Annotated in this window: 53 protein-coding genes (1 of these 53 running past the window's edge); 33 read left to right on the top strand and 20 right to left on the bottom strand. The window is 66.3% G+C overall.

Annotated elements, in window-relative coordinates; translation table 11 throughout:
• Positions 1-670, bottom strand: the 5' end (the start) of a protein-coding gene (locus tag EAW56_RS12720) for a DUF5129 domain-containing protein (RefSeq protein ID WP_167457414.1). The gene continues 809 nt to the left of window position 1, outside the view; 670 of the gene's 1,479 nt are visible here — the first part of the coding sequence; the start codon lies at positions 668-670; the stop codon falls past the left edge of the window.
• A 101-nt stretch (positions 671-771) separates the two neighbouring features.
• Here EAW56_RS12720 and EAW56_RS07690 point away from each other — a divergent pair, with 101 nt between their 5' ends.
• The 8 genes from EAW56_RS07690 (at position 772) to EAW56_RS07655 (ending at position 8,850) form a co-directional block, all read left to right on the top strand.
• Complete coding sequence (locus EAW56_RS07690) at positions 772-1,839, top strand: LLM class flavin-dependent oxidoreductase (RefSeq protein WP_122085978.1); 1,068 nt, start codon at positions 772-774, stop codon at positions 1,837-1,839.
• Positions 1,840-1,982: 143 nt separating this feature from the next.
• A complete protein-coding gene (locus tag EAW56_RS07685) occupies positions 1,983-3,101 on the top strand; it encodes an ABC transporter ATP-binding protein (protein WP_095553883.1) in 1,119 nt (372 codons plus the stop codon).
• Positions 3,102-3,110: 9 nt separating this feature from the next.
• Positions 3,111-4,367, top strand: a complete 1,257-nt coding sequence (locus EAW56_RS07680; protein ID WP_122085977.1) for a DUF4032 domain-containing protein — start codon at positions 3,111-3,113, stop codon at positions 4,365-4,367.
• A 119-nt stretch (positions 4,368-4,486) separates the two neighbouring features.
• The gene (locus EAW56_RS07675; RefSeq protein ID WP_122085975.1) at positions 4,487-5,842 is read left to right on the top strand and encodes an ABC transporter substrate-binding protein; all 1,356 of its coding nucleotides are present in this window, start codon (positions 4,487-4,489) and stop codon (positions 5,840-5,842) included.
• A gap of 18 nt (positions 5,843-5,860) precedes the next feature.
• Entirely contained in the window at positions 5,861-6,706 is an 846-nt protein-coding gene (locus EAW56_RS07670; RefSeq protein ID WP_095278628.1) for a carbohydrate ABC transporter permease, read from the top strand.
• Positions 6,707-6,710: 4 nt separating this feature from the next.
• Positions 6,711-7,610 (top strand): carbohydrate ABC transporter permease, encoded by a 900-nt coding sequence (locus tag EAW56_RS07665; protein ID WP_095548014.1) that lies wholly within the window; start codon positions 6,711-6,713, stop codon positions 7,608-7,610.
• 395 nt (positions 7,611-8,005) lie between these two features.
• On the top strand, positions 8,006-8,629 hold the full coding sequence (locus tag EAW56_RS07660; protein WP_415528551.1) for a MusI family membrane protein: 624 nt from the start codon (positions 8,006-8,008) through the stop codon (positions 8,627-8,629).
• Positions 8,630-8,640: 11 nt separating this feature from the next.
• Positions 8,641-8,850 (top strand): hypothetical protein, encoded by a 210-nt coding sequence (locus EAW56_RS07655; RefSeq protein ID WP_122085972.1) that lies wholly within the window; start codon positions 8,641-8,643, stop codon positions 8,848-8,850.
• Positions 8,851-8,940: 90 nt separating this feature from the next.
• Here EAW56_RS07655 and EAW56_RS07650 read toward each other — a convergent pair whose 3' ends face one another.
• A complete protein-coding gene (locus EAW56_RS07650) occupies positions 8,941-10,677 on the bottom strand; it encodes an ATP-binding protein (protein ID WP_167457413.1) in 1,737 nt (578 codons plus the stop codon).
• Positions 10,678-10,804: 127 nt separating this feature from the next.
• On the opposite strand from EAW56_RS07650, the gene EAW56_RS07645 reads away from it, so the two are divergent.
• Both EAW56_RS07645 and EAW56_RS07640 read left to right on the top strand, forming a co-directional pair.
• Positions 10,805-11,575 carry a chymotrypsin family serine protease gene (locus EAW56_RS07645; RefSeq protein ID WP_147453265.1) on the top strand — a complete coding sequence of 257 codons (771 nt, stop codon included), beginning with the start codon at positions 10,805-10,807 and terminating at the stop codon, positions 11,573-11,575.
• A 64-nt stretch (positions 11,576-11,639) separates the two neighbouring features.
• On the top strand, positions 11,640-12,398 hold the full coding sequence (locus EAW56_RS07640; RefSeq protein WP_095535557.1) for a chymotrypsin family serine protease: 759 nt from the start codon (positions 11,640-11,642) through the stop codon (positions 12,396-12,398).
• Positions 12,399-12,437: 39 nt separating this feature from the next.
• On the opposite strand, the gene EAW56_RS07635 is transcribed toward EAW56_RS07640, so the two are convergent.
• The gene (locus tag EAW56_RS07635) at positions 12,438-13,664 is read right to left on the bottom strand and encodes a dicarboxylate/amino acid:cation symporter (RefSeq protein WP_122085967.1); all 1,227 of its coding nucleotides are present in this window, start codon (positions 13,662-13,664) and stop codon (positions 12,438-12,440) included.
• Between the two features lie 233 nt (positions 13,665-13,897).
• Here EAW56_RS07635 and EAW56_RS07630 point away from each other — a divergent pair, with 233 nt between their 5' ends.
• The 8 genes from EAW56_RS07630 (at position 13,898) to EAW56_RS07595 (ending at position 21,798) form a co-directional block, all read left to right on the top strand.
• The gene (locus EAW56_RS07630) at positions 13,898-14,359 is read left to right on the top strand and encodes an SdpI family protein (RefSeq protein WP_244213385.1); all 462 of its coding nucleotides are present in this window, start codon (positions 13,898-13,900) and stop codon (positions 14,357-14,359) included.
• A 312-nt stretch (positions 14,360-14,671) separates the two neighbouring features.
• Positions 14,672-16,258 carry an anthranilate synthase component 1 gene (locus EAW56_RS07625; RefSeq protein WP_122085966.1) on the top strand — a complete coding sequence of 529 codons (1,587 nt, stop codon included), beginning with the start codon at positions 14,672-14,674 and terminating at the stop codon, positions 16,256-16,258.
• Positions 16,255-16,881, top strand: coding sequence for a glutamine amidotransferase-related protein (locus EAW56_RS07620; protein WP_122085964.1), 627 nt, complete (start codon positions 16,255-16,257; stop codon positions 16,879-16,881). The genes EAW56_RS07625 and EAW56_RS07620 overlap by 4 nt, the downstream gene beginning before the upstream one ends.
• On the top strand, positions 16,868-17,896 hold the full coding sequence (trpD, locus tag EAW56_RS07615; protein ID WP_122085962.1) for an anthranilate phosphoribosyltransferase: 1,029 nt from the start codon (positions 16,868-16,870) through the stop codon (positions 17,894-17,896). The genes EAW56_RS07620 and trpD overlap by 14 nt, the downstream gene beginning before the upstream one ends.
• A gap of 10 nt (positions 17,897-17,906) precedes the next feature.
• A complete protein-coding gene (gene trpCF, locus EAW56_RS07610; RefSeq protein WP_122085961.1) occupies positions 17,907-19,328 on the top strand; it encodes a bifunctional indole-3-glycerol-phosphate synthase TrpC/phosphoribosylanthranilate isomerase TrpF in 1,422 nt (473 codons plus the stop codon).
• The gene (gene trpB, locus EAW56_RS07605; RefSeq protein ID WP_122085959.1) at positions 19,321-20,568 is read left to right on the top strand and encodes a tryptophan synthase subunit beta; all 1,248 of its coding nucleotides are present in this window, start codon (positions 19,321-19,323) and stop codon (positions 20,566-20,568) included. The genes trpCF and trpB overlap by 8 nt, the downstream gene beginning before the upstream one ends.
• 1 nt (position 20,569) lies before the next feature.
• Complete coding sequence (gene trpA, locus EAW56_RS07600) at positions 20,570-21,427, top strand: tryptophan synthase subunit alpha (RefSeq protein WP_122085958.1); 858 nt, start codon at positions 20,570-20,572, stop codon at positions 21,425-21,427.
• A complete protein-coding gene (locus EAW56_RS07595) occupies positions 21,424-21,798 on the top strand; it encodes a Rieske (2Fe-2S) protein (protein ID WP_095278640.1) in 375 nt (124 codons plus the stop codon). Before trpA ends, EAW56_RS07595 begins: the two co-directional genes overlap by 4 nt.
• A 79-nt stretch (positions 21,799-21,877) precedes the next feature.
• Here the strand turns inward: EAW56_RS07595 and EAW56_RS07590 are convergent, their stop codons facing one another.
• On the bottom strand, positions 21,878-22,978 hold the full coding sequence (locus EAW56_RS07590) for an NADH:flavin oxidoreductase/NADH oxidase (RefSeq protein WP_167457412.1): 1,101 nt from the start codon (positions 22,976-22,978) through the stop codon (positions 21,878-21,880).
• Between the two features lie 23 nt (positions 22,979-23,001).
• Here EAW56_RS07590 and EAW56_RS07585 point away from each other — a divergent pair, with 23 nt between their 5' ends.
• Positions 23,002-23,976, top strand: coding sequence for a bile acid:sodium symporter family protein (locus EAW56_RS07585; RefSeq protein WP_122085956.1), 975 nt, complete (start codon positions 23,002-23,004; stop codon positions 23,974-23,976).
• 6 nt (positions 23,977-23,982) lie between these two features.
• Positions 23,983-24,303, top strand: a complete 321-nt coding sequence (locus EAW56_RS07580; protein ID WP_122085954.1) for a hypothetical protein — start codon at positions 23,983-23,985, stop codon at positions 24,301-24,303.
• Between the two features lie 5 nt (positions 24,304-24,308).
• Here the strand turns inward: EAW56_RS07580 and EAW56_RS07575 are convergent, their stop codons facing one another.
• The 6 genes from EAW56_RS07575 to EAW56_RS07550 form a co-directional block, all read right to left on the bottom strand.
• Positions 24,309-25,679: an AIPR family protein gene (locus EAW56_RS07575; RefSeq protein ID WP_122085953.1), complete on the bottom strand. Its 1,371-nt coding sequence runs from the start codon at positions 25,677-25,679 to the stop codon at positions 24,309-24,311.
• 336 nt (positions 25,680-26,015) lie between these two features.
• Positions 26,016-26,456 carry a hypothetical protein gene (locus EAW56_RS07570; RefSeq protein ID WP_095553860.1) on the bottom strand — a complete coding sequence of 147 codons (441 nt, stop codon included), beginning with the start codon at positions 26,454-26,456 and terminating at the stop codon, positions 26,016-26,018.
• 319 nt (positions 26,457-26,775) lie between these two features.
• Positions 26,776-27,195 carry a hypothetical protein gene (locus EAW56_RS07565; protein WP_095553861.1) on the bottom strand — a complete coding sequence of 140 codons (420 nt, stop codon included), beginning with the start codon at positions 27,193-27,195 and terminating at the stop codon, positions 26,776-26,778.
• 239 nt (positions 27,196-27,434) lie between these two features.
• Entirely contained in the window at positions 27,435-27,773 is a 339-nt protein-coding gene (locus EAW56_RS07560; RefSeq protein WP_095535545.1) for a branched-chain amino acid transporter permease, read from the bottom strand.
• Positions 27,773-28,489, bottom strand: a complete 717-nt coding sequence (locus EAW56_RS07555; protein ID WP_244213384.1) for an AzlC family ABC transporter permease — start codon at positions 28,487-28,489, stop codon at positions 27,773-27,775. The genes EAW56_RS07560 and EAW56_RS07555 overlap by 1 nt, the downstream gene beginning before the upstream one ends.
• Before the next feature lie 39 nt (positions 28,490-28,528).
• Positions 28,529-29,953, bottom strand: coding sequence for a CCA tRNA nucleotidyltransferase (locus tag EAW56_RS07550; protein ID WP_415528552.1), 1,425 nt, complete (start codon positions 29,951-29,953; stop codon positions 28,529-28,531).
• A gap of 155 nt (positions 29,954-30,108) precedes the next feature.
• Between EAW56_RS07550 and EAW56_RS07545 the strand changes: the two genes are divergently transcribed.
• The 7 genes from EAW56_RS07545 (at position 30,109) to EAW56_RS07515 (ending at position 41,030) form a co-directional block, all read left to right on the top strand.
• Positions 30,109-31,104, top strand: coding sequence for an NUDIX hydrolase (locus EAW56_RS07545; protein ID WP_122085951.1), 996 nt, complete (start codon positions 30,109-30,111; stop codon positions 31,102-31,104).
• Complete coding sequence (locus tag EAW56_RS07540) at positions 31,101-33,746, top strand: hypothetical protein (RefSeq protein ID WP_122085950.1); 2,646 nt, start codon at positions 31,101-31,103, stop codon at positions 33,744-33,746. Before EAW56_RS07545 ends, EAW56_RS07540 begins: the two co-directional genes overlap by 4 nt.
• 13 nt (positions 33,747-33,759) lie before the next feature.
• Positions 33,760-37,458 (top strand): murein biosynthesis integral membrane protein MurJ, encoded by a 3,699-nt coding sequence (locus EAW56_RS07535; protein ID WP_122085948.1) that lies wholly within the window; start codon positions 33,760-33,762, stop codon positions 37,456-37,458.
• 124 nt (positions 37,459-37,582) lie between these two features.
• Complete coding sequence (locus EAW56_RS07530) at positions 37,583-38,137, top strand: RNA polymerase sigma factor (protein WP_122085947.1); 555 nt, start codon at positions 37,583-37,585, stop codon at positions 38,135-38,137.
• 111 nt (positions 38,138-38,248) lie between these two features.
• Positions 38,249-39,277 carry a thioredoxin-disulfide reductase gene (gene trxB / locus EAW56_RS07525; RefSeq protein WP_095535541.1) on the top strand — a complete coding sequence of 343 codons (1,029 nt, stop codon included), beginning with the start codon at positions 38,249-38,251 and terminating at the stop codon, positions 39,275-39,277.
• Positions 39,278-39,422: 145 nt separating this feature from the next.
• The gene (trxA, locus tag EAW56_RS07520) at positions 39,423-39,746 is read left to right on the top strand and encodes a thioredoxin (RefSeq protein ID WP_095535540.1); all 324 of its coding nucleotides are present in this window, start codon (positions 39,423-39,425) and stop codon (positions 39,744-39,746) included.
• 102 nt (positions 39,747-39,848) lie between these two features.
• Complete coding sequence (locus EAW56_RS07515) at positions 39,849-41,030, top strand: N-acetylmuramoyl-L-alanine amidase (RefSeq protein ID WP_095278654.1); 1,182 nt, start codon at positions 39,849-39,851, stop codon at positions 41,028-41,030.
• Between the two features lie 51 nt (positions 41,031-41,081).
• On the opposite strand, the gene EAW56_RS07510 is transcribed toward EAW56_RS07515, so the two are convergent.
• The 9 genes from EAW56_RS07510 to rpmH form a co-directional block, all read right to left on the bottom strand.
• Positions 41,082-42,401: an RNA-binding domain-containing protein gene (locus EAW56_RS07510; RefSeq protein WP_244213383.1), complete on the bottom strand. Its 1,320-nt coding sequence runs from the start codon at positions 42,399-42,401 to the stop codon at positions 41,082-41,084.
• A gap of 123 nt (positions 42,402-42,524) precedes the next feature.
• Positions 42,525-43,217: a hypothetical protein gene (locus EAW56_RS07505; protein WP_167457411.1), complete on the bottom strand. Its 693-nt coding sequence runs from the start codon at positions 43,215-43,217 to the stop codon at positions 42,525-42,527.
• Between the two features lie 28 nt (positions 43,218-43,245).
• A complete protein-coding gene (locus tag EAW56_RS07500; protein ID WP_122085944.1) occupies positions 43,246-44,454 on the bottom strand; it encodes a ParB/RepB/Spo0J family partition protein in 1,209 nt (402 codons plus the stop codon).
• 3 nt (positions 44,455-44,457) lie between these two features.
• On the bottom strand, positions 44,458-45,459 hold the full coding sequence (locus EAW56_RS07495; protein ID WP_122085942.1) for a ParA family protein: 1,002 nt from the start codon (positions 45,457-45,459) through the stop codon (positions 44,458-44,460).
• A 12-nt stretch (positions 45,460-45,471) separates the two neighbouring features.
• Positions 45,472-46,092, bottom strand: a complete 621-nt coding sequence (gene rsmG, locus EAW56_RS07490; protein WP_244213382.1) for a 16S rRNA (guanine(527)-N(7))-methyltransferase RsmG — start codon at positions 46,090-46,092, stop codon at positions 45,472-45,474.
• Between the two features lie 169 nt (positions 46,093-46,261).
• Entirely contained in the window at positions 46,262-47,242 is a 981-nt protein-coding gene (yidC, locus tag EAW56_RS07485; protein ID WP_122085938.1) for a membrane protein insertase YidC, read from the bottom strand.
• Positions 47,243-47,251: 9 nt separating this feature from the next.
• Complete coding sequence (gene yidD / locus EAW56_RS07480) at positions 47,252-47,602, bottom strand: membrane protein insertion efficiency factor YidD (RefSeq protein WP_165765442.1); 351 nt, start codon at positions 47,600-47,602, stop codon at positions 47,252-47,254.
• The gene (gene rnpA / locus EAW56_RS07475; RefSeq protein ID WP_122085936.1) at positions 47,602-47,982 is read right to left on the bottom strand and encodes a ribonuclease P protein component; all 381 of its coding nucleotides are present in this window, start codon (positions 47,980-47,982) and stop codon (positions 47,602-47,604) included. Before rnpA ends, yidD begins: the two co-directional genes overlap by 1 nt.
• Positions 47,983-48,018: 36 nt before the next feature.
• On the bottom strand, positions 48,019-48,156 hold the full coding sequence (gene rpmH / locus EAW56_RS07470) for a 50S ribosomal protein L34 (RefSeq protein ID WP_095278661.1): 138 nt from the start codon (positions 48,154-48,156) through the stop codon (positions 48,019-48,021).
• A 972-nt stretch (positions 48,157-49,128) separates the two neighbouring features.
• Between rpmH and dnaA the strand changes: the two genes are divergently transcribed.
• From dnaA to gyrB, 5 genes are all read left to right on the top strand, one after another.
• The gene (gene dnaA / locus EAW56_RS07465) at positions 49,129-50,739 is read left to right on the top strand and encodes a chromosomal replication initiator protein DnaA (protein ID WP_095535532.1); all 1,611 of its coding nucleotides are present in this window, start codon (positions 49,129-49,131) and stop codon (positions 50,737-50,739) included.
• 596 nt (positions 50,740-51,335) lie between these two features.
• Entirely contained in the window at positions 51,336-52,535 is a 1,200-nt protein-coding gene (gene dnaN / locus EAW56_RS07460; protein ID WP_095278663.1) for a DNA polymerase III subunit beta, read from the top strand.
• 67 nt (positions 52,536-52,602) lie between these two features.
• Positions 52,603-53,787: a DNA replication/repair protein RecF gene (recF, locus tag EAW56_RS07455; RefSeq protein WP_122085935.1), complete on the top strand. Its 1,185-nt coding sequence runs from the start codon at positions 52,603-52,605 to the stop codon at positions 53,785-53,787.
• On the top strand, positions 53,768-54,391 hold the full coding sequence (locus tag EAW56_RS13165) for a DciA family protein (protein WP_095548039.1): 624 nt from the start codon (positions 53,768-53,770) through the stop codon (positions 54,389-54,391). Before recF ends, EAW56_RS13165 begins: the two co-directional genes overlap by 20 nt.
• Before the next feature lie 169 nt (positions 54,392-54,560).
• Positions 54,561-56,636, top strand: coding sequence for a DNA topoisomerase (ATP-hydrolyzing) subunit B (gyrB, locus tag EAW56_RS07445; protein ID WP_122085933.1), 2,076 nt, complete (start codon positions 54,561-54,563; stop codon positions 56,634-56,636).
• Positions 56,637-56,713: 77 nt separating this feature from the next.
• Here gyrB and EAW56_RS07440 read toward each other — a convergent pair whose 3' ends face one another.
• Positions 56,714-57,154 (bottom strand): DUF6918 family protein, encoded by a 441-nt coding sequence (locus EAW56_RS07440; RefSeq protein ID WP_095545560.1) that lies wholly within the window; start codon positions 57,152-57,154, stop codon positions 56,714-56,716.
• A gap of 166 nt (positions 57,155-57,320) precedes the next feature.
• Between EAW56_RS07440 and EAW56_RS12865 the strand changes: the two genes are divergently transcribed.
• Positions 57,321-57,671: hypothetical protein (locus tag EAW56_RS12865; protein WP_208636498.1), on the top strand; the 351-nt coding region annotated here is incomplete at its 3' end.

Raw genomic sequence — 57,671 nt, 5'->3', positions numbered from 1 at the left:
GGATGCCGGCCCCCGCGACCGTCCGGCCGACGCGGCCACCCTCTGCATCATTGACGCCCCACTGCTCGGCCTTTTCCCCGTCCATGGCCAGGTTCGCGCCGGCGAACACGGCCGCGGGCAGGTTGTTGTCGCGCAGCCCCGGCTTCATCTCCTCCAGCACTGATTCGAGGCGCTGGCCTTTGCGCAGCTTCAGCTGGTCGGCGACGTCTCCGCCTGCGAAGACGAAGTGGTTGCGCGACTCCATGTCCGCGCCGAGTATGAGTACGCCGTCGGCGAAGGTGTCGTTGCCAATCTCGTCCGGGAAGTTGTCGCGCAGGAAGTTCTCCACCGAATCGTTGACGTTGTCGCGGCCCTCGGAGAGGTAGATGTAGTGGACCGTCTGCACCGTGTCGGGGTGGGGAAGGCGCTCCGCGTCGCGCTGCATCTGGGCCTCGTCGTCAGCACTCACGATGTCCTGCGGGTCCGAGACCACCAGGTTCGCAGCGTTGGTTTGGGTGGACACGGCGAACTCGGCAGCGTCGGGGACGTCGGCCGTGGCGAAGCTGGCCACGCCGCCGCCCACCCCAAGCAAGGCCGTCGCGCCGAGCACGACCGCCCAATCCTTCACGCCGGAGCCCTTCGCGGGCACGATGTTCTCGGGAGTGTTACGTGCGTGGGGGTTCGTAGCCATAGACCAAAGCATAGCGAGCCGTTGGGGCACGGACATGAGCACAGGCGGGGACGGACCGCTATCATGTTTTGTTGATACGTCACCACGGAGGAGTGTGAACCATGAAAGCATTCGGCTTCCTAAGCTTCGGGCACTACGCCTTCGGCGGCCAGCGCGGCCCATCCGCAGAGAAGATCGCGCAGATTCACCTGGAGGTCGCCCAGGCGGCGGACGACATCGGGGTGAACAACGCCTCCTTCCGCGTGCACCACTTCGTACCGCAGGCCTCGGCGCCGATGCCGCTGCTCGGGGCCGTCGCGGCCACCACCAAGCGCATCGAGGTGGGCACGGGCGTGATTGACATGCGCTACGAAAACCCGCTCTACCTCGCCGAAGAGGCCGCTTCCCTGTACCAGCTCTCCGGTGGGCGCGTGGCCCTCGGCGTCTCCCGCGGCGCCCCCGAAGTCGCCGAGCGCGGCTGGGAAACATTCGGTTACAAAGGCGACGCACCAAACGGCGCGGATGTGGCGCGCCGCCACCTCGAGGCGTTTATGGCCGCGGTGGACGGCAAGGGCTTCGCCACCGCCGCACCGCTGGACAAGCAGTACCCCAACATGTTCCAGCCCGGCTCCGCCCTGCCCGTCTTCCCCACGGCGCCGGAGCTGCGCAAGCACATCTTTTACGGCTCGGGCACGCATACGTCCGCGGAGCAGACCGCGAAGGACGGGCTGAACCTCATGTCTTCCACCCTGGTTTCAGAGACCACCGCGCACACCCTGGGAGAAATCCAGGCCGACCAGATCAGCCGCTACCGCGCCGCGTGGAAGGAAGCGGGCCACGACTGGACACCCCGCGTGTCCGTCTCCCGCTCGATCTTCCCCATCGTCGATGGCGCGGACATGCAGCGGTTCGGAATGCAGGCCTCCGGCACCGACCAGGTGGGCGCGCTGCCGGACGTGGGCACGACAACCTTCGGCCGCACCTACGCCGCAGAGCCAGACACACTCATTGAGCAGCTCAAGGCCGACCCGGCCGTCATGGCTGCCGACACCCTGCTGCTCACCATCCCCACCGGGATGGGGGTGGACGTGAACGTGAAGATTCTGCAGAACTTTGCCACCCACGTCGCCCCAGCGCTCGGCTGGCAGCCGAACGCGCAAGGCCCGGTCACCGGCTACCCCATCGACTAACCCCCTGCGCGCAAGAAGCCAGCTGATCCCACACCCGCGCGGGTAACCATGCCCCACCCCCGTCCGTTTCGGGGGTAACCTTGTGGGCGACCAATTTTCCCCACTACGGATCGTTCGGCACGTACCTGCCGATGGAGGACACCATGGCTTCAGTGACCTATGACAAGGCAACCCGCATCTACCCCGGCGCGGACAAACCCAGCGTGGACAAGCTCGACCTGGAGATCGCCGACGGCGAGTTCCTCGTTCTTGTCGGCCCGTCCGGCTCGGGCAAGTCGACCGCCCTGCGCATGCTCGCCGGGCTGGAGGACACGAACGACGGGCGCATCCTGATCGGGGACCGCGACGTCACCAACGTCAGCCCGAAGGAGCGCGACATTGCGATGGTGTTCCAGAACTACGCGCTGTACCCGCACATGACTGTGCGCGAGAACATGGGCTTTGCGCTGAAGATCGCTGGTCAGGACAAGGACGAAATCAACCGCCGCGTGGAAGAGGCGGCGAAGACACTGGACCTCACCCAGTACCTGGACCGCAAGCCGAAAGCGCTGTCGGGCGGCCAGCGCCAGCGCGTGGCCATGGGCCGCGCCATCGTGCGCGAGCCGCAGGTGTTCCTCATGGATGAGCCGCTGTCCAACCTGGACGCGAAGCTCCGCGTGCAGACCCGTACGCAGATTGCCAACCTGCAGCGCCGCATGAAGGTGACCACTCTGTACGTCACCCACGACCAGACCGAGGCCCTCACCATGGGCGACCGGATCGCGGTGCTGAACTTCGGCGTACTGCAGCAGGTGGGCACTCCGCGCGAGCTGTACGACCGCCCGAACAACGTATTCGTTGCCGGCTTCATCGGCTCCCCGGCGATGAACCTGTCCACCTTTGATGTGGACGCGCAGGGCGTCGCCCGCCTGGGCCAGGCGTCCATTCCGCTGCCGCAGGAGGTCAGCTCCGCCGTCACCGAGGCGGACGGCGGCCAGATCATCCTCGGCTTCCGCCCCGAGGCGCTGACGCTGGTGGAGAACGCGGAGCACTCCATCCCGGTAGAGATCGACTTTGTGGAGGAGCTGGGCTCCGACTCCTTCCTCTACGGCCACCTCGCCGGCGGCGGCTGGAAGGAAGAGGGCCTGCAGGAGGAAACTTCGGGCCAGATCGTGGTGCGCACGGCACCGCTGTCCGGCGTGCGCGAGGGCGACGTGGTCCACGCGCAGATTGCGGAGGGCGGCCTGCACGCCTTCTCCAAGGCCACCGGCCAGCGCATTTAAGGCCCACGCGTGCAAGAGAAACTCAGCGTTCTCTCGCCAACCTTCGCGCCCACACTGCTGAAGATGCCGTGGTCCACCCCGCTTGAAGGGTGGAGCACGGACCTTCTCGCTGCCCTGCCGCGTGGCATCTCGCGCCACACGGTGCGCCTCATTGAGGCGGACGGGCTGACCTTCGCGGTCAAGGAGATTGGCGAGCACGTGGCCTACCACGAGTACAGAAACCTGCGCCGCCTGCAAGAACTCGGCGCTCCGTGCGTCGTGCCGGTCGCGGTCATCACCCACCGCCGGGACGCCGACGGCGAAGAACTGACCCCCTGCCTGGTCACGCAGCACCTCCGCTTCTCGCTGCCGTACCGTGACGTCTTCTCGCGCACGCCGGCGGCAGAGGTGGTGTCCAAACTGGTCCGCGCCCTGGCGGTGCTGCTGGTGCGCCTGCACCTGCTCGGCTTCTACTGGGGCGACGTCTCGCTGTCCAACACGCTGTTTCGCCGCGACGCCGACCAGTTTTCGGCCTACCTGGTCGACGCGGAGACCGGAGAGTTCCACGAGCCGCTCTCAAAGGGCCGCAGGCTTTACGACGTCGACGTGGCCCGCGTCAACATCATCGGCGAACTCATGGACCTCCAGGCCGCAGAGCTGATCGACCCGGAGGCGGACGTGATCTCGCTGGGCAACGCCATCGAGGCCGTCTACCTGGAGCTGTGGGACCTGGTCACCGGCGAGCTCGTGGTGGAGGGCGACGCGTTCGACGCGATTGCGAAGCGCGTCGCCGCCGTCAACGAGCTCGGCTTCGACGTAGGCGAGATGGAGATTGAGAACGAGGGCAACCGCTACCGCATCATCATCGAGCCGGCCGTGTTCTCCACCGGCTTCTACCAGAAGAAGCTGCTCCGCCTCACCGGGCTGGACGTGCAGGATCGGCAGGCGCAGCGCCTGCTGGGGGAGATGGAGGTGTACCGCGCCGTGCGCTACGGCGGGAAGCTGCCGCTGGAGGCGGTGGCGCACCGGTGGATGGTGCGCGAGTACGAGCCGGTGGTGGCGCTCACCCCCGAGCCGTTGCGGGAGAAGCTGGAGCCCGCGCAGATCTTCCACGAGATCCTGGACCACCGCTGGTTCCTCAGCCAGAACGAGCACCGGTTCGTCCCGCTCATGCAGGCCGCAGAGTCCTACTTCCAGGGGGTCCTTCCGGGGCACCGGGACGAGGCGATGGTCTACAGGCAACGTTTAAGTTTACCCCCCGGATCACCCCCAACCCGCGGAGGGTGAGGATGATAGTACCAGCTAAGACCACCGTATAGGTGTTATGTATGGAAGACATTGTTGGTCCTGCCAGGTAGTCCTAACCTTGAGAGGGTAAAGAACAACCTAAAAGCGAAGGACCGCCGATGAGTACGACAACCCGCGCGGCTCGCCGAGTGCTGGCGACCGTGGCGACGGTGATGGTGGCGTCGATAAGCTTGGTTGCGTGCGGAACTGACAACGGGCCGAGTGTGTACTACCTCAACTTCAAGCCCGAGCAGGCCGAGCAATTCAAGACGATCGCCGCGGAGTATACGGAGGAAACCGGCATTCCGGTCAAGGTGGTCACCGCCGCCTCCGGCTCCTACATGCAAACGCTCAAGGCCGAGATGGCGAAGAGCAACGCGCCGACCCTGTTCCAGGTCAACGGCCAGGAGGGCTACGGCATTTGGAAGGACTACCTGGCCGACCTCTCCGATTACGAGGTCGTGCAAGAGCTTAACGACGACGCGCAGCCGATCACCGACAAAGACGGCGCCGTCCGCGCCGTCCCCTACGCCCTGGAAGGGTTCGGCATCCTCTACAACGAGGAGATCTTCGACCAGTACTTCGCCCTGCCCAACCCCGCCGTGGCCTCCACCAAGGAGATCAAGAACTTTGACACGCTCAAGGCGGTCGCCGAGGACATGCAGGCCAAGAAGGAGGAGCTGGGTATCGACGGCGCGTTCGCGGTGACCAGCCTCATCGCCGGCGAGGAGTGGCGCTGGACCAACCACCTGATGAACGGCCCGTACCACTACGAGATCCAGGACCGCGGCATCACCGAATTCACCGAGATGCCCACCATCGACTTCATCTACGGCGACCAGTACAAGCAAATGCTGGACCTGTACCTGAACAACTCGACCACCAAGCCGGCGCTGGCCGCGTCGCGCTCCACCAGCGACTCCATGGCGGAATTCGCCACCGGGAAGGCCGCCATGGTGCAAAACGGCAGCTGGGCCTGGAGCCAGATCGGCGGCGAAGGCTCGACCGATGTCAAAGAGGACAAGATCAAGTTCATGCCCATCTACATGGGTCTGCCCGACGAGGAGAACGTGGGCCTGAACATTGGTACGGAGGCCTACATGGCCGTGAACAACAAGGCCAGCGAGGAAGACCAGCAGGCCACGCGCGACTTCCTCAACTGGCTGTTCCTCTCTGATCAGGGCAAGCAGCACGTAGTCAACGACCTCTCCTTCATCGCCCCGTTTAAGAACTACGGCCCCGAGGACGTGCCGGACGACCCGCTGGCGCACCAGGTGCAGGCGGCGCTGACGGACGAGGACTCCGAGACCATCCCGTGGGACTTCCAGTTCAGCCCCAACCAGCAGTTCCGTGACCTGTACGGCCAGAACCTGGCCCAGTACGCGATTGGCAACATGAGCTGGGACGACGTGGTGGCCAAGCTCAAAGAGGACTGGGAGTACGAGATGGCCAACCAGATTGCCCTGCTGGACTAGGGAGAGGAGCACACCACCATGCAAGCATCACTGAAAAAATATTTCCCCGTCTTCGTCCTGCCGACCCTGCTGGCCTTCGCCATCGCGTTCCTGGTCCCGTTTGTGATCGGCTTCTTCCTCTCATTTACCAAGTTCACCACCATTACCGACGCCCACTGGGTCGGCCTGGAGAACTACGGCCGCGTCTTCGAGGAACGCGAAGGATTCGTCCACGCCTTCGGCTTCACCATTGCCGTGGCGATCGTGTCCATCATCACTGTCAACGTGATCGCGTTCGCCATCGCGTGGACGCTGACCCGCAAACTCAAGGGCACCAACTTCTTCCGCACGGTGTTCTTCATGCCGAACCTCATCGGAGGCATCGTGCTCGGCTACACGTGGCAATCCATGATCAACGCGGTGCTAGCCCACTACGACACCACCATCGCCGCCGACAGCAAGTTCGGTTACGCCGGCCTGGTCATCCTGATGAACTGGCAGCTCATCGGCTACATGATGATCATCTACATCGCCGGCCTGCAGAACGTGCCGCCGGAGCTCATCGAGGCCGCCGAGCTGGACGGCGTGAGCAAGTGGGAGATGCTGCGGCACGTCACCATCCCGATGATGATGCCGTCCATCACCATCTGCCTGTTCCTCACGCTGTCGAACACGTTCAAACTGTTCGACCAGAACCTCGCGCTTACCGACGGAGCGCCCGGGCAAGAGACCGAAATGGTCGCCCTCAACATCGTCAACACCATGTTCAACCGCGTCGGGGCCGAGGGCGTCGGCCAGGCGAAGGCCGTGATCTTCGTCGTCGTCGTGGTTGTGATCGCAATGTTCCAGCTGCGCGCCACCCGCAGCAGGGAAGTGGAGGCATAGGACAATGACAACGAAAGTAAGTAAGGGACAGCGGGGCGTCGATAAGCAAAAAGCCGCCAGCGAGGCCAAGGTCTCCGGCGGGGCGAAAACGCTGATCTACGCGGTGCTGATCTTCCTCACCATCGTGTTCCTCGGGCCCATCCTGTTCATCCTGCTCAACTCCTTCAAGGACCGCTTCGCCATCTCCACCAACCCCTTCGCGCTGCCGGTTGGTGAGCTGTGGGCGGGCCTGAGCAACTACATCACCGGCGTGCAAGGCGAAGGCTTCGGCTGGGCGATCGTGTGGTCCTTCGTGATCACGATCCTGTCCGTCGTGGCCATCGTATTCTTCTCCTCCATGACCGCCTACTACATCACGCGCGTGAAGACGTGGTGGACCAGCGCGCTGTACTACCTGTTCGTGTTCTCCATGGTCATCCCGTTCCAGATGGTCATGTTCCCCACCGTGGTCATCGCCGACCGCCTCGGCCTGGCCAACCCGCTGGGCATGGTCGTGCTGTACATGGGCTTCGGCGCCGGACTGTCCGTGTTCATGTTCTCCGGCTTCATCAAGTCGATCCCGCTGGAGATCGAGGAAGCAGCGACCATCGACGGCTGCTCGCCTGTCTCCACCTTCTTCCGCGTCGTCATGCCGATGCTCAAGCCGACCGCGATCACCGTGGCAATCCTCAACGCCATGTGGATCTGGAACGACTACCTCCTGCCGTACCTGGTCGTCGGCCTGTCCACGCCGTACCGCACGATCCCGGTCGTGATCCAGCAGTTCATCGGCTCCCAGGGCGACCGCGACCTCGGCGCCATGATGGCCATGCTCGTGCTGGCGATCCTGCCGATCATCATCTTCTACATGGCCGCGCAGAAGCACATCGTCGAAGGCGTCGCCGCCGGTGCGGTGAAGGGGTAGGTCGGGTTCGGCTGGCTTGGCTGGTTGTTGGCGTCGGGATCGGTTTCGGTCCCGGCGCCTTTGCTGTTGGTGGGGGTTCTCGCGCGGGGCGGGTCCAGATGGAGCTAGCTCCATTTGCGGTAGACCGCGGTTCGCGACCAGGCGTTTTTAGTGGCCGTCCGGGCCAAACGGAGCTAGCTCCATCTGCAGTAGACCGCGATCCGCGACCAGGGGATTTAGTGGCGGTCGGGTCCAAACGGAGCTAGCTCCATCTAGACCGCCCGCGGCGCCGTACCGGCACCGGGCCGCCGCCCCGCCGACCACCCGCCGCCCGCCAACCAGCCCACGCCCCGCCAATCCGCGGCCATCCGCGCCTGACTGGTCCGCCGCCACCAACTACGCTGGTCCGGGTGAACATGTTTAACCCGGACTCGCGTTTCATGTCCGCCTTCACGCTGATGGCGGACATTGTCATTCTCAACATGCTCATGATTCTGTCGAGCCTGCCCATCGTCACCGGCGGCGCCGCGCTCCGCGCCGCAAACGTCGTTGTCGGCGACATGATCCAGGGCCTCGGTTCGCGGTATGCGTTGCAATACCTGAGGGAGTTTCGTCGACAAGCGCGCCCCGCCACGCTGTGGTGGTTGGTGCTGCTCGTCGCCGCCGCCGTCCTCGTCTACGAGCAGTGGGTCCTCTTCCAGGCCGGCATCGACGGCACCGCGCTCTTCGCGCTCCAGGCGCTCGCGCTGTCCGGCGCGATGGTGCTCGCCGGGATCTCCGTGTGGTTTTTCGCGCTCGAATCGTTGCCTTCGCCTATCGACGCCACCGCATCCCCCTTCTCACTCGCGGTCGTAATGACCTTCAAGCACCTCATACACACGCTCGGCGCCCTCGCCGTGCTGTGGATGGGGGTCTCGCTCGTGCGGTTCCTACCCCTCGTCGTTGCCGTACCCGCTGTGTTCTTCGCCGTGCCCGCCCTGTGCGTGTACGTCATCCGACTGGTGCTCGCGCGGCCGCTCGAGCAAACGCTGGGGGAGTAGCGGGAATCTTGGTGCTTGCAGGTTCAACGGCTAGCAGCGCCTGCCTCGGCGTAAAGACCCACGATGACTACGCTGGCGAGCAATACAAAGCTGGCACGATCGCCTTCCGCACCCTGGTCCCGCTCGGCATCGTCGCGCTGCTCGGTGGCGTCGTCTACGCTGCGGCCTCCGGCCTCATCCCCGGCGTGACCCTCCCGGCAATTCCGGGGCTGTCGTTCTAAGCAAGACCAGGTAGATTCCTGCACTACATAGTGGCAGGCCTCAGGCCTTAATTATCACAACGCTTCACTCGGAAAGCTCTCGAATAGCGCTCACGGCGCATCAGCGACGCGGAGGTACTTTCTCGCTCGGCTTGTTGGTGGGGCGGTGGCGAGGATGAGGTTGGCGTCGAGAAGCGACCGGAGCTTCACGCGAACGGTGTTGACAGACAGGCCAACCCGATCGGCGACTTCGCGCGCCGACAATGCCTCAGTGGGTGACAAGATTTCGAGGACACGGCGCTCCGAAGCATCAAGCGGAGTGGACTCAGGCGATGCGGGCGGCTCAGTGTCAGCGAGGACGAACCGATCCACATCAGAGGTAGCAGCGAGCAAACCCTCTTCGACCATTGCCCGGAAGAGCAATCGCGCGTCATCACTGTCCATTCCTAGGTTTTTTCGCAGTTCGATGGGGGTGACGGCGCCAAGACCGTAAGCAATTGCAAGTGCAACGTGCCTGTCCCGACTCGCATTCGGAGCGCGCTTCTCGAGCCACTCAGCGAGATCCGGAGTGAGAAGGCCGAACCGCTGCAAAGTGACTCGAAACTCTCCTACATCGACGCGAAACTCCGGCGGACGCAGCCCCATCTCCTTCATCCCCAGAAGCATTCGCTGAATCCCGCTACCGTGATTTTCTGCAACGTGAGACGAACCATTGGGTATCGGGAGGTGACTGAGCAAGCTCGCGATATATGGGTTACGCGATTCGGAACGCCCCTCATAGAGTTGATCCACAGTCAATCCCCGCCACAGTCCACCAGGATTGATGACCTCTACACGGTCCGGATAGACATCGACATGGACCTGCATGCCACGAGCCGCCGCGCTGTAATCGCGGTGCATAACCGCGTTCGTGATCGCTTCGCGCAGCACGATCTCTGGGATTTCCGGCTCGTCCACCATCGTGCCTCGGCTCTCCACCGTCCGAGTCCGTAGATTACGGAGCACCGCTTGAATGGCATCCTCCACAGCGACGGGAAGTGGCCCGTCGCAATGCTTCCGGTCCACAAAACGGGTCGCCTGCGCCGATTTTTCAAAGGTAGGGTGCACGGCCACGTCGATGAACAACTGGGGGAAAAACTGCTGCGGATACTTACCGACGGTCAGTAGGCCCGCCATCACTGGAACGTTGTCACCGTTCACGATGTGCAATCTTTCGAGCACTTCCGCGTCGGTAGACGTCCCGTACATAATCCGGGACCCGCTCTTCATCAACGAACTGGTAAGGTCTTTCCAGCTCCGCTCGTCCAAATCAGAAAGATCGGCCTGATGAATGGCTTCGATCTCCGAGTAGTCGGGATCAAACATCGCCGACAGTTGGTCGATCTCATACGGGGACAGATGCTGGTCACCATCGAGAACCCGCTTATACGACCCCTTCTTCGGTCCTTGCGCTGTGACGTAGCACGGCATCCTTTTTTCGAGCTGGCTATCCCCGCGCATTGGGAAGATCTCCACCAGCACGACGGGATTGCCTTCGAACTCATCAGTCTCAATATTGTGACGGGGAATCGGCGTAGTGGGTGGCTTTTCCTGCTCGCTCCGAAACGCGCTAATCAACTGGTCATTGACCTTATGAACGTCGAATGAAGGATCCACTGTGAATGATCGAGTGCGCTGATCCTCGTTGACACCGAGAACAATCGTGCCACCATTCGTGTTGGCGAATGCGCTGACTGTGGACCAGAATCCCTTGTCTAGCTTCCCGGAACCTGCCTTTGCCTCAATGGCATGATCGTCGTTGCCCTGCCGGTTGAGGCGATTCATGATCTCTGTCATGCGGTCACTCATGCCGTCACTATACCTCACTGACATGAGTGACAGTAGTGAGAGCGTCAATGACGACAGTGAGAACATGAGTGACAATAGTGAGAACCACACTGACAGCAGTGAGAACGTCACTGACATGAGTGAGGACATGAGTGACATTAGTGAGAACATGAGTGAGGCCGCGGCAGCGCTCATGCTCGCCGTAGCCACAGCCGGCGCCGGCGCCAGCGCAGGAACCGCGGACGGTTCCTCGTTGCCGCCGGGCGCCACCGCGGGTTCGTCCACGATCAGTGGGATGCTCGGGGCGAATGCGACGCAGGGGACCGTCGTGAAGCAAGGCGACCGTATCCGAGTGCAACGGCTCCTGTGGGATTTCAACTGCACGCTTGGATACGTCGATCCGCGCGCGGGCGTCGGCTACACGGCCGGGCATTGCGGGCTCCCCGGCGAGCCGGTGCTCAACGAGAATTACCAGATCATCGGCTATTTCGAGGCATCGAACGGGCTCTCCATGAACCTGAACATCCCGTTGGCGTACGCAGCGGACGTCGTGCCGTCGCTCATGCCGCAAGTGTCTCGGGGCATGCTTGCCGACGTCGCGCGGATCCGCTTCAACCCCGGCGTCGTAGCGGGTGGGAACGCGTTGAGTGGCGACCGGATCGTGCAGCTCGGCGAGGTACGGCACGGCGACCAGATTTGTGCCGTCGGCGCGCAGAGCCAGCGCGTGGTCTGCGGCTCGGTGGACAAGGTCAACGGCGACACCACCTACGCCTTCCAGCACGGTTTGATCCCGGGCGACTCGGGCGGTCCCGCGTGGATCCCGGGGAAGGGGTTCGTCGGCGTGAACAGCGGCGGGTCCAGCAACATCGCCGGCACCGAGGGGTACCGGGAGGCGTTCGCGCACCCGCGGGCGCTGTAGGAACGGAGCCGCAACCACACACGCAACCGAGCGTTCTTCCAGCGCACCGGATAAAGTTGGGGCAATGAAGAAGAAAATAGCCAGCCTGGTCGCAGCGGGTCTCGCGCTCGTTGGCGCGGGCACCGGAGCGACCACCACAACTGCGAACGCCGCGGCGCTGCCGCCGAATAGCACAATGGGTTCATCCGCGGCGAGCGGGGCGCTCGGTTTCAACGCACCCGCGGGCACCGTGGTGAACCAGGGGGACCTGATCAGCGTCTTCCACGGCCTGTGGCTGGACGACTGCACGCTCGGGTACGTCGATCGGGGCGCGGGGGTCGGCTACACGGCCGGGCACTGCGGCTTCGCCGGCGAGCCCGTACTGAACGCGAACAACCAGGTCATTGGCTATTACGAGAACTCGCATCACCTGCTGCCGGCGCTGGACATCCCGCTCAGCTACCTGGCGCAGTTCTTCCCGGCGGCGCTGCAGTTCGCCTCGAAGGGGCCGCTTGCCGACGTCGCCCGCATCCGCTTCATCCCCGGAGTCGTCCCCGGGCCGAACTCGTTTACGGGCGATCGTGTCGCGCCGATCTGGGAGGTGCAGCCGGGTGACCAGGTGTGCGCCGTCGGTGCGAAGAGCCAGCAGGTGTACTGCGGCTCGGTGGACAAGGTCAACGGCGACACCACTTACGCCTTCCACCGCGGCCTGCGCCCGGGTGACTCCGGCGGCCCGGCGTGGATCCCCGGCAAGGGCTTTATCGGGGTGAACTCCTCGCTGTCCGAAAACGTCGCGGGCACGAAGGGCCAGCGCACCGCGTTCGCCCACCCCAGCGCGCTGTAAGCCCGCCCCCCCAAAAAAAGCAACCCAGCGGCCCAGCGGCTAGGAGTTTGCGGCGGGGGAGGGGGTCACGGTGGCGTCGTCAAGCGATTGCCCCTTGATCTTGCCGTGGGCGAACTTGTTGATCACCATGGCGATCGCGCCGTCGCCGGTGACGTTGGCGGCGGTGCCGAAGGAGTCGACGACGATGTACGCGGCGATCATCAGCGAGACCATGGATTCGTCGAAGCCGAGGTTGGCCTGCAGGAGGCCGACGGCGGCCATGATGGCGCCGCCGGGGACGCCTGGCGCGGCGATCATCATGATGCCGAGCAGGAAGATGAAGCCGACGACCTGGCCGGGGGAGACGTCGAGTCCGCCCATGAACACGACCGCCAGGGCGTAGAGCATGATCTTCATCATCGAGCCGGACAGGTGGATCGTGGCGCAGAGGGGAACGATGAAGCCGGCGACGTCCTCGTCGACCTTGTTCTTCAGCGTCGAATTGTAGGTCACCGGGATCGTCGCGGCAGACGAGGACGTGCCCAGTGCGGTGAAGTAGGCGGGCATCATGTTCTTCATCGCCACGAAGGGGTTGCGGCCCGCGATCGCGCCGGCGGCCAGGTACTGCAGCGTGAGGATGATCAGCGTCATCAGGATGGAGAGGACGAGGACGCTGCCGAACGCCGCCATGGTGGAGCCGAAGTTCTCGTTCATCCCCAGGTTGAGGAAGGTGCCGAAGATGAAGAGCGGCAGCAGCGGCACGACGAAGCTCTTCACAATCTTCATGATGACGCCGTTGAGCTCGTCAAGTACCTCGTACATGGCGGTGGATTTCACCTGCGTCATGGCGATGCCGATGAAGAACGCGAGCAGCAGCGCCGACATGACCTCGAACGGCGCCGGCATTTCCACCTCGAAGTAGGGGCTCAGCCCGCCGGCCTCCGGGTCGTCCACGTTGGTAATCAGCTCGGATCCCTTGAGCAGGTGCGGGTAGACCACGGTGGCCGTGCCCCACGCAATCAGGCCGGAAATGATGGTGGAGCTGTACGCCACCCCGGCGGTAATGCCGAGCCACTTCCCCGCGCCGCGGCCGAGACCCGCGATGGCGGGTGCGATCAGCGCGAAGATCAGGACAGGGACGAAGAACCCGAGGAAGTTGGAAAACAGGCCGTTGAACGTGACAAAAACGCGTGCCAGCCAGTCGGGAAAGACAAAGCTGCACAGGAAGCCGAGGATAATTGCCACGACAACCCAGAACAGCAATGACTTCAAAACGTTCGATTTCATGGTTGGAACCTTTTGCAGTCACGGGACCGTGGACGGACCCGAAGATGTACAGGGAACGGACAGGGCGTTGTGCCTGTCCGTTGAATGTTATTGTTCCTTATTCACGGCCCAAATTGCGAACTTTCGCAAAATCTTTTCGGCCGCCAGCGGGCAGTCGCTTATCGACGCCCCCACGCCCCACCCAGCCGCCGCAAGAATTCGGCCCCACAGCCGGACCGGTTTATCCTATCTCTATGTCCCCGTTTGCAACCATGACCACGCTGAACATCGTCCTTGGCATCCTGTTCATCATTGGCGCGCTCCTCTTCCTCATCCCAGGCGCGATGGCCACCGCCGGCAAGCTTCCCGGCAACAACGTCATCGGCCTCCGCCTCCCGGAGGTGCGCAAGAACGAGAGCACGTGGGTCACCGCCCACCGCGTCGTCGGGCCGTTCGCCCTGCTGGCCGGCGTCGCGATGGCGATCGGCGCGGCGTTCGCCTTCATCGCGGAGGGCTGGGTTTGGGTCGCGCCGGCCGTCGCCCTCATCGCCGCGGTGGCCGCGTTCGCCGTCGGCGGCAACTACGGCACGAAGGCAGCCAAGCTTGCCGACGCCGCACTGCACGAGCCCGACGAACCCGCCGAAGAGGCGCCGGCGCCCCAGGTGAACCTGGACGCGCTGCGCCGCGCGGCCGGAAAGGCCGACGGCGAGGAGTAGCGCCCCGCACCACCGCACCGCAATGTTTCACGTGAAACATTGCGGTTTTTATTTTGCCCGCCCCCGCGGCGCGCACTGGAATTACTTTCACGCCCACGCAGGACTTTTACCAATTTGCTGCGGATCGCGCGCCGACCCGCTACCTTAGCCCTTGTGACTTACATGACTCTGACCAACTGGTGGTGGCGCGCGTAGACGGCGTGCCACCGATTGTAGGTTCCCCATTTCACGGCCCGCCGGCTTGGACCAACTCAAGCACCGCGGGCCTTTCCGCTCCAGAGCCCTCGGTGTCAGCACACACGAAGGACGACAATGAGCAACCCCCCGACTACTCCACCGGGCGCCGCGCCCCGGTTGACGCACCGCGAGGTGCGCTACCACGCGGACGCCGCAAGCCTGTTCGCCCACCTCGGCGGCACCACCACGCCCGACTCCGTGCTGCTTGAGTCAGCCGACATCACCACCCGCTCCGGGCTCCAGTCCGTCGCGGTGCTGCGCGCCTCCCTGCGCGTGACCTGCCAGGGCGACCGCGTCACCGTACTCCCGCTCACCGAGTCCGGCCGAGTGCTTGCCGCGCGGCTCCGCGAGCAGCTGGGGGAGTACCTCACCCCGGGCGCCGAGGCCGACGTCTACGCGTTCCCCGCTTCCGACGCCGCGGACGAGCGCGAACGCCTCACCGCCATCTCCACGGTGGAAGTCCTGCGCGCGCTGACCACCGGCGCCGGGTACGGAGACAAGGACTTCCCGCTGCTCGCCGGCGGCTTCGCCTACGACTACCTCGAGACCTTCGAGGACCTGCCACGGGTTGCCGACGGCGCGAACACGTACCCCGACTACCAGTACGTGCTCGCGGAGGTCCTGCTGCGCATCGACCACCAATCCCAGACCGCGTACCTGGCAGGCGTGGACGCGGCCGGCGACGGCATCGACCTCGACGACCTCGCCGCGCGTATCGACGCCGCCGAGCCCGGCACCGCCGACGCGTACCAGCCGACCCCGAGCGCGGCCGGCACCTTGCGCGTGCGTACCGACATCTCGGACGAACGGTTCTGCGCTGACGTCGATAAGCTCAAAGGCAACATTGCCAACGGCGACATCTACCAGGTGGTGCCGGCGCGCAGCTTTATCACCGAGTGCGCCGACGCCTTCGCCGCCTACCTGCAGCTGCGCGCGACCAACCCGTCGCCGTACATGTTCTACCTCCGGGGCGTGGACACGCGCGGGGAGGCGTACGAGCTGTTCGGCGCCTCGCCGGAGTCCAACCTGAAGTACACCCAGGCCAACCGCGAGGTCCAGCTGTATCCGATCGCCGGCACCCGCCCGCGCGGCTTGGCCGAGGACGGCTCGATCGACCACGAGCTGGATACGCGCATGGAGCTGCAACTGCGCACCGACGCGAAGGAGGTCGCGGAGCACACCATGCTGGTGGACCTGGCGCGTAACGACGTCGCCCGCGTGGCCACCCCGGGCACCCGCAGGGTGGTCGATCTGCTGCAGGTGGACCGGTACTCACGGGTGATGCACCTGGTCTCGCGGGTCACGGCCGAGCTGGCCGGGGACCTCGACGCCCTCGACGCCTACCGCGCCTGCATGAACATGGGCACGCTCACCGGCGCACCGAAGCTGCGCGCGACTGCGCTGCTGCGCGAGCTGGAGGGGCACCGGCGCGGTTCCTACGGCGGTGCGGTCGGGTACCTGCAGGGTAGCGGCGACATGGATACCTGCATCGTGATCCGTTCCGCGTACGTCACCGGCGGCACCGCCGTGGTGCAGGCCGGGGCCGGTGTGGTGCGCGATTCCAACCCGCAGTCCGAGGCCGACGAGACGCTGCACAAGGCCTACGCGGTGCTCAACGCGATCGCGCTGGCGGCCGGTGCCGAATTGGAGGTGGAGAAATGATCGCCCTGCTGGATAACCAGGACTCGTTTGTGTACAACCTGGTCGACGCGCTCGCTGAGTACGACTCAACAGTATTTCGCAACACCGTGAGCGCCGACACCGTGCTCGCTACTGAGCCGGACTTAATCGTGTTGTCGCCCGGGCCCGGGTACCCCGCGGACGCCGGGTGCATGGCCGAGCTTATCGACCGGGCGCAGGGGCGGATCCCAATCCTCGGGATCTGCCTGGGGTACCAGGCCCTGGTCGAGCACTTCGGGGGAGCGGTGCGGCCGTGCGGGCCGGTGCATGGGGCGTCGATAAGCATGGCCCTCACGGACGCCGGCCAGGACTCGCCTCTGTTTGCGGGCATGACCGTGGACGACATCCCTGGGCAGCGCGGGCGACTCGTGCCGGTGGCGCGCTACCACTCGCTGGGCGCCACCGCGGTGCCGGCGGGGATGCACGCGCTCGCGCACACCGCCACCGACATTGGCGACGCGGTCATGGCCGCGGCGAGCGACGACGGCATGTCCCTTGGCCTGCAGTTTCACCCCGAATCCATCCTCACCCCGGCAGGGCCGACGATGCTGCGGCGCAGCGTGGACCTGCTGCTGAAGAAAGGAACGAACAATGGCAACCGATAAATCCCTGGCAATCCTCAAGCGCTTCCTGGACAACCATGCACCCTCGCTGGAGGAAGCGGTCGAGGCGTTCACCCCGCTCACGGTGGGCGATTACGACGACGTCCACATCGCCGCGCTGCTCGCCACCATCCGCACCCGCGGCGAGACATTCGCGGACGTGGCGGGCGCGGCGCGCGCGTTCCTCGCGGCCGGCCGGCCGTTCCCCGTGACGGGGGAGGGGCTCATGGACACCGCGGGCACCGGCGGCGACGGCGCGAACACCATCAACATCACCACGGCCGCCTCGCTGGTCGCGGCCGCCGGCGGGGTGAAGATGATCAAGTGCGGCAACCGCTCGGTATCGTCCAAGTCCGGATCGGCCGACGTGCTCGAGGCGCTGAACATCCCGCTGGACCTGGACCCGGAGCGCGCCGTGCGCCAGTTCGAGTCCTCCAACTTCACGTTCCTGTTCGCGCCGGCGTACAACCCGGCGATCGCGCACGTGCAGCCGGTGCGCAAGGCGCTCGGCGTGTCCACGCTCTTCAATACGATGGGCCCGCTGCTGTCGCCGGCGCGCCCCGAGTTCCAAATCATGGGCATTGCCAACCCGGCGCAAGGCCAGCTCATCGCGGAGACCATGCGCGAGCTCGGGCGCGGCCGCGCCATGGTCGTCCACGGGGCAGGCACCGACGAACTCGCGGTCCACGGCGAGTCGCAGATCTGGGAGCTCGACCGCGACGGCACGATCACCCACTCCACCGTCACCCCGGAGGAGCTCGGCCTCGCGCGTCACTCGCTGGAGGACCTGCGCGGTGGTGACGGGGAAGCGAACGCTGCGGCGATGCGCGCCACCTTCGCCGGCGAAGGCCCGCAGGCGCACCGCGACGCTGTCGCCGCCACCGCCGGCGCCATGTTCTACCTCTACGGCACCACCGACACCATCGCCGACGGCGTGCAGCACGCGCTCGCATTGCTTGCCGACGCCACCGTGCACACCTGGTTGCGCCGCCACGAGGAGGCTGACTACAGTGCCTAAGCCTGCCGGGATGCCCACGGTGCTAGAGGATATTGTCGAGGGGCGAAAGGGTCACCTTGACGAAATCCGGCAGCGGGTCGGCCACGTCGATTTCGGCACGTTACCCAAATCGGAGCGCTCCCTCTACGACAACCTCAAGCGGGAGGGGACGAGCTTCATCATGGAGTGCAAGTCCTCCTCGCCCTCGCTGGGCCTGATCCGCGACCACTACGAGCCAGGCGCTATCGCGCGCATCTACTCCCGGTACGCCGCCGGCATCTCGGTGCTGTGCGAGCCGGACCGCTTCGGCGGGGACTACGACCACCTGGCGACGGTGGCGTCGAGCACCCACCTCCCGGTGTTGTGCAAGGACTTCATCATCGACGACGTCCAGGTCTACGCCGCTCGCTACTACGGCGCGGACGCCATCCTCCTCATGCTTTCAGTGTTGGACGACGCCACCTACGCCCGATTGTCCGCGCTCGCGGACTCGCTTGGGATGGACGTCCTCACCGAGGTGATCGACGAGGAGGAAGCGGCGCGCGCCACCCGGCTCGGGGCGCGCATCTTCGGCGTCAACCACAGGAACCTCCACGACCTATCCATCGACCTCACGCGCTCGGCCCGGCTGGCCACGCTCGCGCCCGAGGGGGCGGCGGTGGTTGCCGAGTCGGGCATCCGCGACGTCGAGACCGTGCGCCAGCTCGGCGCGCACTCCGACGGCTTCCTCGTCGGTTCGCAGCTGACAGGCCAGCCGGACGTCGACCTCGCTGCCCGCGAGCTGGTGTACGGGCCGAACAAGGTCTGCGGCCTCACCTCCTGGTCGGCGGCGCAGGCGGCCAAGGCAGCGGGCGCCGTCTACGGCGGCCTCATCTTCGAGCAGACGAGCCCCCGCAATGTTTCACGTGAAACATCGGCTGACATTATCGCGCACGAGCCGGGCTTGAAGTACGTGGCCGTGTCGCGGCGGACCTCCGGGTACGGCGACCTCATCCAGCCCGGCATCGCCGCCGTCCAGGTCCACGCGCCCTTCCAAGGGTCGATCGAGGCGGAGCGCGACCTCGTCGGCCGCGTCCGCGGGGAGGTCGGCGCCAGCATCGAAGTGTGGCGCGCGGTTTCCATGAGCGCCGGTGATGGGGGCGGGGTCGCGCTTGGGCTGCAGGGGAGCGCGGACAAGCTTGTGCTCGACGCGCGCGACGGGGGCTCTGGCGAGACCTTCCGCTGGGGCGACATCCCGGACGAGGTACGCAGCGACGCGCTGCTCGCCGGCGGCCTCCACCCCGGCAACCTCGAGGATGCGCTCAGCGTCGGCTGCACGGGCGTGGACCTGAACTCCGGGGTGGAGTACCCGGCGGGCGCCGGCGCGTGGGCCGGGCGGAAGGACGCAGCGGCGCTGCGGCGCGCATTCAACATCATTGGCAATTACCACTACCCAAGGACGAGCAATGAGTGATTATATCCACGGCGGCAGCACGATCCTGCCAGCCTACTACGGCGAGTTCGGCGGCCAGTACGTACCGGAGTCGCTCCTCCCCGCGCTTGACCAGCTCGAGCGCGCCTTCGTCGACGCGTGGGAGGACGAAGAGTTCATGGCCGAATACCGAGGCCTGCTCCGCGACTACCTCGGCCGCCCCACGCCGCTCACCGAGTGCCGGAACCTGCCGCTCGATGGCGCCAACGCGCGGATCTTTCTCAAGCGCGAGGACCTCGTCCACGGCGGCGCGCACAAGACAAACCAGGTGATCGGCCAGGCGCTCCTGGCCAAGAAGATGGGCAAGACCCGCATCATCGCGGAGACCGGCGCCGGCCAGCACGGCACCGCGACGGCGCTCGCGTGCGCGCTCCTGGGCCTGGACTGCGTGATCTACATGGGAAAGGTCGACATGGCCCGCCAGGAGCCCAACGTCTACAGGATGCGGCTCATGGGCGCGGAAGTCATCGGCGTGGACACGGGCGCCGGCACGCTCAAGGATGCGGTGAACGAGGCGCTCCGCGACTGGACCGCCACCTTCCACGAGTCCCACTACCTGCTCGGCACGGCGGCGGGCCCGCACCCGTTCCCCAAGATTGTGAAGGAGTTCCACCGCGTCATCTCCGCCGAGGCGAAGGCGCAGATGCAGCAGCGCGTGGGCGCGCTGCCGGATGTGGTGTGCGCCTGCGTCGGCGGCGGCTCGAACGCGATCGGCATGTTCGCCGACTTCATCGACGAGCCCGGCGTCGAGCTCATTGGCGTGGAGCCCGGGGGAGAGGGTGTCGGCGTGGGCAAGCACGGGGCCGCGATCGCGGCCGGCACCGTAGGTATCCTCCACGGCACGCGCTCCTACCTCATGCGCGACGCCGACGGGCAGGTGGAGGAGTCCTACTCCATCTCCGCCGGGCTTGACTACCCGGCCGTTGGCCCCGAGCACGCACACCTGGCTAAGTCAGGGCGCGCCCGGTACGTCCCCGTCACCGATGAGGCGGCGCTGCGCGCGTTCCAGATGCTGTCCCGGTACGAGGGCATCATCCCGGCCCTCGAGTCCTCGCACGCGCTCGCGTACGCGCTCGACCGCGCAGCCTCGCACCCGCGCGATGCAGAGCCCCTGACCATCCTCGTGTCGCTCTCGGGCCGCGGAGACAAGGACGTCGCGCACGTTCGCGCGACCCTGGAGGACCACCCGGACTGGGTAATTGCACGGAAGGAGACCAACTAAGATGCCGACCCCTACTACGTCACGTTACGATTCAACGTTCGCGGCACTGCGGGCGAAAGGCGAGGGGGCATTCGTCCCCTTCGTCATGCTGTCCGACCCCACCCCCGAGGACGCGCTGCGCATTATCGACGCCGTCGTGACCGCCGGAGCCGACGCCCTCGAACTCGGCGTTCCGTTCTCCGACCCGGTCGCGGACGGGCCCGCGATCCAGGCGGCCCATGTGCGTGCGCTGGACGGAGGCGCGAGCGTCGATAAGACTCTCGCGCAGGTGCGGACCATCCGCGAGCGCTACCCGGATCTCCCCATCGGCATGCTCATCTACGCCAACGTCGCCTACGTGCGCGGGTTGGACGAGTTCTACGCGGCGTTCCGCGATGCGGGAGCGGACAGCGTGCTCCTGCCCGACGTGCCCGTGCGCGAGTCGGCAGCGTTCAGCGCGGCGGCGGAGGCGGCGGGCATCTGCCCGATCTACATCGCACCCGCAAAGGCGAGCGCGCAGACGCTCGAGGGGGTGGCGGCGCACTCCCGCGGCTACATCTACGCCATCTCCCGCGACGGCGTGACGGGGGCCGACAAGGCCGCGTCGGTGGAGGGTCTGCGCGAGGTGGTGGACAACGTGCAGTCGTACGGCGGGGCGCCGGTGCTGCTTGGCTTCGGCATCTCAACCCCGCAGCACGTCGCCGACGCGATCGCGGCCGGGGCGGCAGGCGCGATTACCGGCTCCGCCATCGCCAACATCGTGGCCAAGTACACAGCGCACACGCACCCCGAGCCGGCGCGGATTACGGACATGGACGCGCTCACCGGGGAACTGTCCGCCTACGTCGCACAGATGAAAGAGGCTACGATAAAGGCATGACTTGTTCACGACGCCTCTTCCTCCTCGGCACTGCCACCACCTTCGCCGGCGCGTTCCTCGCCGCCTGCGGCGAGCCCCCGAGCGAGGAGGTAGCCAAGACCGCGGTCCCCGTCGGCAGCTCGGTCATCCTCGACCACTTCATCATCGCCCAGCCGACCGCCGGCGAGTACGTCGCCTACTCCTCGGTCTGCCCACACCAGCAGCAGAAGATCACCGTCGTCGAGGGCGAGAACGTGAAGTGCACCGCGCACGGCTCCGTGTTCAATACCGCCACGGGTGAGAAGGTGTCCGGCCCCTCCGTCGCGGGGCTGCGAGAAGTGCCGTTGGAGGATCAGGGGGAAAACCTCGTCGCGACCGACGGCCAGGTCTAGCTTCACCCAGATACTCCATTACGGCTACCCCCAATGGTTGGCATTCCAATCGTTGGGGGTCACAACTATCGCGCCGCACCTACTCCTGCAGCGCCGCGCGGTCCCATCCGCGGAAGTACGAATCCGGGTACGGCAGTTCCGCCGGCACCGCACCGAGTTCCCGCAGCGCGTCGATGGCCCACCCGGCATTGCGCAACGCCGCGCGACCGATGAGGACCGCGTCAGCCTCTTCGCGGTCGAGGATGGCTTGGGTCTGGGTGGCGTCGACAAGCATGCCCACCGCGGCGGTGGGGAGTCCGGAGGCCTCGCGGACGCGGCGGGCGAAGTCGACCTGGTACCCGGGCGCAGCGGGGATGTCGGCCGGGACGTTGCCGCCGGTGGAGACGTCGATGAGGTCCACGCCTGCCTCGGCGAGCAGGGGAGCGAGGCGCTCCGAGTCCGCCGCGCGCCAGCCGTCGGGCTCGACCCAGTCGGTGGCGGAGAGGCGCACGAGCAGCGGCATGCCCTCGGGGATGGCCGCGCGGACGGCGTCGACGACCTCCCGCAGGAGGCGGGTGCGGCCGTCGAAGTCGCCGCCGTACTCGTCGTCGCGCTCGTTGGACATCGGGGAGAGGAACTGGTGGAGCAGGTAACCGTGCGCGCCGTGGATCTCCACGAGGTCGAACCCGGCGTCAACAGCGTGCTTCGCGGCCTGGGTGAACTGGCCGGGCACGGCGCGAATTTCCTCCAGCGTCATCGCGCGGGGGACGGCCTGCCCGTCCGCAGCGATCGCGCTCGGGCCGAGCGTTTCCCAGCCACCCTCCTCCGGCGGCACCGTCCCGCGACCCTTGTTGTCGGGCAGCATGGGGTAGGTCGACGCCTTCCGGCCCGCGTGGCCCAGCTGGATACCCATCGCCGCGCCCATCTCGTGCACGAAGTCCACGATCGGCGCCCAGGCCTTCGCGTGCTCGTCAGACCAAATACCCGCGCAGAACGGGGAGATGCGCCCCTCGGGTACCACGCCGGAGGCTTCCGCGATGATGAGCCCGAAGCCGCCTGCGGCGCGCGCTCCGTAGTGCACCATGTGCCAGGACCGCGGGATGCCGTCGCGCCCGCTCGCCTGGTATTGGCACATCGGCGGCAGCCAAATGCGGTTGCGGATTTCCAGGTCGCGGAGTGTCAATGTGTCGCTCAATCGCATGCGCCCCAGCATAGACTTCAACCATGCCAAACTTCCTCACCCGCATCGACCCCCTGGTCGCCGGCATCATCGTCTCGGCCCTCATCGCGTTCGTCCTGCCCGCGCGGGGCGCATTCGCCGACGGATTCAGCGTCGCGGTCAAGCTCGCGATCGCGCTCCTCTTCTTCCTCTACGGCGCGCGCCTCTCCACCCGCGAGGCCCTCAACGGCCTGACCCACTGGAGGCTTCATGCAGCCATCCTCGCGTGCACGTTCGTCGTGTACCCGCTCATCGGCATTCTCCTTCGCCCGCTGTCCGCGGTCGTCTCGCCGGAGCTCTACCAGGGCATCCTCTTTCTCACGCTCGTCCCGTCGACAGTCCAATCCTCCGTCGCGCTCACCGGCATCGCGCGCGGCAACGTCAGCGGCGCGGTCGTCGCCGCGAGCCTCTCATCGCTCGTCGGCGTGGTCGCCACCCCGCTCCTCGCCATGCTGCTCATGCGCTCGAGCGGGGGAGTGCTTATCGACGCCTCCGTCTTCCTCGACATCTCCATCCAACTCCTCCTCCCGTTCCTCCTCGGCCAATTGGCCCACAACTTCCTGCCCCCGGTCCGCGAGATTGCCGCGTCTAAGACGACCAAGATCGTGGACCGAGGGTCAATCTGGATGGTCGTCTACTCGGCGTTCTCCCAGGGCGTTGTCGCCGGAGTGTGGACACAGCTGCCGCTGTGGCAGATTCTGTTTCTCATCGTGCTTGCGGCGGCCCTCGTCGTGGCGATGCTGTGGGTGACGGGCTGGGTGCCGGGCAAGCTCGGGTTCAACCGCGCGGACACCGTGGCCATCCAGCAGTGCGGGACGCAGAAGTCGTTGGCTACGGGCCTGCCCATGGCCTCGGTGATGTTTGTCGGGGCGACCCTGGGCACCCTCATAATTCCGCTCATGATCTATCACATGACGCAGCTGGTGATCTGCTCCTCGTACGTCTCGCGTTACGCTGGTGCAGACGAATCGCAACACTAGAAGGAGATGTTTCACGTGAAACATTACGTGCGCATCCACTACCAGGTCCCGGAGCTCGGGGGAGAGCTGCTCAACATTGCGGAGCTGGAGGAGATCTCGAGCGACCGCTGCACCATGGTCCGCATGATCGAGCTCGACCCGAACGAGACCATCACCGGCGTGTACGCGGAGGGGCGCGTCATCGGCCAGGCGAACGAGCCGATGGGCGCGGTCCCGCACCCCGACTCCTACGACGCGCTGGAGGGCATCACCTCCACCCGCCTGACCCGGATGGAGTTCGAGGGGCTCTGGGGCGAGGCGAAGGTGAAGTTCCCGGAGATCGGGTAGGGGAGCTACCCGAGCAGGTCGTCGAAAAGCAGCTCCCTGAGCTTGGCGTAGGTGACCTCGTATGAGGCTGAGTTCTTGCCGACGGTCTGCGGGTTCCAATTCGCCATTTCAATGATCGGCTTCAGCGCGCCGACGAGCTTGGTCAGGTTGCCCGGCGCCTGCAGGAACTCCAGCGGCGGCTTGTGCCAGGTGAGGCGTCCGGCCTCGGCGTCGTCTTTGATCAGCGCCTGAATGCTGAACAGGAGCGGGATGAGGTAGCCGGCCGGCGGCACCTCGTGCTCGACAAGCTGGTTGGTGACCAAGGTGCGGTTCGCGCCCTTCGACGTCTTCTTCACCGCGCCGATGCGACCGAAAGACCCACCGTTCTCGTTATAGGCGTCCTTGAAGCCGGTGTAGATGTAGTCGTAGCAATTGAGGATGTCAACGATCATCTCGAAGGCCGACGCGATGTAGCCATCGAGCACCACGTAGCTCTTCCCGTCGTCTGTCTTCTCGGCCGCACCGTCCGCCTCGACCAGGTCGGTGAATCGCTGCAGCGAGGCCGCCTTGCTGGAGTACGCGGAGGTTGGCGTGATGGGTTTGATGCCGTAGTTGCCAAGCGTCGGCACCTTGCCCAGCGACACCCACAGCAGCGAGACGAGCATGCGGGGGTCAATCCGCTTGTTGTCGTTGGTGCTCCACGTGACCTGGTCGGCCAGCTCGGCGGGCATGGACTCCTTGAGGAAGTCGAAGACGCCGCTCTTGTTCGCGATCGCGTCGGCGGCCAACTGCGCGTTCTGGTTGCGGTTCGCGCAGATGCCCATGATGAGGTTGTTGAACTCGGCGAGGCCGTCGCCGGCCTCCGGGCCCGCGAGGGGAGCGATGATCTCGAGCGGGACGAGCGCGTCGAGGGTGGGGGAGGTGTCCTGGCGCAGCGCCTTGAGCGCAGTCGTGTTCTCAGCCCAGGCTTCCTTGAGCTGGTCCCAGAACTTCACCTTCCGCAGCGCCTTCTCGCTCACGCCGACCTCGCCGAGGAGTACCAGCGCGATAGCCATCAGGTTGTGGCCGCCGTCGAGGACGCCTTCGCGGTCCGGGTCGGCGAAGTGGAGCTGGAAGCGGTCGCGATCGCGCTCGACCACGTCCGAGGATCCGATCAGGATGCCTTTGGAGTAGAAGGGAAGCATCTCCGGCGCGGTCTGGATCGTCTGCATGATGTCCTCAGTGATCGTCGTGCGCTTCGGACGACGGGGGTTTGCCGTCAGATCCTCGATGCTGATGAGGTCGACCAGATTCTTGATCTTCACCGCGCCGCTGATGCGGTAGAGCGGGCCGACGTTGGCGTCATTGCGCAGCTCGACCTTGAAGGTGACGGTTTTGTCTTGCGTGGGTACGGACATGGTGGATTCCTTTCCTGTTGGGGTGTTCGACACACGACTGGATGCGTATGCACCGACCCCAGAGGTTCCGGAATCCACCTGGCCGTCCGGCCAAGTTCAGCCCACCGCCCTGTCCAGGGCAGTTCACGTTGTCGACGTGGCGACCTTGTATCAACCACTGGTACCGAGCATAAGTGCTCCGGGTTAGGAACGCAACCTTCTATTTAGTGATATACGTCGCACATTAGAGACAGCTGCTTTTGTTCCGGTGGCACTGACACAACAACGCCCCCGAGACCGACTGCACACACAGTTGGCCCGGGGGCGTAAAGCTACCTCGGTACGAGGCGCTCGAGCTTAGAACGGGAGCTTTATGTTGCCCAGGCCCGGAACTGCGCCGCTTGCAGCGACGGCAGCCAGGATGCCGAGCACGAGCGCGCCGATGCCGGTGCCGAGCAGGATGTTGGCGGTCTTGCCAGGTGCCCAATCGTTGGACGCGTCGCTCTTGATGGAGGACAGGAATGCGTCGTTCAAATCCTTGAACTCGCCCTCCTTGCCTTCGGTAGACGCCTTGACGATGCCGGTGGCCTTGTCCTTGTTGGCCTCGAAGTAGTTCTTTGCGGCCTCATCGGTGATGTCGGAGGAGCCGGTCTTCTCCCCATCTTTGCCCTCAGCCTGGGAAGAAGAGGCTCCCTGATCCTCCTTCGGGCCGTTGGCGTCATCCTGCGCGTACGCCGGAGCGACGGCGAGGGACAGTGCGGTTACTGCTGCGAGTGCAGCGGATGCGGAGCGCTTCATGGGAAGTTCCTCTCTCGTAGGGGTCGAGGGGCGGGGTCGCACCTCGATGAGGGTTAAACCGAGAACGTTCTGTTCAAGGTGCGCAAGCATTTGCCAGAAAAACCTTTGGCAGCTGCTTACTATTTGACGTATCGAAGCGGTTGCGCGAAGCGTTACCCCGTTTGTCTCTATTTTCATAAATACTTTTCGTTACTTCGGGGGTACTGCCTCGTGCCCACAGATGACACCGACCCACGCAAAACCCCCAGCCACCGAGACTTCAACGAGCCTCTAGCTGGGGGTGCGAATGAGCTGCCCGGAAATTAGGGCAAAGCTGCGACTAGAACGGCATGTTCGGCAGCAGACCCGCCTGGTTGGCAACGAAGCCGATGGCACCAAGGCCAGCGGCTGCGACAGCGACCCAAGTGAGGATCCAGCCCGCCTGCGTAGCCTGGTACGCCTGATCGGCACTGGAGCCCTGCTCTACGGATCCGACGATCATGTCCTTCGCACCGTCGGTCTTCGGGGCAGCGCCGTAACCCTCATCCTCGAGCTTCTTGTCGAGCTTGCGCTTTTGAACACCCTGTCGAGCACCCTCTTCAGCGCCCTGAAGAGTATCCTCCACAACGCCCTTCGGTCCTTCGACGGCTTCGCGCACACCCTCGATGAATTCGTTCGAATCTTCCGCAGCCTGCGCCGGAACAGCGGTGAGGGAGAGGGCGGTAGCGGTAGCGAGTCCCGCAGCAATGGTGCGCTTCATCAGATACTCCTTGTGTCGGTTCACATTCCATGCCTTTGGTCGGCATTGCGGGCAAGGGTACCGCTACGTTTCTGTATTTGTCCAGAGTTCTATGGACATCGGGGGAGGATTGTATCGGCGCTACGCCCGTGGCACGCTCAGATACCGATATGAGGATACCGTTCTCGCCGCCCAGGAGCGCGTTGTCGGGGCCTTACTATCGGTATTTACCGGCCCCCGGCCCCAACACACCGCCGAACCTAGAACACCAGGTTCACCAAGGCCATGTACAAAAGTGTGCCGGCGAAGATTGAGAGGCCGGGGGAGCGTCGCCAAGCGTGGAGCGCAAGCGTAGCGACGCTCGCGATCAGGGCAGCGCCAACCCCGCCCGGGGCATAGGATGCGCCGCCAATCGTGTACACCACGAGGACCGTCATCACGCCGACGGGCATGTAGAGCCCGAGGAACTCAATGAACGGGCTGCCCTTGAGCAGTTTGAGGAAGGAGAAGGGCAGGGCCCTTAACGCCACTGTGACGAAACAGACTGGGATGAGGACCGCCCACACCATCGACGCGGTAATCCCAACAGGCAGTCCCATTAGCGCACCCTCCACGTGAGTTTCTTGTCCAACGCCGGAACCCAGTAACGCACGAGCAAGAGGAGGAAGTACGCAATCAGTGACACCATGAGCATCGAGGAGGGCACCAGCACCATCGCCAGAATGCCCATCCCCATTGCAAGCACGACGGCCCCGAAGTCCCGGGAAGACTGCAGGGCCTCGTACGCCAGGACGATGAACAGCGCGTTGAGCGCGAACTCCATGCCTTGCACGTCGGGCGGGATGATTTGGCCGGCGAGCGCCCCGATGATCCCGGGGATGACCCACAATAGCTGGCACACCACCTGGATGGTTAGCAGCCGGGGACCGCTCACCGGGGCGTTGGGGCCGCGGGCGGAGACGATGGCGTAGGTCTCGTCGGTAAGCGCGTACGCGGGGTAGCGGCGGCCCCACCACGAGCGGATGAGGTGGCGGGGGTAGGTGAGACCGTAAAAAATGTGGCGGAAGTTCACCATGAACCCGGTCACCGCAGCCGAGAGGGGACCGATGCCAGCAGCGACCATGTTGATGGCGAGGAACTCCAGAGATTTGGCGTAGATCACCGTTGAGAAGATGGGCGTCCACCACCAGGCGTATCCGGCTTGGGTCATCAACAGACCGAAGGCAAGTCCGAGAGGAATCAACCCCAGCCCCACCAGCCACGTGTCCTTGATGCCCGCGCGGACTTCATCCAATGTTTCACGTGAAACATGCAATGTTGCTCCACCTGCCCTCCCGCGGGCCGGGTCAGCCCGCTATTCGCTTTGCGACGCCCACCACGCCTTGAGTTCCGCGACCGCCTCGTCGTGGTCGAGCTCGCCGCGCTCGAGTCGCAGTTCCTTCATGTACTTCCACGCCTTACCCACCTGGGGGCCCGGCTCGAGCCCGAGAATCTGCATGATCTCGTTGCCGTCAAGGTCAGGGCGCACACGGGCGAGGTCCTCCTTGGCCGCGATGTCCGCGATGCGCTCTTCCAAATGATCATAAGTGCGCTGCAGGCGGCGTGCCTTCTTTGGATTCCTCGTGGTGCAATCAGCGCGCACGAGTTTGTGCAAGCGGGGGAGGAGGTCGCCGGCGTCGGTGACGTAGCGGCGCACCGCCGAGTCGGTCCACTGGCCCTCGCCGAAGCCGTGGAAACGCATGTGCAGGTACACAAGCTGGCCTACATCCTCGATCACGTGCTTCGGGTACTTCAGCTTCCGCATGCGTTTGCGCGTCATCTTTGCCCCGACCACCTCGTGGTGGTGGAAGCTTACGCCGCCGCCCTCCTTGGCCGCGCGGGTATCCGGCTTGCCAATGTCGTGCATGAGCGCCGCCCACCGCAGCTTCAGGTCCGGGCCCTCGTCCTCCAGCTCGGTCGCCTGCCGCAGCACCGTCAGCGAGTGGCGGTACACGTCTTTGTGCTGCATGTGCTCGTCCTGCTCCAGCTGCAGTGCTGGAATCTCCGGCAGCACATGGTCGGCCAGTCCGGTCTGCACGAGCAGATCGATGCCCTCCCAGGGGCGCGCACCCAGCATGAGCTTGTCCAGCTCCGCTTGCACGCGCTCGACGGTGATGCGGCCGATTTCGCCGGCCATTGCGCTCATCGCGTCGAACACGCGCGGCGCGACCTCGAAACCGAGCTGGGAGACGAAGCGGGCGGCGCGCAGCATGCGCAGGGGATCGTCCCGGAACGAGATCTCCGGCGCCTGGGGCGTGTCGAGCCGTCGCGCGAGCAGATCGTCGAGTCCGCCGACGGGATCGTGGAAGGTGGGGGTGAGGGTGGCGTCGACAAGCGAAAGCTCGATCGCCATCGCGTTGCAGGCGAAATCGCGCCTGACCAGGTCGCCCTCGAGCGTGTCGCCGAAGGTGACCTCGGGGTTGCGCGTCACGCCGTCGTACAGATCGGCGCGGAACGTCGTGATCTCGACCTGCTTGCCGTGCTTCACCGCGGCGACGGTGCCAAACTCGATGCCCGCGTCCCACGTGTTTTCGCCCCACTCGCTAAGGATCTCCTGCGTCACCTCCGGCCGCGCGGAAGTGGTGAAGTCGAGGTCGTGCCCGAGCTTGCCCAGCATCGCATCGCGCACCGGCCCGCCGACCATATATAAGGTCTCGCCGCGCTCCGCGAAACGAGCGGCCAGCGGCGTCAAGAATGGGGCAAGCTTATCGACGCCCCCCTGCGCACGCGCCAACAACACCGCCGCCGCGTTGGGGTCGTCAGCGTCGGGGAGGTCGAACAGGGGAGGGTAAGTCTTCGGCGTAGTCACCCGTCACACGATACCTGCCCGTTCCCGTGGACCGTAAGGGCCTGTTAAATACCACAAACGGCCCGCTGACCGATACGATAAGGCGGATGAACGAGAACACACGGCCCTCCCAGGGCTCCACACCCAACCGCACCGACGCTCGTCCCAACGGCGCCGGCGGTAGCGGTGGCGCCGACGGCGCCAGGGGAGCGGATTCCAACGGCGGACGGCCGAGGCGCCGGCGCCGCCGGCGCCGCTCGCGCGGCCAGAGTGGCCAGAGCACCCAGGGCCAGAGCGCGCAGAGCCAGGGCGGCCAGAGCGCCCAGGGCCAGGGCAACCAGCAGGGCGGCCAGGCCAAGCAAAGCGAGAACGGCGGCGGCAGCAGCAACCGGGGCCGTGGAAGTCGGCGCCGCCGCCACCGCGGGCGCGGCGGAGGCCAGGCCAAGAACCAGCCGAAGAACCAGTCCAACGGGAAGGACGACGCCAAGGGCGGCAAGGGCAAGCACCCCAAGGGCGGCAAGAATGCTGCGCGGCGGAAGCGGGGCCGGGGCGGGAATCGTCGGCAATCGCACTACAGCCACCACGAGAACTCGGGGATGGTCACGCGCGACGAGACGTCGGCGGGCGGCCTCGTCGTGTCCGGGCTCGCCGAGGCGGTGCACCCCGACACCAAGAAGGTCGACATGTCGCAGCTGTACGTGGCGCTGATCGGGCGCCTCGACCGCCGCCGGCGACTCCTCTGGTCCATGCCCAAGGGCCACGTGGAGGACGGCGAGCACCAGTGGCGCACCGCGGAGCGCGAGGTGTGGGAGGAGACCGGCATCGTCGGCGAGGCCTTCGACACCCTCGGCACGATCGATTACTGGTTCGTCTCTGACGGGGTGCGCATCCACAAGACGGTGCACCACAACCTGCTGCGCTACGTCGACGGCATCCTCAACGACGAGGACCCCGAAGTCACAGAGGTGGCCTGGGTGCCGCTGAGCGAGCTCATCGAGCGGCTCGCCTACGCGGACGAGCGCAAACTGGCCCGCGTGGCGTACGACCGTCTCCCGGACCTGGCGCGCGCCGAGTTTGAGGCCGGAAGGGTCACCCCGCGATGACCCACGGCCACGGCGAGAGCACCAGACCCATGCACGCGCGGGCGGTCGGCGCGCTCGGCGCGGCGGCCCTCTTCGTCGTCGGCGCACCGGGCCTGTCCGCCGCGGGCATGTCGGAGACGCTCCCCGTGCCCACCGACCCGTCCGACCCGTCGGTGACGGACCAGTGGGTCAACCCCAACGTCCGCGAGGGGGAGGGGGCGCTGGCCAGGCTCGCCGCGATCGAGGCACCAGACTCGGTCCAGGCGCACGATCCGTTTCACGTGAAACTTCGCGTCACCAATACGTCCGAGCGCACGCTCAAGGGCCTGAGCATCGTGCCCCGCCGCGGCCCGCTGACCGGATCCGTCGCGGACCAGCGCATGGCCACGATCGCGGCGACTGGCGAGTACGGCGTGGCGGGGGAGCGCGTGAGCGTCGATAAGCGCATCGCCGCGGGCGAGTCCGCCGAGATCGACGTCGACCTGCACAGCGATTCCCTCGGCCTCAGCGCGCTCGGCACGTACCCCGTGAGCCTGGTGCTTGTCGACGCCAACGGCGCCCCGCTCGACTCCGAGCGCTTCCACCTCACGGTGCGCGGGCTTGCCGACGGCGCCGCCCCCGGCGGCATGACCGCCCTGTACCCAATTGCCGCGCCGGTGGACATCGTCCCCGGGGAGACCGGCGACGCGCCCGAGGAGCCACAGCTGGTCCTCGCCTCCGACGCCCTGGCCACCGAGATCGCGCCCGGCGGAAGGCTGGACCAGCTCGTGGACGGCTACCTCGCCGCGACGCAGACGCCCGCGGTCCGCGAGGCCACGTGCGCCGCCATCGACCCGGCACTCGTGGACACCGTCGACCGGATGAGCCGCGGCTACGTCATCTCGCAGGAGCGCCAGCCGGTGGTGAAGGAGCCACAGCGACTCCGGGACTCCTGGGGCTCCCACGACGACGATTGGTCGCCAACCCCCGGGCCGGGCCAGGACGACGCGTCCGCGTTCCTGGAAAAACTCCGGCAGGTCTCTGCGCAAAGCTGCACCGTGGCCCTGCCGTGGGCGAACGCCGACCTCGACGCCGTCGCGCGCACTGGGGACCCGTGGCTCATGCGCGAGGCGATCGAGCGCGGCCCGACCGTCCTGGAGCGCATCCTGGGCAACGCGGGGATGCTCAATACGGTCGTCCCCGGCAATACGGCGCTGGAGGGGGAAAGCATCCCGGCCCTCGGGTGGGCGGACCACTCCCGGTCCACCGTCGCCGAGGAGGGGATGCAGGCCGCGTGGGAGCGCACCGAGGCGCTCGCGGCGCAGGCGGCCGCCGAGCACACTGGCGTCGACGCCCTGGAGGCGAACACGCCCGGCTCCGCCAGCTCCGCCGCGGCGCCCATGCCCGTGCAGACCGTGCGCGTGCTGCTCCCCGGCAACACAATCGAGTCCGGGTCACCCGCCGGCGATGTTTCACGTGAAACATCGGAAGGGGACGGCCCCGCGGCGCAGCGGTTCGCGTGGGCCGCGCCGAACGTTCTCGCGGTGGGGTACCAGGACGACTTGGCATCGGTGCTCGCCACCGTCGGTCCCGCACCGACCACCGTGTCCTACGCCCCCGAGGTCACCCGCTTCGACTACACCATGGACTCCGACCGCTCGCGCGCCGTCAACGCTGCATCGGCCATCCGCCTCGCTGCGCAGCAGGCGTGGACGTGGGAGGGCGAACCGGCGACGGAGCCGGTGCTGGTGAACCCGCCCGCGACGTGGGACGCGGACACCGCGTCGGTGCTGCTGGGCACAGTGGCGGACCTGGTGACCAACGGCGGGGCGCAGCCCGTGTCGCTCAACGCCTACCTGGAGGCACCCGCAGAGGTTCCGGCCGCCGCGAACGTGGGCACCCCGTACTCCGACCCGGGTGCGTTCACCGACTCCGAGATCATGGCCACCACGCAGCAGGCGCGGTTTACCAACGACCTCACCGAGCTGCTCGCGCCGGACTCCTCCATCGCACTGACCCGCTACGGGTACACGATCCCGCTGCGCCGCGACCTCATCACCGCGCTGAGCACGGGCGAGCGGCGCAGCGTGCACGAATACTCCGACGCCGCCGCCGCGACGAGCGGCCGACTCGCCGGCTCCCGGGACACGCTGACAGAGCTGCGCCGTTCGGTTGCGCTGATTCCGCCGGGGAATGTGTACACGCGGACGTCGCCAAGCAGCCCCTTGCTCATCGTCGCCCAAAACGGCATGCCGCTGCCCGTGCAAACGTCGATTCAGTACCGCGGGCCCGAGGGCGCGACGCTCAACGTGCCGCGCGAGATGCGGATTCCCGCGCGGGGCTCCGTGACCGTGCAGATGACGGCGGACCTGCCGGAGACGAAGCGGGGGACCGACCTGAAGCTGTTCCTCGCGGGGCCGAAGGGCGCGCCGATGTCGCAGCCCGTGGACATCACCGTGCGCACCGCGGCGATCGCCGTGCGCGGGTGGGTGTTCGTCGCCGCGCTCGGCGCCGTCGTGACGGTGCTGCTCGCGCTCACGGTCGGGCGGAAGCGACGCTCGCGGGCCCCCAACTCAGGCGAGCACGCGCCGGCGGCGACCGGGAACGACCCGCCGCCACACGCGCCACCCACCCAGCCGCCGAACAGGCAGCCGCACAACCCGGACGAACCACCAAACCCGTGATTGGAGAACATCCGTGACACAGCAGGATGACGCCGAGCGCACCGCTGGCTTACGCCGGCGCATCGTCACCCCGGCGCCGCCCGCCCCGGTGCCGCAACCACCGGCCAAGGTTCAGGGCCCGGAAGAGGACCCGAACCAGCCCGACAAATCGATGCTGACCACCAGCCCCAAGGGCGAAAGCAGCGAGTCCGACGCCGCGCAGTCCGCGGCGCCCGGAGGCAACGCCAAAGACAGCAAAGAGAGCAAGGACGCAGCCTCCACGGACACGATCCACGTCGTCGACATCGACGACGAGGACCTGGACGCACCCGCCGGGGCAGCGGGGGCCGGGGCAGGCGCCGCAGCGGCGACCGCAACACTCGAGGCCCCAACCAAAACCGACAAGGACAGCGGCACCAGCGCCGCGGACACCGGCGACGGCGAGGAGGGCACCAGCAACACCTCGGTCGTGCGCGCCACCGGCTCCATGGCGGTGGCCACCCTCATCTCCCGCGTCACCGGCTTCATCCGCACCGTGCTCATCGGCGCGGCGCTCGGCCCCGCGGTCGCCTCCGCCTTCAACACGGCCAACACCCTGCCCAACATCATCACCGAGATCGTGCTGGGCTCCGTCCTCACCGCCCTGGTGGTGCCGGTGCTGGTGCGCGCCGAAAAGGAAGACGAGGACCACGGCGCCCGCTTCATCCGGCAGTTGTTCACCCTCACCGTCACGCTCATGACGGTGGTCACCGTGCTCGCCGTCGCGTGCGCGCCGCTACTGACGCGGCTCTTCCTGGATGACGAGGGCAAGGTCAACGTGGTCCAGGCGACCTCGTTCGCCTTCCTGGTGCTGCCGCAGATCTTCTTCTACGGGCTCTTCTCACTGTTCATGGCGATCCTGAACACGAAGGAGCACTTCCGGCCCGGTGCGTGGGCGCCGGTGGCAAACAACGTGGTCTCCATCGCGGTGCTCCTGCTCTATATGTTGCTGCCGGGGAGTTTGAATCCGGCGGCGCCGGCGTCGATAAGCAATCCGCACGTCGCGCTGCTGGGCCTGGGCACGACGCTCGGCGTGGTGGTGCAGTGCCTCATCATGATGCCCGCGCTGCGGAAGCTGCGGATTGACCTGCGGCCGCTGTGGGGCATCGACGATCGCCTCAAGCAGTTCGGCGGCATGGCGCTGGCCATCATCACGTACGTGGCGATCAGCCAGGCGGGCTACATCGTGACCACGCGCATCGCCTCGACCGCGAGCGAGGCCGCGCCGATCATCTACCAGCAGCACTGGATGCTGCTGCAGGTGCCCTACGGCATCATCGGCGTCACGCTGCTCACCGCGATCATGCCGCGCCTGTCGCGCAACGCCGCCGACGGCGACGACGAGGCCGTCGTGCGCGACCTCACCCTGGGCACCAAGCTAACCTTCATCGCGCTGATCCCCATCATCGTCTTCATGACGGCGCTGGGCCCGGACATCGGCCACGCCCTATTCGCCTACGGCAACTTCGACGGCGACACCGCCCGCACCCTCGGCCTGACGATTAGCTTCTCCGCGTTCACGCTCATCCCGTACGCGCTCGTCATGCTGCACCTGCGCGTGTTCTACGCGCGCGAGGAAGCGTGGACGCCCACCATGATCATCGCCGGCATTACCGCCACGAAGATCGTGCTGAGCTACCTCGCGCCCATGGTGGCGGACTCCACCCAGTCAGTCGTGGTGCTGCTCGGCGCGGCCAACGGCTTCGGCTTCATCGCCGGCGCGCTCATCGGCGCGTTCCTGCTGCGCCGCAAGCTCGGCACGCTCGAGGCCGCGACGGTCATGCGCACCTCGCTGTGGGCCGCCGGCGCAGGCCTGATCGGCATCGCCGTCACGTTCCTCATCCGCTGGCTGGTCCGCGACGTCGCCGGCATCAACGTCGCGCGCGCGCTGGGCTCGCTGATCGGCCTGCCCTCGCTGGGCTTCCTCATCGAGGTGGCTATCCTGGGCATCCTCTTCCTCATCGTCACCGGCCTGGTGCTCTCGCGCTCGAAGCTGCCCGAGGTGCAAAACCTGGGCCGCGCGCTCACCCGCATCCCGGGCCTGGGCCGCTTCATCCGGCCGGACGACACCGCCGCCATCGAGGTCGGCGAGGTGGACCCGCGCGACGTGTCCACCCAGTTCCTCGTTGCCGACACCTTCAACGCCAGCCCGGTCCCGCCGCCGATGTCCGCCGGCGTGGTCCGCGGCCCGCGCCTCGTCCCGGGCGCGAACGTGTCCGACGGCCGCTTCCGCCTCATCCGCGACCACGGCGCCACCACCGGCGCCCGCTTCTGGCAGGCGCGCGAACTGTCCACCGGCGCACCCGTGGCGCTCACCTTCGTGGACACCACCGGCGCCGCACCGATGGCGCCGGTCACCCCGCGCGAGGCCGCCCTGCAGGCCGCCGGCGTTGCCCGCCGCACCCGCAAGCTCGCGCGCCTGGGCCACCCCGCGATCGCCGACAACATTGAGATCCTGTCCTACCGCTCCGGCGCCCTCATCGTGGCGGACTGGATCGAGGGCTCCTCGGTGAAGGCGGTCGCGGAGAGCGGCCAGACACTGCACACCGAGGCCGTGGCCAACGCGCTGGCGCCGCTCGCCGGGGCGCTGGCCACCGCCCACGAGCAGGGCATCCCGCTCGGCCTGGACAACCGCCAGCGGCTGCGCGTGGACACCGACGGCCACGTCCGCCTCGCGTTCCCCGCCGTCCTGCCGGATGCGTCCGGCCCCGCCGATGCCGAGGCTTTCGCGTCCGCGCTCCAGCTGCTCACCACCAACGTCAACTCCGACGCGCTTGCCGGCATCACGCAGCGCACCAGGGCGCTTGTCGACGCCGACGCGATCGAAAACAGCGACTTCCACGACCTCGAGGACGCGCTGCGCCGCGAGGCGAACCTGCCGGCGCCGGGAGAGAAGCCCACCTCCGCCAACCGGGGCGGCTCGACCGTCGTCGCCACCGCCGCGGCGTCCGCCAACGAGGCGTCCGAAGAGACTGCCACCGAGGACGAGCTTGTCGAGCCGATCGCAGAGACCACCCACGACCCGGACGAGGTCCCCGGCGGCTTCGGTTCGCGCCGCTACGGCACGATCACGGTCACGCTGCTGACGGCCATCGCGGTCGGCGCCGTGGTCCTCATCGCGATCCTCACCACTTCGCTGGTCGGGCTGTTCTCCGGCAACGACATCAACTCTCCGGTCACGCAAGACTCGGTGGAGCAGGGCGCGGAAAACCTGGAGCGGGAAGCGCAGGAGGCCACAGAGTCCGCAGGGCTGCCCGTGATCATCGGGCCGCTCGAGGCCACGGCGATCGGCGCGGCGCAGGACGCAGCGCAAGGCACCGACCTCTCGCCGGTGGTCGACGGCGACCGCGCGACCAGCGCGACCGTCACCCGCGGCGAGGGCGTCAAGCTCGCCCCGCCGGAGTCCGCCGGCGCCGTCAACGTGGAGCAGATGCTCATTGACACCACCTCCGACGGCGGCCCCTACGAGATCTACGGCGTGCCCGCGGACTTTCCCGCAGAGCAGGAGGGCGCGCTGGACGTGCAGTCGCTGCCCAAGCTCGCGGAGGGCAAGTTCCACCCGGGCCAGAACAGCGTCGACGTCACCGACGACGTGAAGCTGCGCGGCGTCATCCTCCAGCTGCCGGCGTTTGAGAAGTCGAACAGTGTGGAGGTCAAAGAGGTTTCGGTGATTGGCTACACGGAGCTGCGGTGACGTGGCGTCGATAAGCGTTGAGCCCAAGCGCTGAATATTATTGCCCGGTCCCTCCCCGCAACGGGGGCGGATCGGGCATAATTGTGCGCGGGAACACATCATTCGGGGGAATTTTGGGGGAAACATGTCATATCGGACTGACCACGAGCTCGTCCGCGCGCACGCAACCGGCGACCCGGCTGCGTTTACGGATATTGTGCGCAAGCACGGCCCGCAGCTCTACCGCGTGGCGCGCACGCACACGCACAATGACCAGGACGCGCAGGACATCGTGCAGGAGGCGCTGTTGAAGGCCTACCGCAACCTGCACCGCTACCGCGGCGAATCCAAGCTGGGGACGTGGCTGCACCGTATGACGGTCAACGCCGCCATCGACCACCTTCGCCGCACGTCGCGCAAGGACTTCGAAGTGAGCATTGACAACGAGGAGGCCGTCGACCGGGACCGCAACGCCAGCCTCGCCCACGACCCGTTGCGCGCGCTCGATTCCTACATGACCGTGCGCAACGCTGTCGCCGCGCTGCCTCGCGCGCAGCGAGGGGCCCTCTTGCTTATCGACGTCCACGGGCTCTCCGTCGAACACGCCGCCAAGGAACTGGGCGTCAAGCCCGGAACGGTGAAGTCCCGCCGCTCCCGCGCACGGTCCGCAGTGGCGAACCAACTCCTGGCGCGCGGCTAACGTAGCGCTGAACTGCGGGAATCTCCCGCGGGCGTGGCGCGTTGAGTGGACAAGTAGACTGTTGCGAGATTACGGCTACAACCACAATCGCGATGATGAGGCGGAGGACGCATGACAAAGCCAGATTTCAACCTGCTTTCTATGAACGTGCTGGGCGATACGCCCGCCGAGAAGAAGGGCGAGCCGGAGGCCGCACCGGCGAAGGGCAGCGGCGATGAGAAGGTGCACGACGTGATCATCGTCGGCTCCGGCCCGTCCGGCTACACCGCCGCCCTCTACGCGGCCCGCGCGGAGCTTAACCCGCTGGTGTTTGAGGGCTACGAATTCGGCGGCGAGCTCATGAACACCACCGAGGTCGAAAACTTCCCCGGTTTTGAGGACGGCATCATGGGCCCCGAGCTCATGTCCAGCATGCGCGCCCAGGCCGAGAAGTTCGGCGCGGAGCTGCGCCCCGAGCTGGTCGAGCGCGTCGACTTCTCCGGCGACGTGAAGAAGGTCTACGTCGACGGCGAGGAGTTCAAGGCCCGCGCAATCATCCTCGCTACCGGCGCCGCACCGCGCCACCTGGGCATCCCGGGCGAGGAGGAGCTCACCGGCCGCGGCGTGTCCACCTGCGCGACCTGCGACGGCTTCTTCTTTAAGGACCACCACATCGCCGTGGTCGGCGGCGGCGATTCCGCGATGGAGGAGGCCACCTTCCTCACCACCTTCGGCTCCAAGGTGTCCATCATCCACCGCTCGGAGAACTTCCGCGCCTCCCAGATCATGCTGGACCGCGCCCGCGACAACGAGAAGATCGAGTTCATCACCAACACCGTCGTCGACGAGGTGCAGGAGGCAGACGGCAAGGTCAGCGGCCTGAAGGTCCGCAATACCCAGACCGGCGAGGAGTCCGTCCTGGACGCCACCGCGCTCTTCGTGGCAATCGGCCACGACCCGCGCTCCGCCTTCCTGGAGGGCCAGGTCGCTACTGACGAGGGCGGCTACATCCAGGTGGAGGACCCGACGACCAAAACCAGCGTCCCGGGCGTCTTCGCCGCGGGCGACGTGGTCGACCACATCTACCGCCAGGCCATCACCGCCGCCGGGTCCGGCTGCCGTGCCGCGATCGACGCGCAGCACTACCTCAATACGCTGTAGGCCGTGGCGCGTGGGCGTCGTGAAGCGAGGCCCAGCAAGCTGTAATGGTTCTGTTACTTCGCTGGGCGGGCGCGCGAGCCGGGGATTTAGCGGGCGCGACTAGACTAGGGGAGCCGGAACCGAGAACACGTGAAGGAGTTGCACCGTGAGCGCACCAGTGGACGTCACCCAGGACACCTTTAAGTCCGAGGTCATCGAGTCGGAGCTGCCCGTCCTCGTGGACTTTTCTGCCGAGTGGTGCCAGCCCTGCCAGCGGCTCGCCCCGGTGCTGGACGAGATCGCCGCCGAGTACGACGGCAAGCTCAAGGTGGTCAAGATCGACGCGGACACCGAGCGCACCCTGACCGCCATGTTCCAGGTGTTCAGCATCCCCACCGTCTTGCTGTACAAGGACGGTGAAAAGGTCGACGAGTTCACCAACTACCGGCCCAAACAGGAGATCCTTTCCCGCATCGAGCCGCTGCTCTAGCTGGGTCCGCGGCGTGCCGACGTGCTGCTTCGCGCGCGGCCGCCTCACCCACGTAGGATGTAATAGGTATACGTGTCAACCGCTTCGTCAGAAAGGCTCCCAGTGCGTGCAACTCTCCGCGTCGGCGACTCCAGTGCCCGGGTTGCTGAGGTTCGCTCAACACTCGCGCGTTTAGGGTTGCTCAGCGGCTACGAGGGCTCCATCGATGAGTGGAACTCCCGCCAGTTTTCGCAGGAAGAGATGCTTTTCGACGCCACGCTGGCCGACACCATCAAAGCCTTCCAGCAGTCGCGCGGCATCATGCCCACCGGCGACATCGATGACCTCACGCTCCGCGAGCTCCGCCAGGCGTCGTACAAACTGGGCAACCGCGTCCTGAGCTACCAACCGAGCCAGGAGCTCGTGGGCGACGACGTCGCGCAGTTGCAGACCCAACTCCACGAGCTGGGCTTTTACGCGCACCGCATCGACGGCCGCTTCGGCCGCCGCACCCACGAAGCGGTGATGACCTACCAGCTCAACTCCGGCCTCGAGGACGACGGGCTCTGCGGCCCCGACACCCTCCACGCGCTCAGCCTGCTGGGCCGGCGCATCACCGGCGGCTCCGCCAACGCCATCCGCGAGCGCGAGCACGTCCGCCAGGCCGGCCCGCACCTGACCGGCAAGCGCGTGGTCATCGACCCCGCCCTCGGCGGCGCCGACACAGGCGTGACCGTCCAGGGCCCGTACGGCCCCATCACCGAAGAAGAGATCGTGTGGGACCTGGCGCAGCGCGTCGAGGGCCGCATGATTGCCGCGGGCGTGGAGACCATCATCTCCCGCACCCGCGGCGACAACCCGTCCGCAAAGGCGCGCGCCGACCTGGCCAACGGGTTCAAGGCCGACCTGGTGATCTCGCTGCAGCTAGACCACTACCCGAACGAGAAGGCCAACGGCGTGGCCACCTTCTACTTCGGGTCCGAGATCGGCAGCTCCTCCATGACTGGCGAGACGCTCTCCGGCTACATCCAGCGCGAGATCGCAGCCCGCACCAACCTGCGAAACTGCCACAACCACGCCCGCACCTGGGAAATGCTGCGCATGACGCGCATGCCGTCGGTGGAAGTGGTGGCCGGCTACCTGAGCAACCCGGGCGACCTTGCCGTGCTCACGGATCCCGCGCAGCGCGACGCGATCGCGGAGTCCATCGTCGTGGCCGTCAAGCGCCTCTACCTGCTGGAATCCGACAACCAGCCGACGGGCAGCTACTCGTTCCAGGACCTGCTGCGCGAAGAGCGCGCGTAGGTTCCTACCGGGGAAAATAACGGGGGAAGGTTTCGGGGTTCCGCGCCTGGGCTACTTTGCGTAGTACCTGGTGGTCCGGGTCGAGCCGATCTTGCGGATCAGGGAGGCGTCGACAAGCTTGCGCAACGCGCGGTACGCCTGCTGCTGGCTCAAGCCGGTGATGGCGGCGACGTCGCCGCTGGCCAGGCCCGCGCGGCCCGCGCGCTGCACCGCGCCCAGCGCCATCGCGTCATTGCCCTTCACCGCGACCGGGGCGCTTGAGTGCTGCGTCACCGTCACCGTCACGCCCTGCCCGTGGGTGCCCGCGAAGCTGACCGGGTCCAGCTCTGCGGCGGACAGCGTCCGCGCGACCTCCGGGTACCCCGTTCCGGCGCCGCGTGTGAGCCCGGTCAGCGAAACCGCGGTGCTCAGGTGCAGCGAGCGCGGCGCGTAGACGGGCCGACCCTCCGCGAGCGCCTCCGCGTCCACTCCGCGCGGCAGGCCGCCGGGGCTTGAGATGCTGGTGAAGTCTTCCTCCAGCGCCACGTAGACGGGCGCGGGCAGCGAGTAGTCGCGGTGGACGAGCGCGTTAATCACCAGCGGAAACGCGGGGCCGAGCGCGGCGCGGTGCTCGGTGAGCGCACTGAGCATCGTGGCCAAGGGGGCCACGCTTCGCGACGTCCGGTGCGAGACCCGACGGTCCGAGAACACCATTTGGTGGTACGGCAGGTGCGTACGGATCGCCTCCGTGCGGCCGAAGAGCGCGATGGCGCCGAGCGTCAGCGGGTGCTCCGCGTCGGTGCGGAACCCGAGCGCGCGGACGAGCGCTTCGTCGGAGCGCTGCGCGGCAAGCGCGTCGCCGCCGTGGCTCGCCGCCAGTTCGCGGAAGCTCGCAATCGCCTCCGGGTCGATGTCGTCCGGGGCGGCACCGCGGGCGGGGGAGAGCGCCCAGTCGACCCCGTTTGCATCGCGGTAACGCGTGAACAGATATGTCGGGTCCATGCCGACCGCCTCTGCCACGCCCCGCTCGTTGAGGCGCCGCGTGCGGTAGGTGCCCCACGCGGTTGCGACGGGGCTCGGGTGCGCGTCGGTCCGCACCGCAATCACCTCGGCGCCGCCTATCCGCGCGGCGCTTACGTCAACCTCCAGCGGCGGGTTGGTGTAGCGGCGCACCGCCATGGCCAGCTGCGCGGGGTCGGTTCGATCACCGTGGAAGGGATAGCAGCCACTGATTGAACCGTCCGAATCCACGCCGATGAAAAGGGTGCCGCCCTCGGCGTTGGCCATGGACGCCATCGTTTCAATCACGCGGCGCTCGTTGATGAAAGCGGCAGATTTACGACGCGCAAACGCCCTGGTCATTCCCTGTCCCAGGGCGATTTGATCAGCCATTTCCTCAGCGCGCATGCCGATAGCTTACATCATTGGTATTCGCCAGTTCGATTCGTCCGGCACCGTATGATTGAATGATGGAATGTGGGCACACTGGTGGGCGGAATCGGTGAGGTGATGGAATCAGACGGCCGGCGCTTCTGCTAGCAGGTCGGCGATTTCTTGGTCCGCCATGAGGTCGAATACAGGCGGAAGCGAGAGCCGGAGGCGGGGCAGCAACGGGTGGTCGTCTACGATGCGGAAGCCGGCGGACTCGAGGATGGGGACCTCTGTCAGACCGATTGCGGCGGCGTGGCGGGCGATGGGGCTGTGGGCCTGCGCGGTGGCGTCGTCAAGCGTTGAGTTCCGCGCGGAGGGCTCGTGGAGGCCGAAGACCTCGAGGGCCTGTGCGCCCGCGCTCGTGGCGGCGGCGATGGTGGCGTCGAGGAGTACCGATTCGTAACCGCGGCGCTGGGCTCGGGCGTCGATGTGCAGGCTCGTGATGACCCATGCGTCTTGGCTAATGGGTGCGGTGGGGAAGCGGGAGGCGCCCGGGGCGAATTCCGGCGGGCAGAAGAGGATGGTGGCCAGCGCGCCCTCGTCCGCGCTCACCTCCGCGATGGAGTGGCCGATGGGGTACTGCTCGTAGCAGCGCGCGATGAGCCAGGCCTCTTTGTCCAGCTCAGAGCGCTGGACGGCGAACTCGGTGTCGGCGTGGCGCGTGGATGACCTCGGCGGGTCGAGCTCCCAGAAGACGGTGTCGGCGGCGCGCCGGTGGATGCGGGCGAGTGTGCCGGCGTGCACCGGCACGAGCTGCGCGCGTGGTTGCGTTGGCACCCGTCCCCCTGACGTTCCGCCGGTCCGGTCAGTCCTGCTCGCCCTGGATCAGGCCCATGATGCGGTCAAAATCGTCCTTGTCGCCGAACTCGACGACGATCTTGCCCTTGCGCTTACCCATGGTCACGGAGACCTTGGTGTCCCAGGCGTCTGCGAGGGAGTTCGCGGCGTTGGTGAGGAACTCCGGCTGCGGCTGGGGCTCGCGTTTCTTCTTCTCGGGCAGGGCGCCGTTGTTGTTCAGCAGCGTGACGGCCTCCTCGGTGGCGCGCACGCTCAGGCCCTCGGCGACGATGCGGTTGGCCAGCTCGTTCTGCGCGGTGGAGGTCTGCTCGTCGCTGTCCAGCTTCACGCCCAGGAGGGCGCGGGCGTGGCCGGCGGAGAGGACGTTCGCGGCGACGCGGCGCTGCACGTCCACCGGGAGGCGCAGCAGGCGGATGGCGTTGGTGATCACCGGGCGGGAGCGGCCCAGCTTGTCCGCCAGCTGCTCCTGGGTAACGCCGAACTCCTTGAGCAGCTGCTCGTAGGCGGCGGCCTCTTCCAGCGGGTTGAGCTGGACGCGGTGGATGTTCTCCAGGAGTGCGTCGCGGAGCATGTCCTCGTCGGAGGTCTCGCGCACGATCGCCGGGATGTGCTTGAGGCCGGCCTTGGAGGCGGCGCGCCAGCGGCGCTCGCCCATGATCAGCTCGAAGCCGTCCTGGGTGTCGCGGACGACGATCGGCTGCAGCAGGCCGAACTCGCGGATGGAGTGCACCAGCTCGGCCAGCTCGTCCTCGTCGAAGACCTGGCGGGGCTGCTTCGGGTTGGGGATGATCTGCCCCAGCGGTACTTCCTGGTAGCGGGCGCCCACGGGCACCGGCTGCATGACGTTGTCCTTCGCGGCGGAGACGGTCGGGGCGCCGGCGATCGGCCCTCGCGGCGAGCCGCCCACGGTGGGGGCGCCCTTGACCTTCTTGCGCTGCTTGTCCTTCTTGCCCTTCTTGCCTGAGTTCTCGGCCTTGCCGGAATTCGCAGCGCCGTCGGCGCCTGCATTGTGGCCCGCTCCGGTGCTGCCGTTGTTGGTCTCCTTCCCGGGCTTCGGCGCCTGCGCGCGCTGCGCGGCCTTGCCATCGCCGAAGATGATGTCGGAGGCTCCATTGCCAATCGCGCCCGTCTTCCCGGTCGTATCCGTCGTCGACGGCGCGGACGGGATCAGTGCGGCCAGGCCTCGCCCGAGTCCGCCTTTGCGTTGCTGTGCCATGTGTTACTCCTCGCCCTCAGTGCCTTCAGTACCTGCTGATCCCTCAGCATCTTCCCCCGCGTCCCCGTCGCTATCCAGCTCCGCGAACACTTCGGGGCTCACGCCGATCGGCCCGGTCGTCTCGTGCGGCTGGTAGTCGCCGCGGTTGGCCAGCTCCCGCGCCGCGTCGAAGTACGCGAGCGCCCCGCGAGAGCCGGGATCATAATCAATCACGGTCTGCCCGTAACCGGGGGCCTCGGACACCTTGACCGAGCGCGGGATGACGTTGTTCAGCACCACCTGGCCGAACTGGTCGCGCACCTCGGCGGCCACGTCGGCGGCCAGGCGCGTGCGCGCGTCGTACATGGTGAGCAGGATCGCGGAGATGTGCAGGTTGTGGTTCAGGTGCTCGCGGATCATGCCGATGTTGCCCAGCAGCTGGCCCACGCCCTCGAGCGCGTAGTACTCGCACTGGATGGGGATAAGCACCTCGTCCACCGCGGTCATTGCGTTGATGGTGAGCAGGCCGAGGGACGGCGGGCAGTCGATGAACACGTAGTCAAAGCCGTGCTCGTCGAGGAACCCGCGCCGGATAGCGTCGTGAAGCCGGTACTCGCGTCGCACCATGGAGACCAGCTCGATCTCGGCTCCCGCCAGGTCGATGGTGGCGGGGATGCAGAAGATGTTGGGATTCTCCGCGTGCGCCTGCACGGCGTCGTCGGCCTCGGCCTCGCCGATGAGCACCTCGTAGCTGGACACGGTCCCGGAGGTGTGCTCGGCGCCGAGCGCCGTTGACGCGTTACCCTGCGGGTCCAGGTCGATCACCAGCACCTTCAGGCCCTGTTTGCTCAGCGACGCCGCCATGTTCACCGCCGTCGTCGTCTTGCCCACGCCGCCCTTCTGGTTGGCAATGGTGAGCACGCGCGGCTGCTCCGGCTTAGGCAGCTTCGCGCGCCCAGACGTCATCTGGGTGGCCCGGTGCGCCGCGGCCATGATCGGGGTGTCGTCGAAATTCTGCTCGTCCATATTCGCTCCCCCTTACTTTCGCACGATTGTAATCAGGGTGGTCGGCTGCTCCAGCAGGCCCTCGCCGACCTGGAAGATGGTGGCTTCTCCGCCGCCCGCCTTCCGGATCTCCGCGGCGTCTCGCTCGAGCTCTTCGCTTACCGACGCCCCCTTCATCGCCACCATGACGCCCCCGTGCTTGGCCAACGGCAAGGACCATCCGGCGAGCTTGCCCAGCGGCGCCACCGCCCGCGAGGTGACGGCGTCGAACTGGCCGCGCTGCTGCTCCTCGGCGCGGCCCCGGATCACCGTGACGTTGTCCAGCCCCAGCTGCTCGGTCACCTCGCCGAGGTAGGTGGAGCGCTTCAGCAGCGGCTCGATGAGCGTCACGTCCAGGTCCGGCCGCGCGATGGCCAGCGGGATGCCCGGCAGGCCCGCGCCCGAGCCGATGTCCGCGATGCGGGCGCCCTCCGCGAACGCCTCGGCGGCGACGGCGCAGTTGAGGATGTGGCGGCCCCAGAGCCGGTCCACCTCCTTCGGCCCGATGAAGCCGCGCTGCGCGGCCACGGTGGCCAGCGACTCGCGGTACTGCTCCGCGAGCCCCAGGCGGTCGCCGAAGACGGTGCGCGCGATAGCGGGGGTCTGTTCCGACACGGCTGTGCGCTCCTTTACACAAAGGGGAATTGTTTGCACTCCGACTCTAGTAAACGCGCCCAACATTGGGGCAATTGTGCGCGCCCACCACCGCCAACCCCATTCGCCGCCTGGAATCGGGCACGAAAAAACCCGCCGCCAACTGGCGACGGGTTTGAGCGAGCAACCCTTACTTGCCCTGCTTGCGCTGCTTCTTGGTGCGCTTGTCCACCTTGCGGGCGCCGACGGCCGGGGCGGAGGCGCGCTTGGCCTCGCGCTTGGCGGCCTCTTCCTCTTCTTCTTCCTTGTCCATCTTCGCGTACACGACACGGGTTTGGAAGAAGGTCCAGATGTTGTTAGACAGCGAGTAGAACAGGAGGCCGACGTGCCAGACAAAACCGGTGAACAGGATCATGGCCGGCAGGAACCAGAGCATCATCTTGTTCATCATCTGCATCTGCTGGTCCATCATCTGCGCGTTCTCGCCCTGAGGTTTGTTCACCTTGCCGGCCGCGCGGCGGGCCTGCTGGCGCTGGATGGACATGCGCGCGTTCAGGTGGGTGAACAGCGCGGACAGGATGACCATCGGCAGGCAGACCGCGATGATCTTGGTCCGGGTGAGGTCCTCCACACCGGTGAACGCGGCGAACGCGTCTTCTGGCATGGACATGTACGCCGACAGCGGGACGCCGAAGATGTTGGCGTCCAGGAAGGAGCGGACGTCCTCGGGCGAGAAGGCGTAGTTGGCAATGTTGCGGTTCTCTTCAACCGACAGGCCGAGCGCACCCGGGCCGTTGCCGGTGCGGTTGAACGAGCGCAGCACGTGGAACAGGCCGATGAACACCGGCATCTGCACGAGCGGGACCAGGCAGGAGGCGAGCGGGTTGGTGCCCATCTCCTTGTACAGCTTCTGGGTCTCCTCGGCCATCTTCTGCTGGTCGTTCTTGTACTTCGCGCGGATTTCCTGCATCCGCGGCTGCATCTCCTGCATGCGGCGCATGGAGCGCATCTGGTTGACCATCGGCTTGATCAGCAGCGCACGGATGGACACCGTCAGCATGATGATGGACAGCGCCCAGGCCATGCCTGAATCTGGCGAGAGAATTGCGCCGAAGAGTTTGTGGTACGCCCACAGCACCCATGAAATCGGCCAATAAATGAAGTTCAGCACTTTTGGCAGTTACTCCTCATCGGTTTGTCGTATGTCCGTTGCCTGCACGCTGGAGCTTTGGGCGCTTGTCGACGCCCCCGCCCCCGCCGGAATACTCCCCGGCACAGGGTCGTAGCCACCTGGGTGCCACGGCCCGCACTTACACACGCGGGCGGCCGCGAGCGCGGTGCCTTTCACGGCACCGTGTCGCGCGACCGCCTCGAGTGCGTACGCACTGCAAACGGGCAAAAATCGGCAGGTCCCACCCAGCTTAAGGGGTGACACGTACTTTTGGTAGAGGCGCACCAGCTTCACCAGCGCGGCCGCCGCCGGCCCGGGAGGGCTGGGGATCCGGCCGCCGGCGAAGTTGTAGTACGCCATCAGCGGGTTGTCCGCTCTTGTGGTGGTTTGGCGATTTTGGCGCGCGCCTTACGGACCGCGCGCTCGAGGTCTCCGGCCATCTCGGCGCTCGACGCCGTGGCCGACACAGGAAGCGCTCGGATAACCACGTCGAATTCGCGCGGCAGCGCCTCCGCCTGCGTGCGCGCGACGGCCCGGAGTTTGCGGGACACCGCGTGCCTGGTCACCGCGTTCCCCACCTGTTTAGACACCACGAGCCCGAACCGAGGTCCGCCGCGCACGGCGGTGTCGGTTCGGACTCTCAGGTGCACCACCAGTGTGCGGGAGCCGCCCCGTGTCCCCTTGCGCATCGTGCGACGAAAGTCGCTGGATGACGCAAGCTTCAGCGGGCGCGGCAGCACGGTGGTAAACCCTGAATTGGTGCAGCTACGGCGCGACTACGCGGTCAGCTTTGCGCGGCCCTTCTTGCGGCGCGCGGAAACGATGGCGCGGCCGGCGCGGGTGCGCATGCGGGCGCGGAAGCCGTGCTTGCGCGAGCGACGACGGTTGTTGGGCTGGTAAGTCCGCTTGGACACGGTGGACTCCTTGTATGCGTCACGGCGACCAGCGGTCGGGGGCACTACGCGACACGGATGTTCTGTGCAGAGCATCCGTGAGCAGTGCTCCCGTCCTCCCGGGGCAGTGGCCGCCTCCGGTAGAAAAATGTTGTTGAGATCGCGCTTCACCGCGTACTGGGTGAAGGCCGCATGCGCTACCTGCGCTGACTCGCCCTTGCGGGGGCCCGGTTCTCGGCGCGGGTAGTGCTCTCAAGCGCGCGAGTGCAAGGCGTTGCGCGGGGCAACGGCCAGTGCGACTAGCGCGACAGACTCCACTAGGGTACGTGATTTTTCCTCCGGGCGACAAATCGACACTCCGACAGGATTCGCGGGGACGAACGGGGGCACCCGAAATTACATGACTGTGTTTTTTCGCAGGTAGTCGGCCCAATCGGCCCGGCAACGTGGGGCTCAACGGGCGGGGAGGGGAGCGGGTCGCTGACACGTGTTCGATCCGTTTTCGAATTCCACAGGTTCTCCGGCGCGACACCGTTAGACACGCTGAGGTGACAGCGGGTAACAATGTCTTATCACCACAATTTCACAAGCATTCAGTGCACAAGCCTGTGGATAACTGTGAAGTATGAGTTGAGGCTTCTCCGGGGGACCCGCCATCACCCCAGCTCAACCACAACTTTAGGGTTAAGAAATGTTATCCACAGTTTGCGCACACACCTGTGGATAGAACCCGACGGTGGCGCTATCCACACCTGTGGATAAAGTTGTGGAACAACAGGTGAGGGCACATCCCGGCCCCCGCCAGCCTGTGGAGGCACCGCCGGATTCGGTGGATTCCGCGGTGGGTTTTGTAATTTCACAATGTTGCAGAGTTGCAGAGTTGCATAAGCCGCGCCGCGCATTCCTCCTGCGCCCCGCAGGACCAATCCAGCAGTACCAATACAGACCCCAAGAACCCCATAGCCCCATGTCGAGGAAAGAACAGGAGTAACCGTGGCCGAGCAACAGATCGAATCGCTCTGGCGTGACACCGTCACCCAGCTGCTGCAGCTCTCAGAGCGACCCGATTCTTCGGTCCCGCAGCTCAATTTCAAAGAGCGCTCCTACCTGCAGCTGGTCACCCCGGTCATGCTGGTCAACGGCTACGCGGTCCTCTCCGTCCCCCACCACGCGGCGAAGACGGTGATTGAGGATTCGCTGGCACCGCACATCACCAACCTGCTCGCCGCCCAGCTCGGCGGGCCGTGCATCCTCGCGGTGTCCGTCGCACCGGCGGCGGAGAGCACGCCGCCTCCTGCCGCTGAGCCGCCCGCCGCGCCGCAGCCCTCACAACCTACTGAGCCGGAAGTGCCGGGGCCGGTGGCGTCGACAAGCATGCCCCCGCAGCGCGAATACGCACCCTCCGTGCCCGAAGAATTTGCGCAGGATGCGGGACCCGGCGAGCAGATCCCGATGGGGCTCGACGAGCTCGCACAGATGCACGCGCAGCAGCAAAAACAGCGGCAGGGCCACCCGACCGTGCCGCGGCGCATCCCGCGCGAGGAGCCGGCGCACGACCCGGACCGGGCGGCGAACCTGAACCCGAAGTACACGTTTGAAAACTTCGTCACCGGCTCGTCCAACCGCTTCGCGGCGGGCGCGGCGCTCGCGGTCGCTGAGGCACCGGCCCGCGCCTACAACCCCCTGTTCATCTGGGGCGGATCCGGCCTGGGCAAGACGCACCTGCTGCACGCGGCGGGGAATTACGCGCAGGTGCTGCAGCCGGGGCTGCGGATCAAGTACGTGTCCTCGGAGGAGTTCACCAACGACTACATCAACTCCGTGCGCGATGACCGGCAGGAATCGTTCAAGCGCCGCTACCGCAACCTGGACATCCTCATGGTGGATGACATCCAGTTCCTGCAGGGTAAAGAAGGTACGCAGGAAGAGTTCTTCCACACCTTCAACGCGCTGCACCAGGCGAATAAGCAGATCATCCTGTCCTCGGACCGCCCGCCGAAGCAGCTCACCACCCTGGAGGACCGTCTGCGCACCCGCTTCGAGGGAGGGCTGATTACCGACGTCCAGCCGCCGGACCTGGAGACCCGCATCGCCATCCTGATGAAGAAGGCGGCTGCCGACGGCACCGAGGTCGAGCACTCCGTCCTCGAGCTGATCGCGTCGCAGTTTCAGTCCTCCATCCGCGAGCTGGAGGGCGCGCTCATCCGCGTGTCCGCGTACTCGTCGCTGTCCAACAAGCCGGTTGACCTGCAGGCCGCGCACCACGCGCTGCGCGACATCCTGCCGGACGAGGCCGACGTGAACATCACCGCGGACGCCATCAAGCAGGCGGCCGCGGAGTACTTCAAACTCTCGTTGGAGCAGCTCACCGGTGCCGGAAAGGCCCGGCAGGTGGCGCACGCGCGCCAGATCGCCATGTACCTCTGCCGCGAGCTCACCGAGCTCTCGCTGCCCAAGATCGGCGACGAGTTTGGCGGCAAGGACCACACCACCGTCATGTACGCGGACCGGAAGATCCGCAAGGAAATGACGGAGAAGCGTGGCACCTACGACGAGATCCAGGAGCTCACGCAGATGATCAAGAACAAGGCGCGCATGGGCTAGGCCGTGGGGCCGGCGCTTTTCCGCCCCACAAGATCACAAACACCCCAGAAGTCACTCTCTTACCACTCTCCACAGACTTCTCCACACCTGTGTAATTACGCCGTTGTGATTTGGCGATCTTGCTCACACGGCGCGCGAATCAGGCCCCCAGATCCGCTCTGTGGATAACCGTGCAAATCTTGTGAAAGCCCAGTGGACAACGTCCGACCTGCTGTGGAACAAAATCGGGCCCGAAAAGTTATCCACAACCGCGCGGAGATATCCACAGAAACTCCACACCCCGAATCACAGCCCTGTTTCGCGCCACCACCACGCAAAAACCCATGGATTCCACAGATTGCACAGCACCTACTGCAGTTACCAACTCTTTTACTTGTAATTCCTTCTACAGAAAGAGAGGTTGTGCATGACCCGCTCGACGACCGCTCGGATACCCCGATTCTTGGAATTACAAAACCTCCTTTCGCCCCGGGGCGATATGGCGAAGCCCCGGCGCCCCGCCTAGAGTGAGAACGTAATTACAGATCCTGGTTACCGCGGGTAGCCGCGCAACGGTTTCAACATCACGACTACAAGCAAGGGAGCCTTACGCCGTTATGGTCGAGAGCATCGGTGAGAACACCCTGTCATTCCGCGTCCACAAAGATGACCTCTCTGACGCCGTGGCGTGGGTGGCTCGCGCCTTGCCCACCAAGAGCACGCAGCCGATCCTGCGCGCAATTGTGATCACCGCGGACGATGAGGGCCTGGAGCTCGCGGGTTTTGACTACGAGGTGTCCACCCGCGTCCGACTCGGCGCCGAGGTTGACCAGCCGGGCAGGGTCGCGGTGGCCGGCAAGCTGCTCTCGGACATCGTGGCCAACATGCCCCACCAACCGGTTGAGGTCACCACGGACAACAACACCATGAAGCTGGTGGGCGGCAAGGCCCGCTTCGAGCTTCCGCTGATGCCACTGGATGATTACCCGCAGGTGCCCAGCCTGCCGGAGACCACCGGCACGATCGCCCCGGCGTCGCTGACCCGCGCGGTCTCCCAGGTCGCCTCCGCCGCCGGCCGCGACGACACGCTGCCCATGCTCACCGGTATCCACGTGGAGATCCGCGGCGCAAAGATGCGCCTGACCGCAACGGACCGCTTCCGCCTTGCCATCCGCAGTCTGGAGTGGGAGCCGCAGAGCCCGGACGTGGAGGCGAAGCTCCTGGTCCCGGCCAAGACCCTCCTGGACAATGCCCGCACGCTGGACACCCAGCTGGAGGACCCGGTGGAGATCGCGGTCGGTGCGCAGGACAACGTCGGCGCCGAGGGCCTGTTCGGCATGCACGTGGGCAACCGCGAAACCACCACCCGCATGCTCGACGCGGACTTCCCCAACGTGGAGCCGCTGCTGCCCAAGGCGCACACCTCCATGGCCACGGTCGAGGTCGCCCCGCTGCTCGAGTCCATCCGCCGCGTCTCCCTCGTGGCCGACCGCAACGCGCAGATCCGCCTGCACTTCCGCGAGGGCGAGGTGAGTCTGTTCGCCTCCGGTGTCGACTCGGGCGAGGCGAGCGAATCCCTGCCGGCCGCGTTCACCGGCGCGGACGAGCTGCTCATCGCCTTCAACGCCGGGTACCTGCGCGACGGCCTGTCCGTCATCGGCACCGACCGCGTCGTTTTCGGCTTCACCGAGGCCTCGCGCCCCGCCATCATGATCCCGGAGCCGGAGGACCTGCCCGAGGCCAACGAGGACGGCACGTTCCCCACCCCGGAGACCCACTTCACCTACCTGCTGATGCCAGTGCGCCTGCCGGGCTAATCGACGCCTACTCGTCCGGCCCCCAACGCGCCCCCTAAGCCGACCATGCTGACTCAGAGAAGAAACGTTGTACGTTAGCGAACTTGACCTGCGCGATTTCCGCTCGTGGCCCTCGCTCCACCTGGAGCTGGAGCCCGGGGTCACCGTGTTCGCCGGACGCAACGGGCATGGCAAGACCAACATCGTCGAGGCCGTCTACTACACGTCTGTCCTGTCCAGCCACCGCGTGAGCACGGACGGCCCGCTAGTCCGCGGCGGTGCGAGCAGCGCGCGTATCTCCGCCACCACGGTCAACGAGGGCCGGGCGCTCACCACGCACCTGCTGCTCAAGGCCTCGGGTGCCAACCAGGCGCAGATCAACCGCACCAGGCTCAAGTCGCCGCGCGAGCTGGCCGGCGTCCTGCGCACGGTGATGTTTTCCCCGGAGGACCTGCGCTTGGTTAACGGCGAGCCCGCCGAGCGCCGGCGCTTCCTTGATGCGCTGGCCGCGCTCCGGGTCCGCCGCCTCGGCGGGGTGAAGGCGGACTATGACAAGGTGCTGCGCCAGCGCAACGCCCTGCTCAAGCGGTCCAACATGGTGCTGCGCCGCGGCTACGAGGACCCGCAGGGCGCGAGCGCGCTGAGCACGCTTGACGTGTGGGATGGGCAGTTGGCGTCGTTAGGCGCGCAGCTCACGGCGGGGCGGATGCGCCTGGTGGGCGAGCTCGCGCCGCACGTTACGGAGTCCTACCACTCGGTGGCTCCGGAGTCGCGGCCGGCGCACATCAGGTACAGCTCCACCCTGGACGCGGCGGTCCGGTCGCTCAACGATGGCCCCTCGGAGGACCCCGCAATCTTGGAGGCCGCGATGCTCAGCGAGCTGGGCCGCCGCCGCAGCGAGGAGCTCGACCGCGGGACCACGCTGGTGGGCCCGCACCGCGACGACCTGGTCCTCAGCCTGGGCGAGCAGCCGGCGAAGGGGTACGCCTCGCACGGCGAGACCTGGTCGTACGCGCTCGCGCTGCACCTGGCGGAGTACCGGCTGCTCGCGGCGGACGGCGCGGACCCCGTCCTCATCTTGGACGACGTATTCGCGGAGTTGGACGCGAAGCGTCGGCAGCGGCTCGTGCGGGTCGCGGAGGACGCGGAGCAGGTGCTCATTACGGCGGCGGTGGGTGACGATCTGCCCGGCAACTTGGACGACGCGGTTTCCGCGCGCTACGCGGTGACGATGGAGGAGGGGGAGTCGCACATTGAGCGATCTGGTCAGTGACACCTTCAACCAGCTGCGCGAGACGGTGCGCCGCAGCGGTCGCCGCCTGCCCAACCTTCGGAAACAGGGCGCGAACGTGACGCCGCGCCGCAGCGTGGGCAAGCGCGCGCTCACGGCGGGGACGACGGGCGCGCCCGGGGAGGGCGAGGAGGTGGCCGTGCCCGGACTCCACTTTGAGGAGCAGGCCCGCAGGCCGTGGGTGCGCCGCGGCAGGCCCACGGGCAAGGATGGGCGGGCGTTGCCGCGAGGGTATGAGGTGGCGTCGTTTAGCGCTCTGCTCGGCAAAGAGGTGCGGCAGCGCGATTGGACCGAAAATATTGCGTACGGCTGGGTGATGGGCAATTGGGAGGGCCTGGTCGGCGCGAAGATTGCGCAGCACACAAAGGTGGAGATGATCAAAAATGGGGAGGTCCACATTACTTGCGACTCAACGGCCTGGGCCTCCAACCTCAAGTACATGCAGTCCACGATTCTGCGCGCGATCTCGGAGAAGCTCGGCCCCGACGTCATCACCAAGCTGCACATCTTCGGCCCCAAAACCAAGAGCTGGCGCTACGGCCCGCTGCACGTCAAGGGCCGCGGCCCGCGCGATACGTACGGGTAGGGGCTTTTGCTTAGCGACGCCACCGCCCACCCCAAAATCCGCGCGAGAAACGCCCTGTCGCTGCTTCACCTGGTGCCGTAAATGGTCCCCACTACGTGTAAGATAGAGCGGGTTAAACAGGCTTTAGGCACATATTGCCCACTCACGCATATAGAGGAGAGTCCAAGCAGTGGCTGAGCAACAACCTCATTACGACGCGTCATCAATTACCATCCTCGAAGGCCTCGAGGCTGTCCGCAAGCGCCCCGGCATGTACATCGGTTCCACCGGCACGCGCGGCCTGCACCACCTGGTGTGGGAGGTCGTGGACAACTCGGTCGACGAGGCAATGGCGGGCTACGCCGACCGCGTCGATGTGACCCTGTTGAAGGACGGCGGTGTCGAGGTCGTTGATAACGGCCGCGGTATCCCAGTGGAGATGCACCCGTCCGGCGCCCCGACCGTCGAGGTCGTCATGACCCAGCTGCACGCCGGCGGCAAGTTCGACTCCGAGTCCTACGCGGTCTCCGGCGGCCTCCACGGCGTGGGCATTTCCGTGGTCAACGCGCTGTCCACCCGCGTTGAGGCAGACATTAAGCGCGACGGCAAGCACTGGTACCAGCGCTTTAGCAACGCCATCCCGGACGAGCTGGAGGAGGGCGGCAACGCCCGCGGCACCGGCACCGCGATCCGCTTCTGGCCGGACGCGGAAATCTTCGAGACGGTCGAGTTTGATTACGACACAATCTCCCGCCGCCTGCAGGAGATGGCCTTCCTGAACAAGGGCCTGACCATCACGCTCAAGGACGAGCGCGTCTCCGACGAGGAGCTCGAGCTCGAGGCCATCGCCGAGGAGGGCGAGACCGCCGCGCTGGTGGAAGAGGACTCGTTTGATGACGAAACCGTGGTCGAGTCCGACGCCGAAAAGGGCGAGGCCGGCGAGGCCGTCGCCCCGAACGTGAAGAAGAAGCGTGAGAAGAAGGTCACCTTCCACTACCCGAACGGCCTGATCGACTACGTGGAGTACCTGAACAAGGGCAAGACCACGATCCACCCGACGGTGATCGGCTTTGACCAGAAGGGCGACGACCACGAGGCCGAGGTGGCGCTGCAGTGGAACAACTCCTACAAGCAATCCGTCCACACCTTTGCCAACACGATTAATACCCACGAGGGCGGCACCCACGAAGAGGGCTTCCGCGCCGCGCTGACTAGCTTGATGAACCGCTACGCGCGCGAACACAAGCTGCTCAAGGATAAGGAGCCGAACCTGACCGGCGACGACTGCCGCGAAGGTATCTCCGCCGTCATCTCTGTCCGCGTAGGCGACCCCCAGTTTGAGGGCCAGACCAAGACGAAGCTGGGCAACACCGAGATCAAGGGCTTCGTGCAGCGCGCGGTGAATGAGAACCTGTCGGACTGGTTCGACGCCAACCCGGCCGAGGCGAAGGCGATTATTAATAAGGCCGTGTCGTCCTCGCACGCCCGCCAGGCGGCCCGCAAGGCCCGCGACCTGGTGCGCCGCAAGTCCGCGTCCGACCTGGGCGGCCTGCCCGGCAAACTGGCGGATTGCCGATCGAAGGACCCGGTGAAATCCGAGCTGTTCATCGTGGAGGGCGACTCCGCAGGCGGCTCCGCCAAGGGCGGCCGCGACTCCATGCACCAGGCGATCCTGCCGCTGCGCGGCAAGATCCTTAACGTGGAGAAGGCGCGCATGGACCGCGTGCTCAAGAACGCCGAGGTCCAGGCCATCATCACGGCGCTGGGCACCGGTATCCACGACGAGTTTGACATCAATAAGCTGCGCTACCACAAGATCGTGCTCATGGCGGATGCGGATGTGGACGGCCAGCACATCGCAACGCTGCTGCTCACCCTGCTGTTCCGCTTCATGCCGGACCTCGTGCAGAACGGCCACGTCTTCCTGGCGAACCCGCCGCTGTACAAGCTGAAGTGGGCAAAGGGCGCGCCCGGATACGCGTTTACCGACGCCGACCGCGACCGCCAGCTCGCCGAGGGTCTCGAGGCCAACCGCAAGATCAATACGGACGACGGCATCCAGCGCTACAAGGGCCTCGGCGAGATGAACGCCAAGGAGCTGTGGGAAACCACGCTCGACCCGGAGACGCGCATCCTCCGCCGCGTGGACCTGGAGGACGCGCAGCGCGCCGACGAGCTGTTCAGCATCCTCATGGGCGACGACGTCGCCGCCCGCCGCAGCTTCATCACCCGCAAGGCGAAGGACGTCCGCTTCCTGGACGTATAGGCAACTTCAGGCTTCAGCGGCCGGTAGCCAGCGTGGTTACCGGCCGCTTTGCTGTGTAGTGGTGTGGTGTTGGCGCGTTACTTCGCGTGGCGCTCGATGATCTCGCCGAGACCCGGCAGCGCGGGCGCGACGATCTTCGACGCCTTGCTGCGCAGCGACGTGTAGACCTTCTTCACCGCGCCCGGCAGGGAGTCCACGGAGGCGTCGGCAGTCTTGACGATGTCATCCACGACCTCGTCCTGGTGCGCGGCAAGGTAGCCGCCGAACCCGTTTGCGCTGCCCTCGCCCTGGTAGTTAGCCCAGTAGGGTTCGACGCGCTCAACCAGCATCGGCAGCACCTTATTGATGCCCTTGGACACCGCGTTGGCGTCCGCCTTCTTCCCCGCGGCGAGCGCCGACTTCAGCGCCATGCCAGTCAGGCCGGACTGGTTGGACACGGTGGTTTCCGTGAGCTCGGCGAGGTCCTTCGTCACGGCGGGACGGGTGGTTTCTTCCAGCAGCTTCTGCAAATCAGACATGCGGGACATCTTACCGGCGAAAAGAAAGCCCGTCCGAAGACGGGCCGGGCGGCATCCGGGAACGGCACGCCCGGCCCCAGATGACGAGATCACCTTGGCGAAGACGCGAGTCGACGGGACCGCGGACAAATAGTTGGAGTGTCCCCGGGGGCGGAGAGGGTTTCTGATGTCCGCGCATTTTCCCCGTGAGATCCGGGAGCAAGCAGTTGATAAGTTTCTTGAAGGCATGCCGTACAAGCGCATCGGCGATTGGCTGGAAGAAAGCTATGGCCAACGCCCTTCTCGGTCAACGGTCGGGTTATGGGTCAGGCAAAGGCGCCACGGTCGCCCTCTTAACCCGCAGCCGGGTATGCATGCCCCGGAAACAGTCGCTGATGCGGTTGCACGTCGTGTGACCTCAACACAGTCGTTTGCAATTATCGGCGACCAAGTTGGCGTCGCCAGTGGGTCAGTGCGGAAATGGACTTCGCGGTACTGGCCCGACGCGCAAGAGGCTGCCGCTGCCGCGTCGCTGCCG

Origin of the sequence: Corynebacterium gottingense (assembly GCF_003693265.1) — a bacterium.
Lineage (GTDB): Bacteria > Actinomycetota > Actinomycetes > Mycobacteriales > Mycobacteriaceae > Corynebacterium > Corynebacterium gottingense.
This window is presented reverse-complemented; position numbering and strand designations above follow the sequence as displayed.

Coding starts and splice junctions, on each gene's coding strand:
- EAW56_RS07690 (WP_122085978.1), top strand. CDS start 772: ATGAAAGCATTCGGCTTCCTAAGCTTCGGGCACTACGCCTTCGGCGGC.
- EAW56_RS07685 (WP_095553883.1), top strand. CDS start 1,983: ATGGCTTCAGTGACCTATGACAAGGCAACCCGCATCTACCCCGGCGCG.
- EAW56_RS07675 (WP_122085975.1), top strand. CDS start 4,487: ATGAGTACGACAACCCGCGCGGCTCGCCGAGTGCTGGCGACCGTGGCG.
- EAW56_RS07670 (WP_095278628.1), top strand. CDS start 5,861: ATGCAAGCATCACTGAAAAAATATTTCCCCGTCTTCGTCCTGCCGACC.
- EAW56_RS07665 (WP_095548014.1), top strand. CDS start 6,711: ATGACAACGAAAGTAAGTAAGGGACAGCGGGGCGTCGATAAGCAAAAA.
- EAW56_RS07660 (WP_415528551.1), top strand. CDS start 8,006: ATGTTTAACCCGGACTCGCGTTTCATGTCCGCCTTCACGCTGATGGCG.
- EAW56_RS07650 (WP_167457413.1), bottom strand. CDS start 10,677: ATGAGTGACCGCATGACAGAGATCATGAATCGCCTCAACCGGCAGGGC.
- EAW56_RS07645 (WP_147453265.1), top strand. CDS start 10,805: ATGAGTGACATTAGTGAGAACATGAGTGAGGCCGCGGCAGCGCTCATG.
- EAW56_RS07640 (WP_095535557.1), top strand. CDS start 11,640: ATGAAGAAGAAAATAGCCAGCCTGGTCGCAGCGGGTCTCGCGCTCGTT.
- EAW56_RS07635 (WP_122085967.1), bottom strand. CDS start 13,664: ATGAAATCGAACGTTTTGAAGTCATTGCTGTTCTGGGTTGTCGTGGCA.
- EAW56_RS07630 (WP_244213385.1), top strand. CDS start 13,898: ATGTCCCCGTTTGCAACCATGACCACGCTGAACATCGTCCTTGGCATC.
- EAW56_RS07625 (WP_122085966.1), top strand. CDS start 14,672: ATGAGCAACCCCCCGACTACTCCACCGGGCGCCGCGCCCCGGTTGACG.
- EAW56_RS07620 (WP_122085964.1), top strand. CDS start 16,255: ATGATCGCCCTGCTGGATAACCAGGACTCGTTTGTGTACAACCTGGTC.
- trpD (WP_122085962.1), top strand. CDS start 16,868: ATGGCAACCGATAAATCCCTGGCAATCCTCAAGCGCTTCCTGGACAAC.
- trpCF (WP_122085961.1), top strand. CDS start 17,907: ATGCCCACGGTGCTAGAGGATATTGTCGAGGGGCGAAAGGGTCACCTT.
- trpB (WP_122085959.1), top strand. CDS start 19,321: ATGAGTGATTATATCCACGGCGGCAGCACGATCCTGCCAGCCTACTAC.
- trpA (WP_122085958.1), top strand. CDS start 20,570: ATGCCGACCCCTACTACGTCACGTTACGATTCAACGTTCGCGGCACTG.
- EAW56_RS07595 (WP_095278640.1), top strand. CDS start 21,424: ATGACTTGTTCACGACGCCTCTTCCTCCTCGGCACTGCCACCACCTTC.
- EAW56_RS07590 (WP_167457412.1), bottom strand. CDS start 22,978: ATGCGATTGAGCGACACATTGACACTCCGCGACCTGGAAATCCGCAAC.
- EAW56_RS07585 (WP_122085956.1), top strand. CDS start 23,002: ATGCCAAACTTCCTCACCCGCATCGACCCCCTGGTCGCCGGCATCATC.
- EAW56_RS07580 (WP_122085954.1), top strand. CDS start 23,983: ATGTTTCACGTGAAACATTACGTGCGCATCCACTACCAGGTCCCGGAG.
- EAW56_RS07575 (WP_122085953.1), bottom strand. CDS start 25,679: ATGTCCGTACCCACGCAAGACAAAACCGTCACCTTCAAGGTCGAGCTG.
- EAW56_RS07570 (WP_095553860.1), bottom strand. CDS start 26,456: ATGAAGCGCTCCGCATCCGCTGCACTCGCAGCAGTAACCGCACTGTCC.
- EAW56_RS07565 (WP_095553861.1), bottom strand. CDS start 27,195: ATGAAGCGCACCATTGCTGCGGGACTCGCTACCGCTACCGCCCTCTCC.
- EAW56_RS07560 (WP_095535545.1), bottom strand. CDS start 27,773: ATGGGACTGCCTGTTGGGATTACCGCGTCGATGGTGTGGGCGGTCCTC.
- EAW56_RS07545 (WP_122085951.1), top strand. CDS start 30,109: ATGAACGAGAACACACGGCCCTCCCAGGGCTCCACACCCAACCGCACC.
- EAW56_RS07540 (WP_122085950.1), top strand. CDS start 31,101: ATGACCCACGGCCACGGCGAGAGCACCAGACCCATGCACGCGCGGGCG.
- EAW56_RS07530 (WP_122085947.1), top strand. CDS start 37,583: ATGTCATATCGGACTGACCACGAGCTCGTCCGCGCGCACGCAACCGGC.
- trxB (WP_095535541.1), top strand. CDS start 38,249: ATGACAAAGCCAGATTTCAACCTGCTTTCTATGAACGTGCTGGGCGAT.
- EAW56_RS07510 (WP_244213383.1), bottom strand. CDS start 42,401: ATGGCTGATCAAATCGCCCTGGGACAGGGAATGACCAGGGCGTTTGCG.
- EAW56_RS07500 (WP_122085944.1), bottom strand. CDS start 44,454: ATGGCACAGCAACGCAAAGGCGGACTCGGGCGAGGCCTGGCCGCACTG.
- EAW56_RS07495 (WP_122085942.1), bottom strand. CDS start 45,459: ATGGACGAGCAGAATTTCGACGACACCCCGATCATGGCCGCGGCGCAC.
- yidD (WP_165765442.1), bottom strand. CDS start 47,602: ATGGCGTACTACAACTTCGCCGGCGGCCGGATCCCCAGCCCTCCCGGG.
- dnaN (WP_095278663.1), top strand. CDS start 51,336: ATGGTCGAGAGCATCGGTGAGAACACCCTGTCATTCCGCGTCCACAAA.
- EAW56_RS07440 (WP_095545560.1), bottom strand. CDS start 57,154: ATGTCTGATTTGCAGAAGCTGCTGGAAGAAACCACCCGTCCCGCCGTG.